The 57,144-nt window shown below is 56.1% G+C and carries 51 protein-coding genes and 4 tRNA genes; 38 read left to right on the forward strand and 17 right to left on the reverse strand.

The window, feature by feature from the left end:
• The 4 genes from AC2CGP_RS17045 to AC2CGP_RS17060 all read right to left on the reverse strand — a co-directional run bounded on the left by AC2CGP_RS17045 (position 1) and on the right by AC2CGP_RS17060 (position 440).
• A tRNA-Met gene (locus tag AC2CGP_RS17045) sits at positions 1 to 74 on the reverse strand.
• 45 nt (positions 75 to 119) lie between these two features.
• Positions 120 to 196 (reverse strand) — tRNA-Met (locus AC2CGP_RS17050).
• Between the two features lie 45 nt (positions 197 to 241).
• Positions 242 to 318: transfer RNA gene (locus AC2CGP_RS17055), tRNA-Met, on the reverse strand.
• A gap of 45 nt (positions 319 to 363) precedes the next feature.
• Positions 364 to 440, reverse strand: a tRNA-Met gene (locus AC2CGP_RS17060).
• Between the two features lie 212 nt (positions 441 to 652).
• On the opposite strand from AC2CGP_RS17060, the gene mltA reads away from it, so the two are divergent.
• Both mltA and tcdA read left to right on the forward strand, forming a co-directional pair.
• Positions 653 to 1,750 (forward strand): murein transglycosylase A, encoded by a 1,098-nt coding sequence (gene mltA / locus AC2CGP_RS17065; protein WP_484502402.1) that lies wholly within the window; start codon positions 653 to 655, stop codon positions 1,748 to 1,750.
• Between the two features lie 79 nt (positions 1,751 to 1,829).
• On the forward strand, positions 1,830 to 2,639 hold the full coding sequence (gene tcdA, locus AC2CGP_RS17070; protein ID WP_047058909.1) for a tRNA cyclic N6-threonylcarbamoyladenosine(37) synthase TcdA: 810 nt from the start codon (positions 1,830 to 1,832) through the stop codon (positions 2,637 to 2,639).
• Between the two features lie 444 nt (positions 2,640 to 3,083).
• Here tcdA and csdE read toward each other — a convergent pair whose 3' ends face one another.
• Together csdE and csdA are read right to left on the reverse strand one after the other, a co-directional pair.
• Complete coding sequence (gene csdE / locus AC2CGP_RS17075) at positions 3,084 to 3,515, reverse strand: cysteine desulfurase sulfur acceptor subunit CsdE (RefSeq protein WP_020078046.1); 432 nt, start codon at positions 3,513 to 3,515, stop codon at positions 3,084 to 3,086.
• Positions 3,515 to 4,720 carry a cysteine desulfurase CsdA gene (gene csdA / locus AC2CGP_RS17080; RefSeq protein ID WP_015369944.1) on the reverse strand — a complete coding sequence of 402 codons (1,206 nt, stop codon included), beginning with the start codon at positions 4,718 to 4,720 and terminating at the stop codon, positions 3,515 to 3,517. The genes csdE and csdA overlap by 1 nt, the downstream gene beginning before the upstream one ends.
• 432 nt (positions 4,721 to 5,152) lie before the next feature.
• Here csdA and gcvA point away from each other — a divergent pair, with 432 nt between their 5' ends.
• The 3 genes from gcvA to rlmM are packed head-to-tail and all read left to right on the forward strand — an operon-like array spanning position 5,153 to position 7,602.
• On the forward strand, positions 5,153 to 6,070 hold the full coding sequence (gene gcvA / locus AC2CGP_RS17085; RefSeq protein ID WP_015369945.1) for a glycine cleavage system transcriptional regulator GcvA: 918 nt from the start codon (positions 5,153 to 5,155) through the stop codon (positions 6,068 to 6,070).
• A 43-nt stretch (positions 6,071 to 6,113) separates the two neighbouring features.
• Positions 6,114 to 6,509 (forward strand): DUF423 domain-containing protein, encoded by a 396-nt coding sequence (locus AC2CGP_RS17090; protein WP_015369946.1) that lies wholly within the window; start codon positions 6,114 to 6,116, stop codon positions 6,507 to 6,509.
• Positions 6,502 to 7,602 carry a 23S rRNA (cytidine(2498)-2'-O)-methyltransferase RlmM gene (rlmM, locus tag AC2CGP_RS17095; protein ID WP_015369947.1) on the forward strand — a complete coding sequence of 367 codons (1,101 nt, stop codon included), beginning with the start codon at positions 6,502 to 6,504 and terminating at the stop codon, positions 7,600 to 7,602. The genes AC2CGP_RS17090 and rlmM overlap by 8 nt, the downstream gene beginning before the upstream one ends.
• 43 nt (positions 7,603 to 7,645) lie before the next feature.
• Here the strand turns inward: rlmM and xni are convergent, their stop codons facing one another.
• The 5 genes from xni to queF form a co-directional block, all read right to left on the reverse strand.
• Positions 7,646 to 8,404, reverse strand: a complete 759-nt coding sequence (gene xni, locus AC2CGP_RS17100; protein WP_032715725.1) for a flap endonuclease Xni — start codon at positions 8,402 to 8,404, stop codon at positions 7,646 to 7,648.
• 152 nt (positions 8,405 to 8,556) lie between these two features.
• Positions 8,557 to 9,924, reverse strand: a complete 1,368-nt coding sequence (locus tag AC2CGP_RS17105) for an L-serine ammonia-lyase (protein ID WP_015369949.1) — start codon at positions 9,922 to 9,924, stop codon at positions 8,557 to 8,559.
• 66 nt (positions 9,925 to 9,990) lie between these two features.
• Positions 9,991 to 11,280 (reverse strand): HAAAP family serine/threonine permease, encoded by a 1,290-nt coding sequence (locus AC2CGP_RS17110; RefSeq protein WP_015369950.1) that lies wholly within the window; start codon positions 11,278 to 11,280, stop codon positions 9,991 to 9,993.
• Positions 11,281 to 11,773: 493 nt separating this feature from the next.
• Positions 11,774 to 13,141, reverse strand: coding sequence for a nucleotide 5'-monophosphate nucleosidase PpnN (gene ppnN / locus AC2CGP_RS17115; protein WP_015369952.1), 1,368 nt, complete (start codon positions 13,139 to 13,141; stop codon positions 11,774 to 11,776).
• 112 nt (positions 13,142 to 13,253) lie between these two features.
• A complete protein-coding gene (queF, locus tag AC2CGP_RS17120; protein WP_015369953.1) occupies positions 13,254 to 14,099 on the reverse strand; it encodes an NADPH-dependent 7-cyano-7-deazaguanine reductase QueF in 846 nt (281 codons plus the stop codon).
• A gap of 68 nt (positions 14,100 to 14,167) precedes the next feature.
• Here queF and syd point away from each other — a divergent pair, with 68 nt between their 5' ends.
• The 8 genes from syd to AC2CGP_RS17160 all read left to right on the forward strand — a co-directional run bounded on the left by syd (position 14,168) and on the right by AC2CGP_RS17160 (position 22,648).
• On the forward strand, positions 14,168 to 14,713 hold the full coding sequence (syd, locus tag AC2CGP_RS17125; protein ID WP_015369954.1) for a SecY-interacting protein: 546 nt from the start codon (positions 14,168 to 14,170) through the stop codon (positions 14,711 to 14,713).
• 630 nt (positions 14,714 to 15,343) lie between these two features.
• Entirely contained in the window at positions 15,344 to 15,673 is a 330-nt protein-coding gene (locus AC2CGP_RS17130) for a YqcC family protein (protein WP_110916217.1), read from the forward strand.
• Positions 15,673 to 16,467, forward strand: coding sequence for a tRNA pseudouridine(65) synthase TruC (truC, locus tag AC2CGP_RS17135; protein ID WP_048231311.1), 795 nt, complete (start codon positions 15,673 to 15,675; stop codon positions 16,465 to 16,467). Before AC2CGP_RS17130 ends, truC begins: the two co-directional genes overlap by 1 nt.
• Positions 16,468 to 16,472: 5 nt before the next feature.
• Positions 16,473 to 16,916, forward strand: a complete 444-nt coding sequence (locus AC2CGP_RS17140; RefSeq protein WP_015369957.1) for a flavodoxin — start codon at positions 16,473 to 16,475, stop codon at positions 16,914 to 16,916.
• Positions 16,917 to 17,388: 472 nt separating this feature from the next.
• Complete coding sequence (locus AC2CGP_RS17145) at positions 17,389 to 18,741, forward strand: MFS transporter (protein WP_015369959.1); 1,353 nt, start codon at positions 17,389 to 17,391, stop codon at positions 18,739 to 18,741.
• 2 nt (positions 18,742 to 18,743) lie between these two features.
• A complete protein-coding gene (locus tag AC2CGP_RS17150; RefSeq protein ID WP_063444790.1) occupies positions 18,744 to 20,084 on the forward strand; it encodes an enolase C-terminal domain-like protein in 1,341 nt (446 codons plus the stop codon).
• A gap of 17 nt (positions 20,085 to 20,101) precedes the next feature.
• The gene (gudD, locus tag AC2CGP_RS17155) at positions 20,102 to 21,442 is read left to right on the forward strand and encodes a glucarate dehydratase (protein WP_020078056.1); all 1,341 of its coding nucleotides are present in this window, start codon (positions 20,102 to 20,104) and stop codon (positions 21,440 to 21,442) included.
• A gap of 66 nt (positions 21,443 to 21,508) precedes the next feature.
• Positions 21,509 to 22,648, forward strand: coding sequence for a glycerate kinase (locus tag AC2CGP_RS17160; protein WP_015703309.1), 1,140 nt, complete (start codon positions 21,509 to 21,511; stop codon positions 22,646 to 22,648).
• Between the two features lie 149 nt (positions 22,649 to 22,797).
• On the opposite strand, the gene barA is transcribed toward AC2CGP_RS17160, so the two are convergent.
• Complete coding sequence (barA, locus tag AC2CGP_RS17165) at positions 22,798 to 25,548, reverse strand: two-component sensor histidine kinase BarA (RefSeq protein WP_032715723.1); 2,751 nt, start codon at positions 25,546 to 25,548, stop codon at positions 22,798 to 22,800.
• A gap of 110 nt (positions 25,549 to 25,658) precedes the next feature.
• On the opposite strand from barA, the gene rlmD reads away from it, so the two are divergent.
• The 5 genes from rlmD (at position 25,659) to eno (ending at position 33,489) form a co-directional block, all read left to right on the forward strand.
• The gene (gene rlmD, locus AC2CGP_RS17170) at positions 25,659 to 26,963 is read left to right on the forward strand and encodes a 23S rRNA (uracil(1939)-C(5))-methyltransferase RlmD (RefSeq protein WP_020078058.1); all 1,305 of its coding nucleotides are present in this window, start codon (positions 25,659 to 25,661) and stop codon (positions 26,961 to 26,963) included.
• A gap of 128 nt (positions 26,964 to 27,091) precedes the next feature.
• A complete protein-coding gene (gene relA, locus AC2CGP_RS17175) occupies positions 27,092 to 29,329 on the forward strand; it encodes a GTP diphosphokinase (protein WP_015369965.1) in 2,238 nt (745 codons plus the stop codon).
• A 71-nt stretch (positions 29,330 to 29,400) separates the two neighbouring features.
• Positions 29,401 to 30,192, forward strand: a complete 792-nt coding sequence (mazG, locus tag AC2CGP_RS17180; protein WP_015703306.1) for a nucleoside triphosphate pyrophosphohydrolase — start codon at positions 29,401 to 29,403, stop codon at positions 30,190 to 30,192.
• 279 nt (positions 30,193 to 30,471) lie between these two features.
• Positions 30,472 to 32,109, forward strand: coding sequence for a glutamine hydrolyzing CTP synthase (pyrG, locus tag AC2CGP_RS17185; RefSeq protein WP_015703305.1), 1,638 nt, complete (start codon positions 30,472 to 30,474; stop codon positions 32,107 to 32,109).
• An 81-nt stretch (positions 32,110 to 32,190) separates the two neighbouring features.
• Positions 32,191 to 33,489, forward strand: a complete 1,299-nt coding sequence (eno, locus tag AC2CGP_RS17190; RefSeq protein ID WP_015369968.1) for a phosphopyruvate hydratase — start codon at positions 32,191 to 32,193, stop codon at positions 33,487 to 33,489.
• Positions 33,490 to 33,556: 67 nt separating this feature from the next.
• Here eno and AC2CGP_RS17195 read toward each other — a convergent pair whose 3' ends face one another.
• Positions 33,557 to 34,666: an SDR family oxidoreductase gene (locus AC2CGP_RS17195; protein WP_015369969.1), complete on the reverse strand. Its 1,110-nt coding sequence runs from the start codon at positions 34,664 to 34,666 to the stop codon at positions 33,557 to 33,559.
• Between the two features lie 514 nt (positions 34,667 to 35,180).
• On the opposite strand from AC2CGP_RS17195, the gene queE reads away from it, so the two are divergent.
• A complete protein-coding gene (gene queE, locus AC2CGP_RS17200) occupies positions 35,181 to 35,852 on the forward strand; it encodes a 7-carboxy-7-deazaguanine synthase QueE (protein WP_015369971.1) in 672 nt (223 codons plus the stop codon).
• A gap of 191 nt (positions 35,853 to 36,043) precedes the next feature.
• On the forward strand, positions 36,044 to 36,832 hold the full coding sequence (locus tag AC2CGP_RS17205; RefSeq protein ID WP_015703303.1) for an SDR family oxidoreductase: 789 nt from the start codon (positions 36,044 to 36,046) through the stop codon (positions 36,830 to 36,832).
• 66 nt (positions 36,833 to 36,898) lie between these two features.
• Here AC2CGP_RS17205 and queD read toward each other — a convergent pair whose 3' ends face one another.
• On the reverse strand, positions 36,899 to 37,264 hold the full coding sequence (gene queD / locus AC2CGP_RS17210) for a 6-carboxytetrahydropterin synthase QueD (protein WP_015369973.1): 366 nt from the start codon (positions 37,262 to 37,264) through the stop codon (positions 36,899 to 36,901).
• 317 nt (positions 37,265 to 37,581) lie between these two features.
• On the opposite strand from queD, the gene cysJ reads away from it, so the two are divergent.
• From cysJ to cysH, 3 genes are all read left to right on the forward strand, one after another.
• Entirely contained in the window at positions 37,582 to 39,381 is a 1,800-nt protein-coding gene (gene cysJ / locus AC2CGP_RS17215; protein ID WP_475702457.1) for an NADPH-dependent assimilatory sulfite reductase flavoprotein subunit, read from the forward strand.
• Positions 39,381 to 41,093: an assimilatory sulfite reductase (NADPH) hemoprotein subunit gene (gene cysI / locus AC2CGP_RS17220; RefSeq protein WP_015369975.1), complete on the forward strand. Its 1,713-nt coding sequence runs from the start codon at positions 39,381 to 39,383 to the stop codon at positions 41,091 to 41,093. The genes cysJ and cysI overlap by 1 nt, the downstream gene beginning before the upstream one ends.
• Before the next feature lie 101 nt (positions 41,094 to 41,194).
• The gene (cysH, locus tag AC2CGP_RS17225) at positions 41,195 to 41,929 is read left to right on the forward strand and encodes a phosphoadenosine phosphosulfate reductase (protein ID WP_015369976.1); all 735 of its coding nucleotides are present in this window, start codon (positions 41,195 to 41,197) and stop codon (positions 41,927 to 41,929) included.
• Between the two features lie 73 nt (positions 41,930 to 42,002).
• Here cysH and AC2CGP_RS17230 read toward each other — a convergent pair whose 3' ends face one another.
• Positions 42,003 to 43,049 (reverse strand): aminopeptidase, encoded by a 1,047-nt coding sequence (locus AC2CGP_RS17230; RefSeq protein WP_015369977.1) that lies wholly within the window; start codon positions 43,047 to 43,049, stop codon positions 42,003 to 42,005.
• A gap of 246 nt (positions 43,050 to 43,295) precedes the next feature.
• Here AC2CGP_RS17230 and cysG point away from each other — a divergent pair, with 246 nt between their 5' ends.
• From cysG to rpoS, 13 genes are all read left to right on the forward strand, one after another.
• Positions 43,296 to 44,702 carry a siroheme synthase CysG gene (gene cysG / locus AC2CGP_RS17235; RefSeq protein WP_161798793.1) on the forward strand — a complete coding sequence of 469 codons (1,407 nt, stop codon included), beginning with the start codon at positions 43,296 to 43,298 and terminating at the stop codon, positions 44,700 to 44,702.
• A gap of 9 nt (positions 44,703 to 44,711) precedes the next feature.
• Positions 44,712 to 45,620, forward strand: coding sequence for a sulfate adenylyltransferase subunit CysD (gene cysD / locus AC2CGP_RS17240; RefSeq protein ID WP_015369979.1), 909 nt, complete (start codon positions 44,712 to 44,714; stop codon positions 45,618 to 45,620).
• A 9-nt stretch (positions 45,621 to 45,629) separates the two neighbouring features.
• Positions 45,630 to 47,057, forward strand: coding sequence for a sulfate adenylyltransferase subunit CysN (cysN, locus tag AC2CGP_RS17245; protein ID WP_015369980.1), 1,428 nt, complete (start codon positions 45,630 to 45,632; stop codon positions 47,055 to 47,057).
• The gene (gene cysC / locus AC2CGP_RS17250) at positions 47,057 to 47,662 is read left to right on the forward strand and encodes an adenylyl-sulfate kinase (protein ID WP_015369981.1); all 606 of its coding nucleotides are present in this window, start codon (positions 47,057 to 47,059) and stop codon (positions 47,660 to 47,662) included. Before cysN ends, cysC begins: the two co-directional genes overlap by 1 nt.
• A 50-nt stretch (positions 47,663 to 47,712) precedes the next feature.
• Entirely contained in the window at positions 47,713 to 48,039 is a 327-nt protein-coding gene (locus AC2CGP_RS17255) for a DUF3561 family protein (RefSeq protein ID WP_015369982.1), read from the forward strand.
• Between the two features lie 138 nt (positions 48,040 to 48,177).
• Entirely contained in the window at positions 48,178 to 48,489 is a 312-nt protein-coding gene (gene ftsB, locus AC2CGP_RS17260; RefSeq protein WP_015369983.1) for a cell division protein FtsB, read from the forward strand.
• Positions 48,490 to 48,508: 19 nt separating this feature from the next.
• Positions 48,509 to 49,219, forward strand: coding sequence for a 2-C-methyl-D-erythritol 4-phosphate cytidylyltransferase (gene ispD, locus AC2CGP_RS17265; protein ID WP_020078075.1), 711 nt, complete (start codon positions 48,509 to 48,511; stop codon positions 49,217 to 49,219).
• On the forward strand, positions 49,219 to 49,698 hold the full coding sequence (ispF, locus tag AC2CGP_RS17270; protein WP_015369985.1) for a 2-C-methyl-D-erythritol 2,4-cyclodiphosphate synthase: 480 nt from the start codon (positions 49,219 to 49,221) through the stop codon (positions 49,696 to 49,698). The genes ispD and ispF overlap by 1 nt, the downstream gene beginning before the upstream one ends.
• Positions 49,695 to 50,744 (forward strand): tRNA pseudouridine(13) synthase TruD, encoded by a 1,050-nt coding sequence (gene truD / locus AC2CGP_RS17275; RefSeq protein WP_015369986.1) that lies wholly within the window; start codon positions 49,695 to 49,697, stop codon positions 50,742 to 50,744. Before ispF ends, truD begins: the two co-directional genes overlap by 4 nt.
• A complete protein-coding gene (gene surE, locus AC2CGP_RS17280; protein ID WP_015369987.1) occupies positions 50,725 to 51,486 on the forward strand; it encodes a 5'/3'-nucleotidase SurE in 762 nt (253 codons plus the stop codon). The genes truD and surE overlap by 20 nt, the downstream gene beginning before the upstream one ends.
• Positions 51,480 to 52,106, forward strand: a complete 627-nt coding sequence (locus AC2CGP_RS17285; RefSeq protein ID WP_015369988.1) for a protein-L-isoaspartate(D-aspartate) O-methyltransferase — start codon at positions 51,480 to 51,482, stop codon at positions 52,104 to 52,106. The genes surE and AC2CGP_RS17285 overlap by 7 nt, the downstream gene beginning before the upstream one ends.
• A gap of 124 nt (positions 52,107 to 52,230) precedes the next feature.
• The gene (nlpD, locus tag AC2CGP_RS17290) at positions 52,231 to 53,373 is read left to right on the forward strand and encodes a murein hydrolase activator NlpD (RefSeq protein ID WP_015703293.1); all 1,143 of its coding nucleotides are present in this window, start codon (positions 52,231 to 52,233) and stop codon (positions 53,371 to 53,373) included.
• A 157-nt stretch (positions 53,374 to 53,530) separates the two neighbouring features.
• Positions 53,531 to 54,523, forward strand: a complete 993-nt coding sequence (gene rpoS / locus AC2CGP_RS17295) for an RNA polymerase sigma factor RpoS (RefSeq protein ID WP_015703292.1) — start codon at positions 53,531 to 53,533, stop codon at positions 54,521 to 54,523.
• 52 nt (positions 54,524 to 54,575) lie between these two features.
• Here rpoS and AC2CGP_RS17300 read toward each other — a convergent pair whose 3' ends face one another.
• Entirely contained in the window at positions 54,576 to 54,953 is a 378-nt protein-coding gene (locus AC2CGP_RS17300; protein WP_015703291.1) for a DUF4440 domain-containing protein, read from the reverse strand.
• A gap of 122 nt (positions 54,954 to 55,075) precedes the next feature.
• Between AC2CGP_RS17300 and AC2CGP_RS17305 the strand changes: the two genes are divergently transcribed.
• Positions 55,076 to 55,963 carry a LysR family transcriptional regulator gene (locus tag AC2CGP_RS17305; RefSeq protein WP_163312537.1) on the forward strand — a complete coding sequence of 296 codons (888 nt, stop codon included), beginning with the start codon at positions 55,076 to 55,078 and terminating at the stop codon, positions 55,961 to 55,963.
• Here the strand turns inward: AC2CGP_RS17305 and AC2CGP_RS17310 are convergent.
• The gene (locus tag AC2CGP_RS17310; RefSeq protein ID WP_484502403.1) at positions 55,960 to 56,379 is read right to left on the reverse strand and encodes a MarR family winged helix-turn-helix transcriptional regulator; all 420 of its coding nucleotides are present in this window, start codon (positions 56,377 to 56,379) and stop codon (positions 55,960 to 55,962) included. The two genes, AC2CGP_RS17305 and AC2CGP_RS17310, sit on opposite strands and share 4 nt — an antisense overlap.
• 172 nt (positions 56,380 to 56,551) lie before the next feature.
• On the opposite strand from AC2CGP_RS17310, the gene AC2CGP_RS17315 reads away from it, so the two are divergent.
• Complete coding sequence (locus tag AC2CGP_RS17315; protein WP_015369994.1) at positions 56,552 to 57,142, forward strand: non-oxidative hydroxyarylic acid decarboxylases subunit B; 591 nt, start codon at positions 56,552 to 56,554, stop codon at positions 57,140 to 57,142.
• The last annotated feature ends 2 nt before the right edge of the window (positions 57,143 to 57,144 follow it).

Below are 57,144 nucleotides of genomic sequence, written 5' to 3' on the forward strand. Positions count from 1 at the left end.
TTGCGGGGGCCGGATTTGAACCGACGACCTTCGGGTTATGAGCCCGACGAGCTACCAGGCTGCTCCACCCCGCGTCCGTCTTTACTCTTCCATCGAGTAAATTTGCTTCTGATTGTAATTGGTTGCGGGGGCCGGATTTGAACCGACGACCTTCGGGTTATGAGCCCGACGAGCTACCAGGCTGCTCCACCCCGCGTCCACGTCTACTCTTCCATCGAGTAGATTTACTTCAGATTTTAATTGGTTGCGGGGGCCGGATTTGAACCGACGACCTTCGGGTTATGAGCCCGACGAGCTACCAGGCTGCTCCACCCCGCGTCCACGTCTACTCTTCCATCGAGTAGATTTACTTCAGATTTTAATTGGTTGCGGGGGCCGGATTTGAACCGACGACCTTCGGGTTATGAGCCCGACGAGCTACCAGGCTGCTCCACCCCGCGTCCGTGGAAGCGCACTATACTCCGCTAGCGTTCTGATGCAACCTTTTTTCGTAGAAATCGTCAATTTTGTAAAAAACGGCGGCTAAAAATACAGTAATGGGCGAATTTTTACACAATTTGGGCTGCGGGGCGCTTTCGTGCATTTCATTAGCCGCATGGGTTTGTTATCTTCATCACGCACTAAGGCTTAGCAGCAATAAAGAAGAGATACCATGAAAGGATGTTGGGCAAAATATGTAGCGACGGGGGCAATGCTGGCGATGCTCGCCGCCTGTACCTCGAAACCGACCGATCGCGGTCAGCAATATAGTGATGGCAAGTTTACCCAGCCGTTTTCATTGGTAAACCAACCTGATGCGGTAGGCGCGCCGATTAACGCCGGCGACTTCTCCCAGCAGGTTGGTCAGATTCGTAGCGCCTCTCCGCGTCTCTATAATAGCCAGAGCAGCGTCTATAACGCGATTCAGGAGTGGCTGCGTTCCGGCGGCGATACCCGCACGTTACGCCAGTTTGGTATTGATGCCTGGCAGATGCAGGGGGCTGATAACTACGGCAACGTGCAGTTTACCGGCTACTACACCCCGGTCGTACAGGCCCGCCACACTCGCCAGGGCGAGTTCCAGTATCCTATTTACCGTATGCCGCCGAAAAACGGCAAGCTCCCTTCCCGCGCCAGCATCTATGCCGGAGCGCTCAGCGATAACTACGTGCTGGCCTACAGCAACTCGCTGATGGATAACTTCATCATGGACGTGCAGGGCAGCGGCTATATCGATTTCGGCGACGGTTCGCCGCTTAACTTCTTCAGCTACGCCGGGAAAAACGGCTGGCCTTACCGTAGTATCGGTAAAGTGCTTATCGACCGCGGTGAAGTGAAGCGGGAAGATATGTCGATGCAGGCGATCCGTGAATGGGGCGAAAAACATAGCGAAGCGGAAGTCCGCGAGCTGCTGGAACAGAACCCATCTTTTGTCTTCTTTAAACCGCAGTCCTACGCGCCGGTGAAAGGGGCGAGCGCGGTACCGTTGATTGGCCGCGCGTCGGTCGCCTCTGACCGTTCGATTATTCCGCCGGGAACCACCTTGCTGGCCGAGGTGCCTCTGCTGGATAATAACGGTAAGTTTAATGGTCAATACGAGCTACGCCTGATGGTGGCGCTGGATGTCGGCGGGGCGATTAAAGGCCAGCATTTCGATATCTACCAGGGCATCGGCCCGGATGCCGGTCATCGCGCCGGTTGGTATAACCACTATGGCCGCGTGTGGGTACTGAAAAACGCGCCAGGCGCCGGTAGCGTCTTTAGCGGTTAACGTTCAAACGTCCGTACGTTTCTAACCCGGATCCGCGCAACGCGCCGAATCCGGGGTCTCTACTTTATTCCGAGGTTTTATGTCTGTAGTAATCAGCGATGCCTGGCGCCAGCGGTTTGGCGGCACGGCGCGTTTATATGGCGAAAAGGCGCTGCAGTGTTTTGCCGAGGCGCATGTTTGCGTGGTCGGGATCGGCGGCGTCGGCTCATGGGCGGCGGAAGCGCTGGCGCGTACCGGGATTGGCGCGATTACGCTGATTGATATGGATGATGTTTGCGTCACCAATACCAATCGCCAAATCCACGCCCTTGGCGGCAACGTTGGGCTGGCGAAAGCGGAAGTGATGGCCGAGCGTATACGTCTGATTAACCCGGAGTGTCGGGTCACGGTTATCGATGATTTCATCACGCCCGAGAACGTAGCGGAATACCTGGGAGCGGGCTTTAGCTATGTTATCGACGCGATCGATAGCGTCAGGCCAAAAGCGGCGCTGATCGCCTGGTGCCGCCGTTATAAAGTACCGTTGGTGACGACCGGCGGAGCCGGCGGGCAAATCGATCCGACGCAGATCCAGGTGGCCGATTTGGCGAAAACTATTCAGGATCCGCTGGCGGCGAAACTGCGCGAACGGCTGAAAAGCCAGTTTGGCGTAGTGAAGAATAGTAAAGGAAAGCTGGGCATCGATTGCGTCTTCTCGACCGAAGCGTTGGTCTACCCGCAGGCTGACGGCAGCGTATGTGCAATGAAAAGCACGGCGGAAGGGCCGAAGCGGATGGATTGCTCCTCCGGTTTTGGTGCGGCGACCATGGTGACGGCGACTTTTGGTTTTGTCGCCGTATCCCATGCGTTGAAGAAGATGTTGGCGAAAGCGCAGCGTCAGGGGGAATAGTCCGGCAGGCGTTTCCTTTATTGGCCAGGAACCGTAGATACTGTTATTGGTTTGCAACGGTTTTGGTTGGGGATAAACATGTGCTTTGTGTTAATTCAAAGCACATTGCGCTCCCGATATTTCTTCTGCGTTATGGCACTCATGGCGCAGGGAGCGCACAGAGGGCGGCCAGTCGCCGCCGCCCTCTGTACTCCCGGGCTCTGGCCGCCAAAATCGCCACTTCGTGGTTCCTTCGACTTATCCCGGAAGGCTTCGGGTCGGGCCGAGGCAGCGTCCGTGCAAAACACGGCCCTCAGCCCGCATCCATGCGGGCTGCCCCGGCCTGCCGGGAACGTCTCAGCGATTTTGAGGCCCCCAACACCGGCAGTTTCAGTCAGCATTGATGCGGTTGTAGTGGGAGTAGCCCGGCTCAGCGTAGCGCAAGCCGGGGAGAGGGCGTTTGAATTAGTTCTCGCGGGCGGCGGCGAGCACCGCGTCGCTTAGCGCCTGCAGCCCCTGGCTGCGCGAAGCGCTAAGCTGCCCGCGCAAACCCAGCTCATCGAATAACGCCAACGGATCATTCGCTAAAATCTCAGCGGCGCTTTTTCCTTCGCAGGCGGCTAACAGCACCGCCAGCAGGCCGCGCACGATACGCCCTTCGCTATCGCCAAAGAAGTGCATCTTGCCCTCAGCATCAACCTGATACCCCAGCCAGACACGGTTTTCGCAGCCGGCGATCTCTTTCGCCTGCGCCCGCTGGTCATCCGTTAATGGCGGCAGTTTCTTACCTACTAAAATCAACTGGCGGTACTTATCTTCCCACTGAGTTAGCGGGGCGAAGATCTGGCGCAGCGTCGCTTCGCTGAGCGCGGCGCTTAAAGGTTGGGAGGTCATCATTAATCCACCAGTATTTCCAGCGCGCGGTCGATAGCGTGCACCAGCGCATAAACATCATCTTGCGTATTGTACGGCGCGAATGAGGCGCGCAGCGTACCGCTGACGCCTAATACCGCCAGCAGCGGTTGCGCGCAATGCTGCCCGGCGCGTAGCGCAATGCCGGACTCCGCCAGCAACGTAACCATATCGCTATGGTGTACGCCCTCGAAATCAAAGGCTAGCAGGCTCGAATCCTGACAGCGGAACGAACGAAAACCGGGCCGCTTTGCCAGCTCATCTTCCGCAAGCGTCGCCAGGCTACGGCTCCAGCTTTCCGCCTGTGTAAGATCGATTTCCTGCAGCCATTCCAGCGCGGCGCTGAGGCCGATAACGCCGGCGACGTTGGGCGTCCCGGCTTCAAGCCGCCAGGGGGCGGGCTGGGTTTTAAAGCCATCGAATGAGACTTCAGTAATCATTTTGCCGCCGCCGAGCCATGGCGACATCTCCGCCAGCAACTCGCTTTTGCCATACAGCGCGCCAATACCCGTTGGGCCATACAGCTTGTGGGCGGAGAAGGCATAAAAATCGATATCCAGCGCCTGCACGTCGGCCGGAAAGTGCACCGCGCCCTGCGCGCCATCAACTATCACTATCATTCCCGCCTGATGGGCGAAATCAATAGCAAGTCGCAGATCGGGGCAGCCGCCGGTGACGTTAGACATCTGGCCAATCGCCAGCACCCGGCTGCGCGGAGAGATAAGCGAAGGCAGTTGCGCGACATCCGGCAGACGATCGGCGCCCAGCGGAAGCTTGACCACCCGCGCGCCGGTTTGTTCGGCAACCATCAGCCACGGCACCAGGTTGGCGTGGTGTTCGGCTTCGCTGACGATTATTTCATCGCCAGGATGCAGGCGCGGGCGCACGTAACTCTGCGCGACCATATTGATGGCTTCGGTGGTGCCGCGGGTCCAGACGATATCTTTGCCGGAAGAGGCGTTAAGCCAACTGGCGACGCGTTCGCGCGCCGCCTCGTAGCGCTCGGTAAGACGCTGGGCGGCGGCAAACTGGCTGCGGTGGACGTTGCCGGCGCTCAGACGATAAAACTGGTCGCTGGCATCGATCACGGCCAGCGGTTTTAGCGCCGTCGCCGCGCTATCCAGGTAGACGCCGGCATCCGCCAGGGCTGGAAACTGGGCGCGGAAGTGGGCGGGATTGAATGCGTTCATGGAATTCCTCATATCGATATCACGATCGTCGCGCAAATTCCCCATTAGGGCAAGGCTGGTGATAGCGAGGAGGCGGGGAGAACGGTGATTTTTCGGCAAAAAAAAGCACCGCGCATTGCGGTGCTACATTAAATCACTATGGACAGACAGGGTAAATGTACAGGAAGTGAAAAGGTAGCCTTGCTACCATGGTCTGCAAACCCAGACCAATTGCAAACACAACAACACAACATCACAACCGTAAGCCAAAAGCTTGTTGGAACACGCATTCCAAAAAAAGCTTTTCGTTCCGGCTCAGGAAGTGCCGCCACTATAGGTATTTGCTGGTAGAACCTCAACGGACAATTTATAATGGCTCAGATAAAAAAAACTAATAGGTTAACTGTTGTTTCCTATTTGTTAAAACTCGTTAACATCTCAGTCAGAATAACCATGTCGAAGCGATTACCACCTCTGAATGCATTACGTGTTTTTGATGCAGCCGCACGTCATCTGAGCTTCACTCGCGCAGCCGATGAGCTTTTTGTGACGCAGGCCGCAGTAAGTCACCAAATCAAGTCACTAGAGGACTTTCTGGGCCTGAAGCTGTTTCGTCGACGCAATCGCTCGCTGCTGTTAACGGAAGAGGGGCAAAGCTATTTTCAGGATATTAAAGAGATTTTTTCGCAGCTCACCGAAGCGACGCGTAAACTGCAGGCGCGCAGCGCGAAAGGGGCGCTAACTGTTAGTTTATTGCCCAGTTTCGCCATTCAGTGGCTGGTGCCGCGACTCTCAAGCTTTAACTCAGCTTATCCGGGGATCGACGTGCGGATCCAGGCGGTGGACCGTCAGGAAGATAAACTGGCCGACGACGTCGACGTAGCGATTTTCTATGGCCGCGGCAACTGGCCGGGGCTGCGTGTTGAAAAACTGTACGCCGAATATTTACTACCGGTTTGTTCGCCGTTGTTGTTAACCGGTGACAAAGCGTTGAAAACGCCTGCCGATCTGGCGCAACATACGCTGTTACATGATGCCTCTCGCCGAGACTGGCAAACTTATACCCGGCAACTGGGTCTAAATCATATCAATGTGCAACAGGGACCGATATTCAGCCACAGCGCGATGGTGCTGCAGGCGGCAATCCATGGACAAGGCGTCGCACTGGCCAATAACGTCATGGCCCAGTCCGAAATTGAAGCAGGCCGTTTGGTCTGCCCGTTTAATGATGTTCTGGTCAGTAAGAACGCGTTTTACCTTGTTTGTCATGACAGTCAGGCTGAACTGGGTAAAATAGCCGCTTTCCGCCAGTGGATTTTAGCGAAGGCGGCGAGCGAACAAGAAAAATTCCGCTTTCGTTACGAACAATAACGGCCTGATGACCAGGCGTTAACTGACTTTGTAGGGTATCAACATGACCAGCCGTTTTATGCTGATTTTTGCCGCCATCAGCGGCTTTATCTTTGTGGCTCTGGGCGCCTTTGGCGCACACGTATTAAGTAAATCGCTGGGTGCGGCCGAAATGGCCTGGATCCACACCGGCCTTGAGTATCAGGCGTTTCATACGCTGGCGATTTTAGGCCTGTCTGTCGCCATGCAGCGGCGGATAAGCATCTGGTTTTACTGGAGCAGCGTGTTTTTGGCGCTGGGAACCGTGTTGTTCAGCGGCAGCTTATATTGCCTGGCGCTGTCGCATTTACGCCTGTGGGCGTTCGTTACCCCGGTAGGCGGCGTCTGCTTCCTTGCCGGTTGGGTATTAATGTTAATTGGTGCAATTCGTCTGAAACGTAAGGGCGTTGTTCATGAATAAGGTTGTCCTCTATTGTCGCCCCGGGTTTGAGAAAGAGTGCGCAGCAGAAATTACCGATAAGGCAGCCCGCCTTGAGGTATTTGGTTTTGCCCGGGTCAAAGACGACTCCGGATATGTGATTTTTGAGTGCTATCAGCAGGGCGATGGCGAGAAGCTGGTGCGCGATCTACCGTTTAGCTCGCTGATTTTCGCGCGTCAGATGTTCGTTGTTGGCGAACTGCTGCGCGACCTGCCGCCGGAAGACCGAATCACGCCAATCGTCGGCATGCTGCAGGGCGTGGTGGAAAAGGGCGGCGATCTGCGCGTTGAGGTCGCGGATACCAACGAAAGCAAAGAGCTGATGAAGTTCTGCCGCAAGTTCACGGTGCCGCTGCGCGCGGCGCTGCGTGAAGCCGGCGTGCTGACCAACTATGAAACGCCGAAGCGTCCGGTGGTGCACGTGTTCTTTATCGCCCCCGGCTGCTGTTACACCGGCTACTCCTTTAGCAATAACAACTCGCCGTTTTATATGGGGATCCCGCGCCTGAAGTTCCCTTCCGATGCGCCGAGCCGTTCGACGCTGAAGCTGGAAGAGGCATTTCACGTCTTCATTCCGGCGGATGAGTGGGACGAGCGTCTGGCGAATGGCATGTACGCGGTGGATCTCGGCGCCTGCCCGGGCGGCTGGACCTATCAACTGGTGAAGCGCAACATGTGGGTCTCTTCGGTCGATAACGGCCCGATGGCGCAGAGCCTGATGGATACCGGACAGGTGACCTGGCTGCGTGAAGATGGCTTCCGCTATCGTCCGAACCGCAACAACATCTCGTGGATGGTGTGCGACATGGTTGAGAAACCGGCGAAGGTGGCGGCGTTAATGGCGCAGTGGCTGGTGAACGGCTGGTGCCGCGAGACCATTTTTAACCTTAAGCTGCCGATGAAAAAGCGCTATGAAGAGGTGTCGCAAAACCTGGCCTATATTCAGGCGCAGCTTGATGAGCACGGTATTAACGCGCAGATTCAGGCCCGTCAGCTGTATCACGACCGTGAAGAAGTGACCGTACACGTGCGTCGCCTGTGGGCGGCGGTCGGCGGCCGCCGCGACGAGCGCTAATCAGCGCTCAGCAGCCCCGGCCACGCATCAGCGCGGCCGGGGATCACGCGGATGGCAAACGCAGCTGCTGCAGGTTGCCATCGAGCTGTAAATCCGTTTGCAGGCGGGCGATTTCCCGGCAGGTAAATGCCATCTCTTTATGCTCTTCAAGCTTCTTACGCCACTTCTCCGGCACTTCGGCAAGCCGCGCGTAGATGCCTTCTAAATCCTGATAATCCGTTAACAGCTGCGCCGCGCTTTTCGGCCCAATCCCGGCAACGCCCGGTACTTTCGAGCTGCTAATTCCCGCCAGGCCCCAGTAGTCCGGCAGTTGCTCCGGCATCACGCCGAATTCATTGGCGATAAACGGCGCATCCAGCCAGCGTTTCTGGAAATAGTCGCGGATGCGAATGGTCGGCGACAGCAGCTGACAGTAGCCTTTATCGGTCGAGACAATAGTCGCCTGATGCCCGGCCTGGGCAACTTTAACGGCGAGCGTGGCCGCCAGGTCGTCCGCTTCGCTGCCGGGCAGCGCCCAGCAGCGGATACCACGCTGTTCGAAAGCCGCCCGCAGCGCCGGCATTTCCGTTTCCAGCGTTTCCGGCATCGGCGCGCGCCCGGCTTTATAGTCCGGCAGCCGCTGGTGGCGCCAGCCGTGGGCGCGGTCTTCATCGTCGAACACCGCCACGGCGTGCGTCGGCTGGCTGTGGACGATAAGCTGTTCCAGGGCGTGCAGGCAGGTATCCGCGCAGGGTGAACCCTGTACCGCATGAATACGGCGGATCAGGTTGAGCGCGTCGACAATTAACAGATGAACAGCCACAAGATACCTCCCTTTGTTCTCAGGCTGTAAGGGTAACATCGGTGGCAAGATGAGGCTATTGGTAGCGCGAAGTTCGGGAAGCAGGCTCGCAGAATGAGCCAGGGCTGGAGGAGAGTTGGCCCGACATGCCGAAGCGTGCCGGGCCAGAGGCGTTAATCGCAGGCGACGATTTTCATCGCCAGGCCGCCGCGAGAGGTTTCGCGGTACTTAGCATTCATATCTTTGCCCGTTTCATACATGGTCTCGATAACCTTATCGAGGCACACGCGCGGTTCGCTGGTACGGCGCAGGGCCATGCGCGCGGCGTTAACCGCTTTGACCGCCGCGATGGCGTTACGCTCGATGCACGGTACCTGCACCTGGCCGGCAACCGGGTCACAGGTCAGGCCGAGGTTATGTTCCATACCGATTTCCGCGGCGATGCACACCTGAGCCGGGCTAGCGCCCAGCAGCTCCGCCAGACCGGCCGCGGCCATCGAGCAGGCCACGCCGACTTCGCCCTGGCAACCGACTTCGGCGCCGGAGATAGAGGCGTTCATCTTATACAGCGAACCAATGGCGCTGGCGACCAGCATATAGCGGGCCAGAGAGTTAGCGTTCACCTTGCGGATAAACTTGTCGTAGTAGGCCAGTACCGCCGGAACGATACCGCACGCGCCGTTAGTTGGCGCGGTCACCACGCGGCCACCGGCGGCGTTCTCTTCGTTCACCGCCAGCGCGAACATGTTGATCCAGTCCACTACCGCCATCGGGTCGCTGTTGGTATTGTCCTGGCTTACCAGCATGCGGCGCAGCGCGGCGGCGCGGCGCGGAACGCGGAGTTTGCCCGGCAGCACGCCTTCAGTGGTAATACCGCGCTCGATACCGGCGCTCATCACTTCCCACACCGCGGCGAAGTGCTGTTCCAGCTCTTCTTTGCTGTGCAGCGCCAGCTCGTTCTGCATCATCAGACCGGAGAGCGACAGGCCGGTTTCATTGCAGTGTTTCTGCAGGTCGGCGGCGTTTTTGTACGGATAAGGCACGGCAACCGGCGCCTCGGTGGTCAGGCCGAAGTGCTCTTCATCGACGATAAAGCCGCCGCCGATGGAGTAGTAGGTCTGGCTGTAGAGCACCTTGTCGCCGCCCAGCGCGGTAATGCGCATGCCGTTCTCATGCAGAGACAGGTTGTCGGCATGGAAATTCATGCACTGGTCGACAGGGAACTCGACTTCGTGCTGACCGTTCGCCAGCAGCAGGCGGCCGTGGGTGTTAACGTCCTGAATAAAGCCCGGGATCGCGTCGATGTCGACGGTATCCGGCAGATTGCCGGCCAGTCCCATGATAATGGCGATATCGGTATGGTGGCCTTTACCGGTCAGAGACAGGGAGCCGTAAACGTCGACGACGACTTTGCTGACGTCGGCCAGCAGGCCGCGCGCAATCAGGTCGTCAGTAAATTGTTTGCCCGCTTTCATCGGTCCAACGGTATGGGAGCTGGATGGGCCAATGCCGATTTTGAAAATATCGAATACGCTGATCATGATGTATTCCAGTACTGTCGGAAAGCGCGCCGCCGTTAAGCGGCGCGAGGGGAGGTCTTAAGAGAATTAGCTGAACAGAGAGTAGAAAATCGCGGAGATGGCAATCAGGCCCATAATCACAACGAAGACGTTGCTGATGTGGCCGCTGTATTTGCGCATGGCCGGAACTTTCTGGATAGCGTACATCGGCATCAGGAACAGAATCATCGCGATAATCGGACCGCCCAGGGTCTCAATCATGCCGAGGATGCTCGGGTTCAGCGTGGCCACAATCCAGGTGGTGACCAGCATAAACAGCGCGGTCAGCTTGTTCAGTTTGTTGATTTCGATGGTTTTGCCTTTGCCGCGCAGAGACTTAATCACCATGCCGTTGAAACCTTCACGAGCGCCCAGATAGTGGCCGAGGAAGGATTTGGTGATAGCGATCATCGCGATGATCGGCGCCATCCAGGCGATAACCGGTGCGTTAAAGTGGTTCGCCAGGTAAGACAGAATCGAGATGTTCTGCTCTTTCGCTGCCGCCAGGTCCGCCGGAGACAGGCTCAGTACGCAGCTGAAGACGAAGAACATAACGGTCAGCACCATCATGATGTGAGCACGCGCCAGGATGCTGGAGCATTTCTTCTCTGCGCCTTCGCCGTACTCTTCACGCTTCGCTACCGCGAAGGAGGAGATGATCGGCGAGTGGTTAAAGGAGAAGACCATTACCGGGATCGCCAGCCACAGGGTCATCAGCAGACCGTTACCGGTTGTTGACGCGCTGCTCAGCGACAGGGTTTCCAGCGCCGCGCCGTTCCATTGCGGGATCAGGTACAGCGCCAGAACCATCAGCGCGATAACGAACGGGAATACCAGGACACTCATTGCCTTAACGATCATCTGCTCGCCGAAACGCACGATGGTCATCATGCCGACAATCAGAATCAGGGACAGAATGGCGCGCGGCGGCGGCGTCATGTGCAGCTGGTGCGCCATGAAGCTTTCGACGGTGTTGGTGATCGCCACGCTATAAACCAGCAGGATCGGGTAGATTGCGAAGAAGTAGAGCAGCGTAATCAGTTTACCTGCGCCTACGCCAAAGTGTTCTTCAACGACTTCGGTGATGTCTTCGCCCGGATTTTTACCGGACAGCACGAAGCGGGTCATACCGCGGTGTGCGAAGAAGGTCATCGGGAAGGCCAGAATCGCCATGATAATTAGTGGGATCATACCGCCGACGCCGGCGTTGATTGGCAGGAACAAAACGCCCGCGCCGATCGCCGTGCCGTACAGGCCCAGCATCCACATGGTATCCGTTTTGCGCCATCCGCTGCGGGATTCACCCGAAACGATAGTGCTGGTTTGTGTGGTTTCCATCTGTATCTCCTGGAGGAATCAACAAAATCTAGTAAATAAAAACGATTAAATAATATGAAATTCGTTGCTTTACGGTTTTTTAGAAATTTTCTCCGTAACAATTGGGCGGCAAGATACATTTATATGGAAAATACATCAGTGATCGGGATCCCAAATGCAATAATCCACTTTAAATATGAACGTTTTTAGCCCAACAGTCTGTTTATGGTGATCAGCCAGATAAATGTGGCGCGAAGGCTATCATTTGCAGCACATGAGATAAAAGCTCTGTTACCAAATAACGAGGTTTTTGCTGCAAAAAAGTGATGTAAACGACGTTTTTTCGCCAGAATGTTATTTTTATGGTGAATTTTATTGCTCTTTTTGGAAACGCAAACGTTTGGCTATGTGGAAACTCTACGAATCATTAATTAGAAAAATTAATTAACTGGAAATTGAGGACGGGGGTGTCCGGGCAGGGTATCGACCGCCGCCCGGGAGAGGTATCACGTTATCAGGAGCAGATTTCGTAGCACGGAATGTAGGCGCTGCCGCCCGGAAGCTTCATGCGGTGCTGGGCAACGAAGCCCTGCAGCAGATCGTCCATGCGGCGCATCATTTCCGGATCGCCATGCAGCTTGTAAGGGCCATATTTCTCGATGGCCTGAATACCGACTTCTTTCACGTTGCCGGCGACAATCCCGGAGAAGGCGCGACGCAGGTCGGCGGCCAGCACTTCCACCGGTTGGTCAGGATAAAGTTTGAGATTGGCCATATTGTCGTGCGTCGGATCGAACGGCATCTGCAGGTCCGGCGAAATACGAATCGACCAGTTGAAGCTGTAGGCGTCGTCGGTTTCGCGGCGGCTCTCTTTGACCAATGGCATCGCTTTTTTCATCTGGCGCGCCACTTCCGCGGCATCGTCAATAATAATGCGATAGTGGCGGCGAGCCGATTCGCCGAGGGTATGAACGATGAACTCGTCCAGCACGCGGAAGTAGTCGGCGCTCTCTTTCGGCCCGGTGAGGATAAGCGGCAGCACCTGCGCCTTGTTATCCGGATGCATCAGGATGCCCAGCAGATAAAGCAGCTCTTCCGCAGTACCCACGCCGCCCGGGAAGATGATAATACCGTGGGCGATGCGCACGAACGCTTCGAGACGCTTTTCGATGTCCGGCATGATGATCAGTTCGTTGACCAGCGGGTTTGGCGGCTCAGCGGCGATAATGGAGGGTTCGGTCATGCCGATAAAGCGGCTGTCTTTATAGCGCTGCTGGGCGTGGCCGACGGCGGCGCCTTTCATTGGCGCTTCCATGGCGCCTGGCCCGCAGCCGGTGCAGATGTTCAGTTCGCGCAGGCCAAGCTGGGTACCGACGCGGCGCGCGTACAGGTATTCATTTTCATTAATAGAGTGGCCGCCCCAGCAGACAATCATATTCGGCGCTTCGCCGACGTGCAGCGCGCGGGCGTTGCGCAGAATCGAGAACACCAGGTTGGTGATATGAATTGAGCTTTCGAGATCGAGATTCGGGAAGCGGACGGTGTTGTGGATCTGCCCGTAGACGAACAGGATATCGCGCAGCACGGCAAACAGGTTGGCCTGCAGGGAACGGATAATACGGCCATCGACGAAAGCGTCTTCCGGCGGGTTGATAAGTTCCAGCTTCACGCCGCGTTCGCGGCGCAGCACGTTAATATCGAAGTTTTCAAAACGAGACAGTAGCTCCTTGCTGTTATCGGTCAGGCTCCCCGAGTTGAGCACAGCAAGCGAGCAGTTGCGAAAGAGTTGATACAGGTCACTACTGGCGGTACGTTTAAGCATATCCACTTCCAGCTGTGACAGCATATCCATTGAACCAAGCGGGCTAACGTGTGTAATCAAGTGAACTCCTTACAGGACGATTATCGTCTTCCTGTGATTACAATAGCCCTGGCCGTAGTCTTTCCACAACCTTGCGTACGCGTTAACGCACGCAAAGTGTGAAAAATTTCGCTTATTGCCGCGCCAGACGGCCGGTTGCCGGCACGAATTCACCGTTGCTGCGCCACGGATTGATATCCAGGCCGCCGCGGCGGGTGTAGCGAGCGTACACGGAAAGCGATTCCGGGCGGCAGAAACGCAGCACATCATTAAAGATGCGTTCGACGCACTGTTCGTGGAATTCATTGTGGTGGCGGAACGACACCAGATAGCGCAGCAGTTTTTCGCGATCGATTTTCGGCCCGCGATACTGAATCTGTACCGAGCCCCAGTCCGGCTGGTGGGTGATCAGACAATTCGATTTCAACAGATGGCTGACCAGCGTCTCTTCGACGACTTTGCCGCTGGCCGCGTCCTGCAGGTAGTCGGCGCTGAACTGATAGTTATCAATCTCGATATCCTGATCGTCGATGCAGGTGCCATGCAGATGAGCGACCGGTTGCCCTTCAAGCTCATCGAGTCGGTACAGCGAAACCTTGACCTCGCCCTGGGCGCAGGCGCTGAGATCGCGGGTCAGCGTGGCCTGAACTTCCTGCCAGTCGGCGAAGCGGGTCTGGTTGAAGCTGTTCAGGTACAGTTTGAAGCTTTTCGATTCCACCAGATTGATGGTGGTATCGCTCAGTTCCACGTAGCCGACGGCGACCTGCGGCAGGCCTTTGGCGTTCAGCCACGACAGTTCGTACAGCGTCCAGATATCGGCGCCGTGGAACGGCAGATTATCGGCATGCAGGCCGAGCGGATCGCGGTTCAGGCTGCGGGGCACGCCCTGCAGCAACGAAGCGTCATAGGTATCGCGGTAATCCGTTGATTTACCGAGCGTCAGGCCGGCCAGCGCCTGATGATTATCGTAAGAAGACATGTTTCACCATAGTAAAGCGGGTACACTATATGCCAAGTGTATCCTGTCTAACGTGAAGAGAGAAACCGGTGGATCATCAGACCATAGAAGCGCTGCAATCATTTACCCAACGTTACTGCGATGCGTGGCAGCAGCGTTATGCCAGCCTGCCGCGTAGCGAAGACCTTTATGGCATCCCATCTCCCTGTATTAGCGCTAGCGAAGACGATGCCGTTTTCTGGCAGCCGCAGCCGTTTACGTTAGAACACCATCTCGATGGGGTTGAACGGGCGCTGGAGATTGTGGTACAACAGCCGATTCATAGTTATTATACCACTCAGTTCGCTGGCGATATGCACGCCCGCTTCGCGGAACAGAACCTCACTCTGCTGCAGGCATGGAGCCCGGATGATTTCCAGCGAGTACAGGAAAACCTCATTGGTCACCTGGTGGTACAAAAACGTCTGAAGCTATCGCCGACGCTGTTTATCGCCACGCTGGATAGCGAACTGGAGGTTATTTCGGTCTGTAACCTGAGCGGCGAAGTGATTAAAGAGACGCTCGGTACTCGAAAAAGAGAGACCCTTTCCCACTCGCTTGCGAGTTTCCTGAATCAGCTTGAGCCCCTTCTGTAATCCATTTCCCCAAGTTGTTTGTGAGAGATCTCTTACAAGACCTGTAAGAGATCGTCATCATTTTCAGCAATTTTTTACGTAGTGATTACATGTAACTTATTGTTATTAAATGATTTGATGATTATGCGCGCTTTTAGTTTGGCCACTAATCTTAAGAGATTGTCGTAGTAAGTCTTGTAAGAAGAGGCGGAATCAGTGATCCTATGTACGTCGACAGGAAGTCGCGGATGAAGAGAACATCAGGATGATGGCTCTTCTACAGGACCCGCCAGGATGGCGTTGCAAGGACAGGCTTCAGGATGAAGCAAGGATAACGCAGGAAAGCGTAAAGGACACCTCCAGGATGGAGAACGAGAGCCGCTCAGGATGAACGGTGGATCAGGAAGATCTGGACACACTTAGGGATAAGTTATTTCACATCGGGGTGGTGTGAAAGCAGGATGCGCTAGTTTATGGATGAACTTGGTCAGGAGACCTCAGGAAAAGTTTTCAAGGACGAGCAGGGAGCACCAATGTAGCTGGAATGCTGCAAAACGAACCGGGAGCACTGTTTATACAGTGCTCCCTTTTTTTATTTCTCTCGCGGATTTGCTATCCTGCGCCCGGTTTACAATTCATCGAGGTTTCCCCATGACCCTTCACGCTAGCGTGTGCGATCGCCTGCACGCCATTGAAGCGCTGCTGCGCGAAACAAACCACTGGCAGGAACAGGCCCCGGATAGCCGCGCTTTCGCCAGCGAGCAGCCGTTTTGCCTGGACACGCTCGAGCCGCTGGAATGGCTACAGTGGGTGCTGATCCCACGTATGCATCAACTGATTGCCAGCGGTATGCCGCTGCCGCAGAACTTTGCCGTCGCGCCTTATTACGAGATGGCGCTGGATAAAGCCCATCCGGCGCGCGAAGCTATCGTGGCCGAGTTGCTGCTGCTGGATGCATTATTCGCGGATGAAGACGCCTGATGCTGGAGATCATTTACCAGGATAAGTGGCTGGTGGCGGTGAACAAACCATCCGGTTGGCTGGTGCACCGTAGCTGGCTGGATCGCGATGAGAAAGTGGTGGTGATGCAGACCGTGCGCGATCAAATTGGCCAGCACGTCTTCACCGCCCATCGTCTGGACCGGCCGACTTCCGGCGTGCTGCTGATGGGGTTATCGAGCGAGGCGGGCAGGCTGCTGGCGCAGCAGTTTGAACAACACCAGATGCAAAAACGCTATCACGCCATCGTTCGCGGCTGGTTGACTGAAGAGGCGGTACTGGATTATCCGCTTGTAGAAGAGCTGGATAAAATCGCCGATAAATTCGCTCGTGAAGATAAAGGCCCGCAGCCGGCGGTGACCCACTATCGCGGGCTGGCGACGGTAGAAATGCCGGTCGCCACCGGCCGTTACCCGACCACCCGCTACGGGCTGGTGGAGCTGGAGCCGAAAACCGGGCGTAAGCATCAGCTGCGTCGCCATTTGGCCCATCTGCGCCATCCGATCCTCGGCGACAGCAAACATGGCGATCTACGGCAAAACCGCAGCGCCGCTGAACATTTCGGCTGTAATCGCCTGATGCTGCATGCCAGTCAGCTGTCATTAACGCATCCGTTTACCGGCGAGCCGCTGACGATTCGCGCGGGTCTGGATGATGTCTGGATGCGCGCGCTGTCGCAGTTTGGCTGGCGCGGGCTTCTCCCGCTAAATGAAAGGGTTGAGTTTGCCGACGACAGCGGTCAGGATGAGAGTATCGCGGATAATCCAGGGAGATAATCACTATGGCAGAAGTCGGAATTTTTGTCGGCACGATGTACGGAAACTCGCTGTTGGTCGCCGAAGAGGCGGAAGCCATTCTGAGCGGGCTGGGGCATAAAGCGACGGTCTTTGAGGATCCGGAGGTAAAAGACTGGGAATCCTATACCGGCAAATACGTGCTGGTCGTGACCTCGACCACCGGGCAGGGCGATCTGCCGGACAGCATCGTTCCGCTGTATGAAGGCATTAAAGATATGTATCAACCGCATCTGCGCTACGGCATTATCGCGCTTGGCGATAGTACCTACGCCAACTTCTGCGGCGGCGGTAAAACCTTTGATGCATTGCTGCAGGAGCAGGGCGCGCGTCGTATTGGCGAGATGCTCACCATTGACGCCAGCGAAGACCCGGAACCGGAAAGCGTTTCCAACCCTTGGGTAGAAGCGTGGGCTAAACTGCTCGACTAATCCTATTAAGAACGCCCTCTCCCTACGTAGAGGGCGCGCTTAAGCTGCCAGTGGCCGGATAAACGGTCAGGGTTATCTTAACGTTATCCATCGCGCCCGGCTTCGGGCATCTGCCTGATAACCACTTTATCGATATGGCTTTTTTCTTTGCGTTTCCCCGGCGTCAAGAGAGCCGATTCACACTCTGAAGGTAATGTCGTCCATCGACCCATCAGCGGGCGGCGGTTTTCCATTTCCGTGAACTACTCCCCACAACCTTAGGCATACGCCATAAACTAACGCAGTATCACCCGCTAAAGCTGTGTATATGCACGGTGAGCCCGCCGACGCCTCTTTTTATACTTTTCCTGCCAGTGACAAAAGCAGTACGCCAGATATAACGAAAAAAACACTAACACGTCATTCTGATTACCCTACAGGTTGTGCTGTTCAGAATGAACGTAGCTAAACGCTATGATTCAGGAGTACAACGATGAGTTCATTAAGTCAGGCTGCGAGCGCCGCTGAAAAGCGCACCAATGCTCGCTATTGGATAGTGGTGATGCTGTTTATCGTCACATCCTTTAACTATGGCGACCGCGCGACGCTGTCGATCGCCGGTTCTGAAATGGCCAAGGATATCGGCCTCGATCCTGTTGGCATGGGTTACGTTTTCTCCGCGTTTTCATGGGCCTATGTGATCGGACAGATCCCAGGCGGCTGGCTGCTTGACCGCTTTGGTTCTAAACGCGTCTATTTCTGGTCCATCTTTATCTGGTCCGTGTTTACCCTGCTGCAGGGCTTCGTGGATATCTTTAGCGGCTTTGGCATTATCATCGCGCTGTTTACCCTGCGCTTCCTCGTCGGCCTTGCCGAATCGCCCTCGTTCCCGGGTAATAGCCGCATTGTGGCCGCCTGGTTCCCGGCGCAGGAGAGAGGGACGGCGGTATCGATTTTTAACTCCGCGCAGTATTTTGCCACCGTTATTTTCGCGCCGATTATGGGTTGGTTGACCCATGAAGTGGGTTGGTCGCACGTATTCTTCTTTATGGGCGGATTGGGTATTGTCATCAGCTTCGTGTGGCTGAAAGTGATCCACGATCCCAATAACCACCCAGGCGTTAACCAGAAAGAGCTGGACTACATCGCCGAAGGCGGCGCGTTGATCAACATGGATCAGAAGAGCAGTGCGCAGAAGGTGCCCTTTAGCGTAAAAATGGGCCAAATCAAGCAGTTGATCGGCTCGCGAATGATGGTCGGGATCTATATCGGCCAGTACTGCATCAACGCGTTAACCTACTTCTTTATCACCTGGTTCCCGGTTTATCTGGTGCAGGCGCGCGGCATGTCGATCCTCAAAGCGGGCTTTGTCGCCTCGATTCCGGCGGTGTGTGGCTTTGTCGGCGGCGTGTTGGGCGGGATTATTTCCGACTGGTTGATGCGCCGTACCGGCTCGCTGAATATCGCGCGTAAAACGCCGATCGTACTCGGCATGCTGTTGTCCATGACCATGCTGATGTGTAACTACGTCAACGCGGAATGGATGATCATCGGCTTTATGGCGATGGCCTTCTTCGGCAAAGGCATTGGCGCGCTGGGCTGGGCGGTAATGGCTGACACCGCGCCGAAAGAGATCAGCGGCCTGTCCGGCGGTCTGTTCAACATGTTCGGTAATATTTCCGGCATCGTCACCCCTATCGCTATCGGCTATATCGTCGGCACCACCGGCTCTTTCAACGGCGCGCTGATTTACGTCGGTATCCACGCTCTGGTGGCGGTATTCAGCTACCTGGTGCTGGTTGGCGATATCAAACGTATCGAACTTAAACCGATTGCGGGGCGTTAATCATGAATACCCAATCCAGCCCAATCGTTACCGAAATGAAGGTGATTCCGGTCGCCGGGCACGACAGCATGCTGATGAACATCGGCGGCGCGCATAATGCCTGGTTTACCCGCAATATTGTGGTGTTAACCGACAACGCCGGCCATACCGGCGTCGGCGAAGCGCCCGGCGGCGAAGTCATCTACCAGACGTTGGTCGATGCCATACCCCAGGTGGTTGGGCAGGAAGTCGCTCGCCTCAACCGCGTGGTGCAGCAGGTACATAAAGGCAATCAGGCGGCGGATTTCGACACCTTCGGCAAAGGGGCATGGACCTTCGAATTGAAAGTCAATGCGGTAGCGGCGCTGGAAGCCGCGCTGCTCGACCTGCTTGGCAAGGTGTTGAATGTCCCGGTGTGCGAACTATTGGGGCCGGGCAAACAGCGTGATGCGGTGACCGTGCTGGGCTACCTGTTCTATATCGGCGACCGCGAAAAAACCGATTTGGACTATCTTGCGCGGACGCCGGGCGACCACGAATGGTACCGTCTTCGTCACCAGCAGGCGCTGAATAGCGACGCGGTAGTGCGACTGGCGGAGGCGGCGCAGGATCGCTACGGTTTTAAAGACTTTAAGCTAAAAGGCGGCGTATTACCTGGCGAGCAGGAAATCGACACCGCCCGCGCGCTGAAAAAACGCTTCTCTGACGCGCGCATTACCGTTGACCCGAACGGCGCCTGGCTGCTGGATGAAGCGATTACGCTGTGCAAAGGGCTGCAGGATGTCCTGACCTATGCCGAAGATCCGTGCGGCGCTGAACAGGGCTTTTCCGGTCGGGAAGTGATGGCTGAGTTCCGCCGCGCCACCGGGTTGCCGGTGGCGACTAACATGATAGCCACCAACTGGCGCGAAATGGGGCATGCGGTCATGCTCAACGCCGTCGATATTCCGCTGGCGGACCCGCACTTCTGGACGCTCTCCGGCGCGGTTCGGGTGGCGCAGTTGTGCGATGACTGGGGGCTGACCTGGGGCTGTCATTCGAACAACCACTTTGATATTTCGCTGGCGATGTTTACCCACGTCGGCGCCGCGGCGCCGGGCAATCCGACTGCTATCGATACCCATTGGATTTGGCAGGAGGGCGATGCGCGCCTGACGCAAAATCCGCTGCAGATTATCAACGGCAAAATCGCCGTGCCAGACGCGCCGGGACTCGGCGTGGAGCTGGACTGGGAACAGGTGCATAAAGCTCATGAGGCCTATAAGGCGCTGCCAGGCGGCGCGCGTAACGATGCGGGCCCGATGCAGTATCTGATTCCCGGTTGGACATTCGACCGTAAACGCCCCGTTTTCGGCCGTCATTAATTAAAAAGGATTACGCTATGACTACATCATCTTCAACGCCAATTGTGACCGCTATGCAGGTTATCCCGGTCGCCGGGCATGACAGCATGCTGATGAACCTGAGCGGCGCGCACGCGCCGTACTTCACCCGTAATATCGTTATCATCAAAGATAACTCCGGGCACACGGGCGTTGGCGAAATCCCCGGCGGCGAAAAGATCCGCCAGACCCTGGAAGACGCCGCGCCGTTGGTGGTGGGTAAAACGCTGGGCGAGTACAAAAATGTGCTGAGCGCCGTGCGTAACCAGTTTGCCGACCGCGATGCCGGCGGCCGCGGCCTGCAAACCTTCGATCTGCGCACTACCATTCACGTGGTGACCGGGATTGAAGCGGCGCTGCTGGATCTGCTGGGCCAGCATCTGGGCGTGAACGTTGCTTCTCTGCTTGGCGACGGCCAGCAGCGGAGCGAAGTCGAAATGCTGGGCTACCTGTTCTTTGTCGGTAACCGCCACGCGACGCCGCTGGCTTATCAAAGCCAGCCGGATGAACAGTGCGACTGGTATCGTATTCGTCATGAAGAGGCGATGACGCCGGAGGCGGTGGTTCGCCTGGCGGAGGCCGCTTACGAAAAATATGGCTTCAATGACTTTAAACTGAAGGGCGGGGTGTTGGCCGGTTTTGAAGAAGCCGAAGCGATTAGCGCGCTGGCGAAGCGTTTCCCTGATGCGCGCGTGACCCTCGACCCGAACGGCGCCTGGCTGCTGGATGAAGCCATCCAGATAGGTAAACAGCTGAAAGGCGTGCTGGCCTATGCGGAAGATCCTTGCGGCGCTGAACAAGGTTTCTCCGGCCGCGAAGTGATGGCCGAATTCCGTCGGGCGACCGGGCTGCCGACCGCGACCAACATGATCGCCACCGACTGGCGGCAGATGGGCCATACGCTGTCGCTACAATCGGTGGATATTCCGCTGGCGGACCCGCACTTCTGGACCATGCAAGGGTCGGTACGCGTGGCGCAGATGTGTCATGAATTCGGCCTGACCTGGGGTTCGCACTCCAATAATCACTTCGACGTGTCGCTGGCGATGTTTACCCATGTTGCCGCGGCGGCGCCGGGTAAAATTACCGCTATCGATACCCACTGGATCTGGCAGGAGGGCAACCAGCGTCTGACCAAACAGCCGTTTGAAATCAAAGGCGGTATGGTGCAGGTGCCGGCGACGCCGGGTCTGGGCGTTGAGCTGGATATGGACCGCGTGATGCAGGCTAATGAGCTATATAAGAAACATGGCCTGGGCGCGCGTGATGATGCCATGGCGATGCAATATTTAATCCCGAACTGGACCTTTGATAACAAACGTCCTTGCATGGTTCGCTAAGATAACGCCGACCCTGTAAGGGTCGGCAACTGCCGGTCGCCGGGGTTATTCATATTAAGGACACTTATGAAGATAGTGATCGCGCCGGATTCTTACAAAGAGAGCCTGAGTGCGCTGGACGTCGCCACCGCGATAGAAACGGGGTTCCGCGAAATTTATCCCCATGCGGAGTACGTTAAAGTCCCGGTTGCCGACGGCGGCGAGGGTACCGTTGAGGCGATGGTGGCCGCGACCCAAGGGCATATCGTACAGGTCAGCGTTACCGGGCCGCTTGGCGAGCCGGTCAACGCCTTTTACGGCCTCTCCGGCGATATGCGCTGCGCCTATATCGAAATGGCGGCAGCCAGCGGACTGGAAAGCGTGCCGCCCACGCGACGTAATCCGCTACTGACTACCTCCTGGGGAACCGGCGAGCTGATTCGTCACGCGTTGGATGCAGGGGTTTCGCAGATTATTATTGGCATCGGCGGCAGCGCGACCAATGACGGCGGCGCCGGTATGGCACAGGCGTTGGGAGCGAAACTGCTGAGCGCCGGCCAACAGCAAATTGCGCCGGGCGGCGGCGCGCTGGAGACGCTGGCGCGGATCGATCTTAGCGAACTGGATCCAAGATTGGCGGATTGCCGGATTGATGTCGCCTGCGACGTTACCAATCCGTTAACCGGCCCGCAGGGCGCAAGCGCGGTGTTTGGCCCGCAAAAAGGGGCGACGGCGGCGATGATTGAGCGTCTTGACCGCGGCCTGCAACACTTTGCGCAGATTATCGACCGCGATTTGGATATTGACGTGCTGAGCCTGGAAGGGGGAGGGGCGGCGGGTGGTATGGGGGCGGCGTTGTATGCGTTTTGCGGCGCCAACCTACGTCCGGGAATTGAGATTGTGACCGATGCGCTGGGGTTGGCGGATTTAGTGGCTGATGCCGATTTAGTAATTACCGGCGAAGGTCGCATCGACAGCCAGACCATTCACGGCAAGGTACCGGTGGGGGTGGCGAAGGTTGCGAAACGCTTCAACGTGCCGGTGATTGGGATTGCCGGCAGCCTGACCGCCGATGTTGGCGTCGTGCATCAGCATGGCCTCGATGCCGTCTTTAGCGTGCTCTATTCCGTCTGTACCCTGGACGAGGCGCTGGCTAACGCCGCCGCCAACGTGCGGATGACGGCACGTAACGTGGCGGCGGTATTAGAGATGGGCGGTAAGCGGTAACCTGCCCGGGGCAGTGGTATTGGTAGCCCGGATAAGGTGCGTAGCGCCTTATCCGGGAACCCTCCCCGGTGGCGCTTACGCTTACCGGGGCTACCAACCGAGTACCGGATCGTAGCCCGGATAAGACGCGCAGCGCCGCTATCCGGGGTTTACACTCCCATCTTGCACGCTTCGCGGGCGACGTTATCCATCTCGTCTAACAGTTCCAGCAGTTCCGGCTCCAGCTCTTCCGGCGCGGTACCTGCGCGCAACTGGCTTTCAAGGGTATGGCACAGTTTTTTCAGCCGCGGTACGCCGCTATAGCTGCAGCTGCCGTGCAATTTATGAATTAAATCCAGCAACCCTTCCGGCGTTTCGCCAACCAGCTGTTCTTCAACTTTATTGCGCACCTCCGGCATAAAGGCGAGGAGCATTTGCAGCATCTCCCGCGCGAGGTCTGGTTTCATGGCAGCCTGACGCAGCGCCAGCTGCCAGTTGAGAGTGACGTTATGATCGATAACCGGCTCCACCGGTTCGGCGATTTGCGGCGCGGCGACGTGCATGCCGGGCTGATAGCGCAACAGCAGGGTGCTAAGCTTATCTTCTTCAATCGGCTTCGCCAGATAATCGTTCATCCCGGCGGCCAGCAGTTTCTCGCGCTGCCCCTCAAGGGCGTGAGCGGTTACCGCGATCACCGGGGTCTGCTGCTGATGCGGGAGATGGCGGATCAATTCACAGGCGCGAATGCCGTCCATATCCGGCATTTGAATATCCATCAGAATGAGATCCAACTGCGACTGTTTGGCCTGCTCTACGGCATCCTGGCCGCTATCGCACAGAATGACATGCTGCACCAGATCGTCCAGCAGCGCGCCAATAAGCTTGAGGTTGGCCGGGTTATCATCTACCGCCATTACCGTCATCGCCAGTTTATCACTATCGATATAGGGCTGTGGCACCGGCGGCTGCGCGCGGCAAGAGGCCATCAGCACCGGGAAAAGCCGCGTGGAGGTCAATGGTTTAAGCAGGCAGGCGGTAACACCGTTTCTTTTCAGCTCTTCGGCGCTAACCTGCGCGTGGCAAGGCAGCCCCAGCACCAGGGTATCGGAAAGTGAGCAAGCGCGGACCAGTTTTTCCCGCTGGTTGCTGAGATCGCGCATCGACACCGGAATACCGGCCAGTAAAATATCGTAGTGCGCATCCGGCAGCGCTGACAGCGTCGGGCTGTAGACCACTTCCAGCGGTGTGGTTGCCAGCAGTTCCATCGTGCTTTGCGCAGCGGTGGTATTGGCTTCAATGTAGGCCAGCTTCTTGCCCGCCAGGCAATGGGTATCGAAACCGTCGGTAATAGCGTTCGGATTCAGGTCAAGGCTGATATGGAACCAGAAGGTGGAACCGCGGTTCGGCTGACTATGGAATGAGATATCGCCGCCCATCTCTTTGACCAGCCGCTGGGTGATAACCAGCCCCAGGCCGGTGCCGCCGTGGCGGCGTGAGATACTGGCATCGGCCTGACGGAAGGCCTGGAACAACCGCGACTGATCGCGCTCCGGAATGCCGATGCCGGTATCATGAATCTGTACTTCGATTTGTACTCGCGAATTGCTCATCGCCCGCTGTTCAACCAGCACATCAATGTTGCCGTGCTCGGTGAATTTAATCGCGTTACCCACCAGATTGGTGATCACCTGCTGCAGGCGCAGCGGATCGCCAATCACATTATCCGGGACATCGTTTTTAATGTTGAGGGTGAGCTCAAGGCCTTTATCGTGCGCCGAATGTGCCAGCAAGGTCACCACTTCATCCAGGGTATTACGCAGCAGGAAAGGAATGCTTTCCAGAATCAGCTTGCCCGCTTCGAGCTTGGAGAAATCCAGCACGTCATTGATGATGGCCAGCAGATTATTCGCCGAACGTTCGATGGTGGTCAGGTGGTCGCGCTGGGTAGCGTTGAGATCGGTTTTCAAGGTCAGGCGGGTAAAGCCAATCACGCCGTTAAGCGGAGTTCGTAGCTCGTGCGACATATTGGCAAGGAACTCGGACTTGATGCGCGCGGCCTCCTGGGCGCGCTTTTTCGCCAGATCCAGCTCGACGTTCTGAATCTCCATCTGCTCCAGCGTTTCGCGCAGATCCGAGGTCGCCTGATCGACATTGTGCTGCATCTCCTCGTGGTAGGCCGCCAGCGACATCGCCATCGAGTTAATGCCGTTTTTCAGCATATCCAACTCGCCGAGCATAAAACCTTCAACGCGGCTATCCAACTGGCCGCGGCGGATGCGGTCAACGGTGTTGACCATATTACGAATCGGTCCGGTCACGTCGCGCATCAGGCGCCAGCCGAAAATCAGCGCAATGCCGATACAAAACAGCATCATGACGCTTGAGATAAATATCTCTTTGTACTGCTGCAGGCGCACAGATTTAAGGTCGAGCTCCAGCGCCACATAGCCGAGCATATTGTCCGGCATTTTAGCATCGCTTTCCGGCGACTCATCGGGCAGATAGCTTTCTGACACAATAGGCGTGCGCAGCACCATGATGTCGCCGTGGCGGGTGACGCTCAGTCGGCGAGGGAAGGGCGCGCCGCGCGGGAGCTGTATTTCCCGCGGATCGAGCTGGAAGTTAGAGGTAACGAACAGCCGGTTTTTAGCATCATAAATAGAAATAGCCCGCACGATATCGGAATGGCGGCGGTGAAGTACGCTGATAAGTTGGCCGATCGCCTCGCGATTTTGCAAATTCATGCCGTACTCACTGGATACCGCCAGCGGTTCGATAATACTGGCGCCGGCATCTTCCAACTGCCGCTGCAGGTCGTTATAGCGGTGGGCAACGAAGAAAATACTGAGCAGCAAACCAATCAAAACGGTCGGCGCCAGAATAAGAATCATCATGCGAGCACGTAGGCTGTAGTTGGTCATGCGGTTCCATTATGGGAGAATATACATATCAACCTTCAGACGGCTTCTGCATTGGTAGCCCGAATGATTTCATGTATAGAGTCAGTATATTTTTGAGATAATCCTCTACGATGGCGCAATTCTACTCTGCAAAACGGCGTGTGACGACGCGCCAGATCATAACCGTGACGGTAAATGACCTTGATCCCTTTGGCCAGGGCGTAGCCCGTCATCAGGGTAAGGCGCTGTTTGTCCCCGGCCTGTTGCCGCAAGAGCAGGCGGAAGTCGTGCTGGTAGAGGATAAAAAACAGTATGCCCGCGCTCAGGTTAAACGCCGCCTCAACGACAGTCCACAGCGCGTTGCGCCGCGCTGCCCGCATTTCGGCGTCTGCGGCGGATGTCAGCAGCAACATGCGAGCATTGAACTACAGCAGCAAAGCAAGCGCGCCGCGCTCTCCCGCCTGATGAAACGTGACGTTGACGACATTATAGCCGCTGAACCCTGGGGCTACCGGCGTCGGGCGCGTTTGAGCTTGAATTATCAGCCAAAGACCCAACAACTGCAGATGGGTTTTCGCAAGGCCAACTCCAGCGAAATCATCGATGTGGTGCAGTGCCCCGTTTTGGTGCCCCAACTTGAGGCGTTGTTACCCGCGGTGCGCGAGTGTTTAACCAGCCTACAATCACAACGTCAACTTGGCCACGTTGAACTGGTGCAGGCGGACAATGGCCCGTTGATGGTTTTACGCCATACCGCCGCGCTGACGGCGGCGGATAAAGAAAAACTGGAACGTTTTTCGCAAACTCACGGTCTATCCCTGTACCTCGCGCCGCAAAGCGAGATACTTGAACATATTCGCGGCGATGAACCATGGTACACGTCAGACGGACTACGCTTAGTGTTCAGTCCGCGCGATTTTATCCAGGTCAACGATGGCGTAAACCAGAAAATGGTGCGTACGGCGCTGGCCTGGTTAGATATTCAGCCGCAGGACCGCGTTCTGGATCTGTTTTGCGGTATGGGCAATTTCACCCTGCCGCTGGCCAAAGTGGCGGCGAGCGTGGTGGGCGTCGAAGGCGTACCCGCGCTGGTGGCAAAGGGGCGGGAAAATGCCGCCCTCAATGAATTGCAGAACGTGACTTTCTTTCATGAAAACCTGGAAGAAGATGTTACCCGGCAGGCCTGGGCGAAGCATGGCTTTGATAAAATTCTACTCGACCCGGCAAGAGCCGGGGCGCCGGGCGTGATGGCGCATATTATCAAGCTGGCACCGCGGCGGATGGTCTATGTTTCATGTAACCCGGCGACGCTGGCGCGCGATAGCGAAGCGTTGCTTCAGGCGGGATATCGCATTCAACGTCTGGCGATGCTGGACATGTTCCCGCACACCGGGCACCTGGAATCGATAGTATTGTTTGAGCGCGAGCTTACATAAAATTGTTCAGCCCGCATCGAGGCGACAGTGAAGATGCCTGATGGCGGTGTGGACTGAAGGATGAAGTATGACGGGTATAAAATACGGCTTGCTGACTTCGGTAGGCTGAGTCCCTTAAGGAGAGGACAATGGTTGCGGTAAGAAGTGCACATCTTAATAAAGCTGGTGAGTTTGACCCGAAGAAATGGATCGCGAGTCTGGGGATTTCCAGCCAGCAGTCGTGTGAGCGCTTAGCCGAGACCTGGGATTATTGTCGCGTAACAACGCAGGGACACCCGCAGGCGGATCTCCTGCTTTGGCGCGGCGTGGAGATGGTAGAAATTCTCTCCATGCTCAATATGGATATCGATACCTTGCGGGCCGCTTTACTGTTTCCGCTGGCGGACGGCAACGTCGTCAGCGAAGAGGTCCTGCAAGAGAGCGTCGGCAAATCCGTCGTTACCCTGATTCACGGCGTGCGTGATATGGCGGCGATTCGCCAGCTTAAAGCCACGCACACCGACACCGTCTCCTCAGAACAGGTCGACAATATTCGCCGCATGCTGCTGGCGATGGTCGATGATTTCCGCTGCGTGGTTATCAAGCTTGCGGAACGTATCGCTCACCTGCGCGAGGTAAAAGATGAACCCGAAGATGAGCGCGTACTGGCAGCAAAAGAGTGTACCAACATCTATGCGCCGCTGGCGAACCGCTTAGGCATCGGTCAACTGAAGTGGGAACTGGAAGACTACTGCTTCCGTTACCTGCATCCAGCCGAATATAAGCGTATTGCTAAGTTGCTGCACGAACGCCGTATCGACCGCGAACATTACATCGATGAGTTCGTCGGCCACCTGCGTTCAGAAATGAAAAATGAAGGCGTGAAGGCTGAGGTATACGGGCGTCCGAAGCATATCTATAGCATCTGGCGCAAAATGCAGAAGAAGCATCTCGCTTTTGATGAGCTGTTTGATGTGCGCGCGGTACGTATCGTCGCTGAACGTTTGCAGGATTGCTACGCGGCGCTGGGGATCGTGCATACCCACTATCGTCATCTGCCTGACGAATTTGATGATTACGTCGCCAACCCGAAACCGAACGGCTACCAGTCTATTCACACCGTGGTGCTTGGGCCGGGCGGGAAAACGGTTGAGATCCAAATTCGCACCAAACAGATGCATGAAGACGCCGAGCTCGGCGTGGCGGCGCACTGGAAGTATAAAGAGGGTGCCAGCGCCGGGGCGAGCGGCGGTCGCGGCCATGAAGACCGTATCGCCTGGCTGCGTAAGCTGATCGCCTGGCAGGAAGAGATGGCCGATTCCGGCGAAATGCTCGACGAAGTGCGCAGCCAGGTCTTCGATGACCGGGTCTACGTGTTTACGCCGAAGGGCGACGTGGTTGATCTGCCGGCGGGCTCAACTCCGCTCGACTTTGCCTACCATATCCATAGCGATGTCGGGCACCGCTGCATCGGCGCCAAAATTGGCGGGCGCATTGTGCCGTTCACCTATCAGCTGCAGATGGGCGATCAGATTGAGATAATCACCCAGAAGCAGCCGAACCCAAGCCGCGACTGGCTGAACCCGAACCTTGGCTACGTGACTACCAGCCGTGGACGCTCCAAAATTCACGCCTGGTTCCGTAAACAGGATCGCGATAAAAACATTCTCGCCGGGCGGCAGATCCTTGACGATGAGCTCGAGCATCTGGGCATCAGCCTGAAGGATGCCGAGAAACATCTGCTGCCGCGCTACAACTTTAATGAACTGGATGAACTGCTGGCGGCTATCGGCGGCGGCGATATTCGCCTTAACCAGATGGTCAACTTCCTGCAGGCGCAGTTCAACAAACCGAGCGCCGCCGAGCAGGATGCCGCCGCGCTGAAGCAACTGCAGCAAAAAACCTACACCCCGCAGAACCGGAGCAAAGATAATGGCCGGGTGGTGGTTGAGGGCGTCGGCAATCTGATGCATCACATTGCCCGCTGCTGCCAGCCGATCCCCGGCGACGAAATCGTCGGCTTTATCACCCAGGGGCGCGGGATTTCAGTACACCGCGCCGACTGCGATCAGCTGGCTGAGCTGCAGTCTCACGCGCCGGAACGCATCGTTGATGCGGTATGGGGCGAGAGCTATTCGGCGGGATATTCGCTGGTGGTGCGCGTGGTCGCCAACGACCGCAGCGGCCTGCTGCGCGACATTACCACTATTCTTGCCAACGAGAAGGTGAACGTGCTGGGGGTGGCCAGCCGCAGCGATACGAAACAGCAGCTGGCGACCATCGATATGACCATTGAAATCTACAACCTGCAGGTGTTGGGTCGGGTGCTCGGCAAGCTGAACCAGGTGCCGGATGTGATCGACGCGCGTCGTCTGCACGGCGGTTAATTCGTCTGTAGGCCGGATAAGGCATAAATGCCTTATCCGGCCTACTATTTTTAAATTTCCAGGATTGTTACATGACTCAAATTGACCGCCTGCTCGGCATCATGCGCCGCCTGCGCGACCCGGAAAACGGCTGCCCGTGGGATAAAGAACAGACCTTTGCCACTATCGCCCCTTACACCCTTGAAGAGACCTATGAAGTGCTGGACGCCATTGCGCGCGAAGATTTTGACGATCTGCGCGGCGAGCTTGGCGATCTGCTGTTCCAGGTGGTGTTCTATGCGCAGATGGCGCAGGAAGAAGGGCGTTTTGATTTCAACGATATCTGCGCCGCCATCAGCGACAAACTGGAACGTCGTCATCCGCATATCTTTGGCGATGCTTCGGCCGGGAACAGTGCGGAAGTGCTGGCGCGCTGGGAGCAGATTAAGAGCGCGGAACGAGCGGAAAAGGCGCAACACTCGGCGCTGGATGATATTCCGCATAGCCTGCCGGCGCTGATGCGCGCGCATAAAATTCAGCGTCGCTGCTCGGCGGTGGGCTTTGACTGGACCTCGCTTGGCCCGGTGCTCGATAAAGTGCATGAAGAGATAGATGAAGTCATGCATGAAGCGCAGCAGGCGGTGGTTGATGAAGCTAAACTTGAGGAAGAAGTGGGCGATTTGCTGTTCGCCACGGTGAATTTGTCCCGTCATTTAGGGGTTAAAGCCGAGGTCGCATTGCAGAAAGCGAACCTTAAATTTGAGCGCCGCTTCCGCGAAGTTGAGAGGATTGTCGCCGCCAGAGGTCTGGAAATGACCGGCGTTGACCTCGAAACCATGGAAGAAGTGTGGCAGGAAGTAAAACGCCAGGAAACTGATCTCTAACGAGTTTTCGTGATCAAGCGCTATTTGTGTGATTTTATAAATAACAAGCGCTTGATTTACGTCAAAAACATTTCGCCAAAAGCGGCTATTTTCTCATTCCGTTATGTTGTTGAAACACCATGTAGCCTGCCTCTTCGAGTTGTTCGAGTCGCAACGCAGGTGCGGCTGGTAGAAAGAAGAGGAGGGGAGAATGAAAGTTTGTGGCGTCACGCATGTTCGGGTATACTACTTTCCCGTCCTGGTTATTCCATCGTTTTACCCTAACTTCTCAGGTTCAGCATGACAACGAACTATATTTTTGTGACCGGCGGGGTCGTATCCTCTCTGGGTAAAGGCATTGCCGCAGCTTCCCTGGCAGCCATTCTTGAAGCCCGTGGGCTCAATGTAACTATCATGAAACTGGATCCGTACATCAACGTCGATCCGGGCACCATGAGCCCAATCCAGCACGGGGAAGTGTTCGTTACTGAAGACGGCGCTGAAACCGATCTGGACCTGGGCCACTACGAGCGTTTCATCCGCACCAAGATGACTCGCCGCAACAACTTCACCACCGGTCGAATCTACTCCGACGTTCTGCGTAAAGAGCGCCGTGGCGACTACCTGGGCGCAACCGTACAGGTTATCCCGCACATCACCAACGCCATCAAAGAGCGCGTACTGGCTGGCGGCGAAGGCCATGACGTGGTGCTGGTTGAAATCGGCGGTACCGTAGGCGATATCGAATCCCTGCCGTTCCTCGAAGCTATTCGCCAGATGGCGGTAGAAATCGGCCGTGAGCATACTCTGTTCATGCACTTGACCCTGGTGCCATACATGGCGGCGGCGGGTGAAGTCAAAACTAAACCGACTCAGCACTCTGTTAAAGAGCTGCTCTCCATCGGTATCCAGCCAGATATCCTGATTTGCCGCTCCGATCGCGCGGTTCCGGCCAACGAACGTGCAAAAATTGCATTGTTCTGTAACGTCCCGGAAAAGGCTGTGATTTCTCTGAAAGACGTCGATTCCATTTATAAAATTCCAGGCCTGTTGAAATCTCAGGGGCTGGACGATTATATTTGTAAACGATTCAGCTTAACTTGTCCGGAAGCAAACCTGGCCGAATGGGAACAGGTAATCTATGAAGAAGCTAACCCGGCAGGCGAAGTCACCATTGGTATGGTTGGTAAGTACATTGAACTGCCGGATGCCTACAAATCGGTGATTGAAGCGCTGAAACACGGTGGTCTGAAAAACCGCGTGACCGTCAACATCAAGCTTATCGATTCGCAGGATGTTGAAACGCGCGGCGTCGAAATCCTCAAAGATTTGGACGCGATCCTCATCCCGGGCGGCTTCGGCTACCGCGGCGTTGAAGGTAAGATCGCCACCGCGCGCTATGCGCGTGAGAACAATATTCCATATCTGGGCATCTGCCTGGGTATGCAGGTTGCGCTGATTGAGTTCGCGCGCAACGTAGCGGGCATGGAAAACGCCAACTCTACGGAATTTGTGCCAGACTGTAAGTACCCGGTGGTGGCGCTGATTACCGAATGGCGTGACGAAGAAGGCAACGTTGAAGTTCGTTCCGAGAAGAGCGACCTCGGCGGCACCATGCGCCTTGGCGCGCAGCAGTGCCAGCTGGGTGATGATTCTCTGGTCCGTCAGCTGTACGGCGAGCCGACTATCACCGAGCGCCATCGTCACCGCTACGAAGTCAACAACATGTTGTTGAAACCGATTGAAGCTGCCGGCCTGCGCGTTGCGGGCCGTTCCGGGGATGATCAGTTGGTCGAGATCATCGAAGTGCCGAACCATCCGTGGTTTGTGGCCTGCCAGTTCCACCCGGAATTTACTTCGACGCCGCGTGACGGCCACCCGCTGTTTGCAGGCTTTGTGAAAGCCGCGAGCGAGTACCAGAAGCGTCAGGCGAAGTAAAAAGAGTTAGAACGGCAATGCACCCAATTGGGTGCATTGTTTGTCTGGAGTTTTAGTTTAACTTGTACTGAGGAAAACCTAATGTCCAAAATCGTTAAAGTCATCGGTCGTGAAATCATCGACTCCCGTGGTAACCCGACTGTTGAAGCCGAAGTACACCTGGAAGGTGGTTTCGTCGGTATGGCAGCTGCTCCGTCAGGTGCTTCTACTGGTTCCCGCGAAGCGCTGGAACTGCGCGATGGCGACAAATCCCGTTTCCTGGGTAAAGGCGTAACCAAAGCTGTTGCTGCGGTAAACGGCCCGATCGCTCAGGCAGTCCTGGGTAAAGATGCTAAAGATCAAGCTGGCATCGATAAGATCATGATCGACCTGGACGGTACTGAAAACAAATCCAACTTCGGTGCGAACGCAATCCTGGCGGTATCCCTGGCGAACGCCAAAGCAGCTGCTGCTTCTAAAGGCCAGCCGCTGTTCGAACACATTGCTGAACTGAACGGCACTCCGGGCAAATACTCTATGCCGGTTCCGATGATGAACATCATCAACGGTGGTGAGCACGCTGACAACAATGTCGACATCCAGGAATTCATGATTCAGCCGGTTGGCGCGCCGACTCTGAAAGAAGCCGTACGCATGGGTTCTGAAGTGTTCCATCACCTGGCGAAAGTTCTGAAATCCAAAGGTATGAACACTGCAGTTGGTGACGAAGGCGGCTACGCGCCGAACCTGGGTTCCAACGCCGAAGCGCTGGCTGTTATCGCTGAAGCGGTTAAAGCAGCAGGCTACGAACTGGGCAAAGACATCACTCTGGCGATGGACTGCGCAGCTTCTGAATTCTACAAAGACGGTAAATACGTTCTGGCTGGCGAAGGCAACAAAGCATTCACCTCTGAAGAGTTCACCCACTTCCTGGAAGAGCTGACCAAACAGTACCCGATCGTCTCCATCGAAGATGGTCTGGACGAGTCTGACTGGGACGGTTTCGCATACCAGACCAAAGTACTGGGCGACAAAATCCAGCTGGTTGGTGACGATCTGTTCGTAACCAACACCAAGATCCTGAAAGAAGGCATCGAAAAAGGCATCGCTAACTCCATCCTGATCAAATTCAACCAGATCGGTTCTCTGACCGAAACTCTGGCTGCAATCAAGATGGCGAAAGACGCTGGCTACACCGCTGTCATCTCTCACCGTTCTGGCGAAACTGAAGACGCTACCATCGCTGACCTGGCTGTTGGTACCGCTGCAGGCCAGATCAAAACTGGTTCTATGAGCCGTTCTGACCGCGTTGCTAAATACAACCAGCTGATTCGCATCGAAGAAGCGCTGGGTGAAAAAGCGCCGTACAACGGTCGTAAAGAGATCAAAGGCCAGGCTTAATCCTGACTTTTTGTGAAATAAAAATGCCAGTCTGCGGACTGGCATTTTTTTTACCTGCGCATTGTGTTTACTTAAAATCGACGGCCATCTGCTGCGGGATAGAGAGCCCGCGGGTGGTTTGTACGCAGCGGTCGATATAATCGGTGAAACGCGGCGGTTTAGGCATGCCCATGCTCAGCAGCTTATCATTGCTGAAGCGGACGTTCAGCGTCGCGAAGGCGCCATACAGGCGCATCGCTTTGAGCATCAGGCGCTCGTTGCACGGGCCAAAAATATCTTTCAACTCACGGCGCATTTTAACCAGCGTCTCGTAGCTGACCTGCGCGTATCGGTCGCCTACCGGAGCCTGCTCCAGCGCTGAGGCCATTGCGCGATCGATTTCCGCAAATTTCACGCTGTTTTCTTCTCCGGCGGAGATATGCACGACTTCACCACGCGCCAACGGACGTTGTAATAACATCAACAGCGCGTCGGCGCAGTAGTCGACCGGGATCACGTCAACACGGTCTTCCAGGGAGCAGAGGAATTTTTGCAGCATCAGCCCCATGCTGAACACCCAAAAAATGCTGCTTGAGGGCTGGCAACCGTGATGAGTATGGCCAACGACGATAGAAGGGCGGGCGATGGCTAAAGGTAACGTCGGACATTGCTCCTGCATCAGACGCTCAATCGTCGATTTGGAATGGGTATACTCCACCAAATGCTCGGCGTGTTCGCGGAATTCAGCGCTTTCAGCGACCAGTGAATCTGGCTCCGGGGTACAGGACATCGCGGTCCCGACGTGCAGAAAACGTTGTAGTCCAGCTACGCGGGACATCCGTTGGGCAAATTTGAACGTTCCTTCGACATTCACCTTCCAGATGAGTGGGTTATTACCAAATGAGGCGACGGCGGCGCTGTTGATCACGTGAGTGACCTGCTCCAGGCGCGGGTCGCTCAGGAACGTCTCCGGTGATGACAAATCGCCGAGCAGGATCTGCCGGGGGGTTAATGCGGCCAGCTTCTCCTCTGCAATATTGAATTTACGCAGGTTTTCCTTCACCCGGGCCAGAGCCGCTTCATCGTTATTGGCTCGCACCAGGAGCAGTAGATTAATCCCGTTTTCATTATTGAGGATATTCTCTAATACCGCGCCGCCCAGAAATCCGGTAACGCCTGTAATTAATAATGTATTCATGAATGCAGTCTCTCATGGTTGGTCGACTGGATTCTAGGCGCGGAAAATTAAACGGAGATTAAATAAAAACAGGCGGCAACAAGCGCTTTCTTAAGCTTATTTTAAGCTATGGAAATCAAGTGAATTGAATTTGACCCTGAGCGAAGTTAAAAGATTCATTGTTTCATGTATCGGTTTGTACATCATTGATTAATAATTTCTTTTTTTTGCTTTGGACAGCGATGAATAATGTCATTACGATCATCAAAGACATTCTTTGTTACATCTTTACCCGCGCGCAGATACATCTGAAGAAAGTAATAAATAATCCAATTCAATGACCAAGTGCGGCGCATGCTAAAATAATACTCAAAATATCGTAAATACATTTTGTGCTTATTTTATAGTTTGCTAGCTAATATAAAAAGATGGCTTACGAAAAGCTGACGATGGGGTCTGGTAATCGCAGCTGAGGACAAGACCTGAGCGCCTGAATCTGCGATAATACCTTTTTACCACCTGAACAGAGATGACTATGCAGTACCCGATTAACGAGATGTTCCAGACCTTGCAAGGCGAGGGTTACTTTACCGGCGTGCCTGCCATTTTTATTCGTTTGCAGGGATGCCCGGTTGGTTGCGCCTGGTGCGATACCAAACATACCTGGGATAAGCTGGCCGATCGGGAAGTGTCTCTATTTAGTATCCTCGCTAAAACCAAAGAGAGCGATAAGTGGGGCCCGGCGACCAGCGACGATCTGCTGGCGATCATTGGCCGTCAGGGATGGACCGCCCGTCACGTCGTGATTACCGGCGGCGAGCCCTGTATTCACGATCTCACGCCGTTGACCGATCTGCTTGAGCAACATGGTTTCAGCTGCCAGATTGAAACCAGCGGTACCCATGAAGTGCGCTGCAGCCACAACACCTGGGTCACGGTCTCGCCGAAAGTGAACATGCGCGGCGGCTATGATGTGCTTTCGCAGGCGCTGCAGCGCGCCGATGAAATCAAGCATCCGGTTGGCCGCGTGCGCGATATCGAAGCGCTGGATGAACTGCTGGAAACGCTGGCCGATGAAAAGCCGCGTATTATTGCCTTGCAGCCGATTAGCCAAAAAGAAGATGCCACGCGGCTGTGCATTGAGACCTGTATCGCCCGAAACTGGCGCTTATCCATGCAGACGCATAAATACCTGAACATCGCCTGATACCCGCTTTCATTGCCGGGTTGGTTGCTAACCGCCCGGCAGCTCTCTTCTTCATATATGAATTCATCTTTGCACTCGATTTCAGCGCCGGGGTTGAGATACGCCTTCATGACAGCAGTGCTATCATTGGCGCATTAATTCAGCCGCCTGAAGCGGGCGGCTGATACGTTGACTTAAGGAACGAGTTAACCATGCAGCCAATTGATCCATCCACTGCCTTCTCTATGGACTTCTTCTCGCTCAAGGGGAAAACCGCTATCGTTACCGGTGGTAATAGCGGCCTGGGGCAGGCCTTTGCCGTTGCTTTGGCGACCGCCGGCGCGAATCTGTTTGTTCCCGCTCTGCGCGAAGAACACACGCAAACCCGCAAACTTATCGAACAGCAGGGCGTTGAGCTGGAATTCATGCTGGCGGATATCACCGATGGCGGTATGCCGCAGCGGATTATCGCCGCCTGCTGCGAACGTTTCGGTACCGTTGATATTCTGGTGAACAATGCCGGTATTTGTCAGTTGAATAAGGTGCTGCGCTTTGGGCGAACAGACTGGGATCCGATGATCGAGACTAACCTGACCGCAGCGTTCGAGCTCAGCCACGAAGCCGCGAAAATTATGGTTCCGCGGCGAAGCGGTAAGATTATTAATATCTGTTCGGTGTTTTCTTATCTCGGCGGCAGCTGGTCGCCGGCCTATGCCGCCACCAAGCATGCGCTGGCTGGCTTAACCAAAGCCTACTGCGATGAGCTGGGCCCGCATAATATTCAGGTTAACGGCATCGCGCCTGGCTATTACGAAACCGCCATGACCGCTATCACCCGTAGTATCCCAAAAGAGAACCGACGCGTGCTGGCGCATATACCCGCAGGCCGTTGGGGAGAAGCGCAGGATTTAATGGGCGCCGTTGTGTTCCTCGCCAGCCGGGCCTCGGATTACGTTAACGGTCATATTCTGGCAGTGGATGGCGGCTATCTGGTGCGTTGATTCCAACGGCGTGGGATGAAACAGAAAACCGCCATGGCAGCAGCCCGATGGCGGATAGACAGGGCATTACTCGCCGCGATAGACGCAGCCTGCGGTGCAGGTCTCTTTTACCATTACCGCGCTCAGCAGAGGAACCAGCGGTTTCATTTGATCCCAAATCCACTTGGCCAGCACTTCGCTGGTTGGGTTCTCCAGTCCTGGGATATCGTTCAGGTAATAGTGGTCTAAACGATCGTAGGTCGGTTTAAACGCGGCTTTCAGCTCGGCGAAATCCATGATCCACCCGGTATGGGGATCGACTTCACCGGTAATCTCCAGACGCACCATAAAAGAGTGACCATGCAGGCGACCGCATTTGTGGCCTTTCGGTACGTGCGGCAGGTGGTGGGCGGCTTCGAAGGTGAAATCTTTAAACAGCGTGGTGGACATCATTAACTCTCAACAGGACGAAAAAAACCGCCGTAGGGTACCGGAAAGTACATTTTTTAGCATTAACTAAAACGGCCCTGAACGCAAAATCGCCATTTTTGTGGTGTCTTGATGATTTAATTTATTATTTTTCAACAGGTTAATTAATCGTTTTTGTTGTTAATAACTATAACTAAAACAGGTTAGTCCATTTGGTTATTTGTTATTTCCATCCCTTCTTTAATTGTTAGTATGCCCGCCGTTAACCTTACAATCTCTTCTGTTTTTGTCGCGCTGACAGGGCGTGAATAACAGCTTTGCTTACTGGAACATAACGACGCATGACGACACAGGCCCCACCTTCCAATCTGCTGCCGCTAAACCCGGAGCAACTGGCGCGCCTACAGGCGGCCACGACTGACTTTACGCCAACCCAACTGGCTTGGGTGTCCGGCTACTTCTGGGGCATGCTGAATCAGCAGCCCGGCGCCGTGGTAAGCGCGCCCGCTCAGGCGGTAGAAGCGCCGGCCATCACCCTGATTTCCGCTTCGCAGACCGGCAACGCGCGTCGGGTTGCCGAAGCGCTGCGCGACGATTTGCAGGCCGCGCAGCTGAACGTGAAACTGGTGAACGCTGGCGACTATAAATTCAAACAAATCGCCGGTGAAAAACTGCTGGTCGTGGTGACGTCGACCCAGGGTGAAGGTGAACCGCCGGAAGAAGCCGTCGCATTGCATAAATTCCTGTTTTCAAAGAAAGCGCCGAAGCTCGATGGCACCGCCTTCGCGGTGTTTGGCCTCGGCGATACCTCCTATGAGTTTTTCTGCCAGTCCGGCAAAGATTTCGATAGCAAACTGGCCGAACTGGGCGGCGAACGCCTGCTAGACCGCGTTGATGCCGACGTTGAATATCAAGCCGCGGCGGCGGAATGGCGCGCTCGCGTAGTGGATGTGCTGAAGGCGCGCGCGCCGACGGCTGCGCCTGCCCAGCTTGCGACCAGCGGCGCCGTGAATGAAATTCATACCAGTCCATATACTAAAGAAGCGCCGCTGACGGCGACGCTTGCTGTGAATCAAAAAATAACCGGTCGCGACTCGAAAAAAGATGTCCGTCATATTGAGATCGATCTGGGTGATTCCGGCCTGCGTTATCAGCCGGGAGATGCGCTAGGCGTGTGGTATCAGAACGATCCTGCGCTGGTCAAAGAGCTGGTAGAGCTGCTGTGGCTTAAGGGTGATGAACCGGTCACGATCGAAGGCAAAACGCTGCCGCTGGCGCAAGCGCTGGAGTGGCATTTCGAGCTGACGGTCAATACCGCCAATATTGTTGAGAATTATGCCACCCTGACCCGCAGTGAAACGCTGCTGCCGCTGGTTGGCGATAAAGCGCAGTTGCAGCACTACGCTGCGACGACGCCTATCGTCGATATGGTGCGCTTCTCGCCGGCACAGCTGGATGCCGAAGCCTTAATCGGTCTGCTGCGCCCGCTAACGCCGCGCCTCTACTCTATTGCGTCCTCACAGGCGGAAGCGGAAAACGAAGTCCACGTTACCGTTGGCGTCGTGCGTTATGACATCGAAGGCCGCGCTCGCGCCGGCGGTGCGTCCAGCTTCCTCGCCGACCGCGTGGAAGAAGATGGCGAAGTGCGCATCTTTATCGAACACAATGACAATTTCCGTCTGCCTGCTAACCCGCAAACCCCGGTTATCATGATTGGCCCAGGAACCGGGATTGCGCCGTTCCGCGCCTTTATGCAGCAGCGCGCGGCGGAAGGGGCGGAAGGGAAGAACTGGTTGTTCTTCGGCAATCCGCATTTCACGGAAGATTTCCTCTATCAGGTGGAATGGCAGAGCTACGTCAAAGAGGGCGTGCTGAGCCGAATCGACCTGGCCTGGTCCCGCGATCAACAACAAAAAATCTATGTACAGGACAAACTGCGCGAGCAGGGGGCTGAAGTGTGGCGTTGGATTAACGACGGCGCCCATATTTATGTCTGCGGCGATGCCAATCGTATGGCGAAAGACGTCGAGCAGGCGTTACTGGAAGTGATTGCCGAATACGGCGCGATGGACGCCGAAGCGGCGGACGAATTTTTAAGTGAGCTGCGCGTTGAGCGCCGTTATCAGCGAGATGTCTACTAATGAGCGAAAAACATCCTGGCCCGCTGGTGGTCGAAGGTAAACTCTCCGACGCCGAGCGTATGAAGATCGAGAGCAACTACCTGCGCGGCACCATCGCGGAAGATTTAAATGACGGCCTGACCGGCGGTTTTAAAGGCGACAACTTCCTGCTCATCCGCTTCCACGGTATGTACCAGCAGGACGACCGCGATATTCGCGCGGAACGCGCGGCGCAGAAACTGGAGCCGCGCCACGCGATGCTGCTGCGCTGCCGTCTGCCGGGCGGCGTTATCACCACCAAACAGTGGCAGGCGATCGATAAATTCGCCGCGGATAACACCATCTACGGTAGTATTCGTCTGACCAACCGTCAGACTTTCCAGTTCCACGGTATTCTGAAGAAGAACGTGAAGCCGGTGCATCAGATGCTGCACTCCGTTGGCCTGGACGCGCTGGCGACCGCCAACGATATGAACCGCAATGTGCTGTGCACCTCGAACCCGTTTGAGTCGCAGCTGCACGCCGAAGCCTACGAGTGGGCGAAGAAGATCTCTGAACATCTGCTGCCGCGTACCCGCGCCTATGCTGAGATCTGGTTGGATCAGGAAAAGGTCGCCACCACCGACGAGGAACCGATCCTCGGCCAGACCTATCTGCCGCGTAAATTCAAAACGACGGTGGTGATCCCGCCGCAGAACGATATCGATCTGCACGCCAATGATATGAACTTCGTGGCGATTGCGGAAAACGGCAAGCTGGTCGGCTTTAACCTGCTGGTGGGCGGCGGGTTGTCTATCGAGCACGGTAATAAGAAAACCTATGCGCGTACCGCCAGCGAGTTTGGCTATCTGCCGCTGGAGCATACCCTGGCAGTGGCGGAAGCGGTCGTGACCACCCAGCGCGACTGGGGTAATCGTACCGATCGTAAAAACGCGAAAACCAAATATACCCTTGAGCGCGTCGGCGTGGAGACCTTCAAGGCGGAAGTTGAGCGTCGTGCCGGGATCAAATTCGAACCGATTCGTCCGTACGAGTTTACTGGCCGCGGCGACCGCATCGGCTGGGTTAAGGGTATCGATAATAACTGGCACCTGACGCTGTTTATTGAGAACGGCCGTATTCTGGATTATCCGGGCCGCCCGCTAAAAACTGGCCTGCTGGAGATCGCGAAGATTCACAAAGGTGAATTCCGTATCACCGCCAACCAGAACCTGATCATCGCCAGCGTACCGGAAGATCAGAAAGCGCGGATCGAGAAACTGGCCCGCGATCATGGCCTGATGAATGCCGTCACGGCGCAGCGTGAGAACTCAATGGCCTGCGTGTCGTTCCCGACCTGTCCGTTAGCGATGGCCGAAGCCGAGCGTTTCCTGCCGTCGTTTATCGACAAGGTCGAAGAGGTGATGAGCAAGCACGGCGTTGGCGATGAGCATATCGTAACCCGCGTCACGGGTTGCCCGAACGGCTGCGGCCGCGCGATGCTGGCGGAAGTTGGCCTGGTGGGTAAAGCCCCTGGCCGCTATAACCTGCATATCGGCGGCAACCGCAGCGGGACGCGCATTCCACGAATGTATCGTGAAAATATCACCGAGCCGGAGATCCTGGCCTCGCTCGACGAGCTGGTAGGGCGTTGGGCGAAAGAGCGCGAAGCAGGTGAAGGCTTCGGCGACTTTACGGTGCGTGCGGGCATCATTCGCCCGGTGCTCGACCCGGCGCGAGATTTCTGGGAATAACCTGAATTGCCGGATAGCGGCATGAATGCTTTATCAGGCCTACCATTCGCGTAGGCCTGATAAGCGAAGCGCCATCAGGCAAGGCACACAGTGAGGAATCTATGTCCAAACTCGATCTAAACGCGCTGAACGATCTGCCTAAAGTAGAACGCGTCATGGCGCTGGCGGAAGTTAACACTCAGCTGGAAAAACTCAGCGCCGAAGAACGCGTGGCGTGGGCGCTGGAAAACCTGCCCGGCGACTATGCGCTCTCTTCAAGCTTTGGTATTCAGGCGGCGGTCAGCCTGCATCTGGTGAACCAGCTGCGCCCGGACATTCCGGTGATCCTGACCGATACCGGCTATCTGTTCCCGGAAACCTATCAGTTTATTGATGAATTGACCGAGAAGCTCAACCTGAACCTTAAAGTCTACCGGGCGACGGAAAGCGCCGCCTGGCAGGAAGCGCGTTACGGCAAACTGTGGGAGCAGGGTGTTGAAGGCATTGAGAAATACAATGAAATCAACAAAGTCGAGCCGATGAACCGGGCGCTGAAGGAGCTCAACACCCGCACCTGGTTTGCTGGCCTGCGCCGCGAGCAGTCCGGCAGCCGGGCGCATTTACCGGTGCTTGCTATCCAGCGCGGCGTCTTTAAGCTGCTGCCGATTATCGACTGGGATAACCGGACGGTTTATCAGTATCTGCAAAAGCACGGCCTGAAATACCACCCGCTTTGGGAGCAGGGGTATTTGTCCGTTGGTGACACTCACACTACCCGTAAATGGGAACCCGGTATGGCGGAAGAAGAAACCCGATTCTTTGGTCTGAAAAGAGAGTGCGGATTGCACGAAGGCTAAGCGATGCGCTATGCCGGAGAGTGTTATTCCAAAGCGGACACGCGGGCTATACCGCGGGTTCGCTTTGCGCAAATCACTTTTTCTTCTCAACTTTCGCCAGCTCTTTCACCAGCGGCAGCATCACTTTGACTACATCGCGCCCGCGGTGCTCGATCCTTCCCGGCAGCGCTTTGTCGATATACTGTTGGTTATCCAGTTGTACATCATGCCAGCTGGTACCCTGCGGGAAGCTACGGGTTTTACTGCGCTGCTGATAGCCATCCTTTTTACCCAATGACCAGTTAGTTGCTTCCACGGAGAGTACCGGGATCCCGGCGCTATCAAAAACGCTGGCATCGTTACAGCAGCCAGTACCTTTCGGGAACTCCGGATTCAGCCCTGGATTGGTGAACGCGGCGATACCGTGACTACGGGCGATAGCCAGCGCGCGATCGCGGGTCAGCTTGCGTACCGATGCCGGCGTGCTGCGCCCGCTATTGAAATAGAGCTTATCGCCGACCACCAGGTTATCGAGATTAATCACCAGCAGCGTATTTTTCTTTTCCGCCTCGCTCATGCGCTTAAGTATATTTTGCGCGCCCAGGCGGCCTTCTTCCTCGCCGCTGGTGGCGATAAAGCGAATGCCGTAACGGGTGGGGACGTTCTTTAAATGTTCCGCCAGCTCCAGCAGCACGCCGAGCCCCATTGCGTTATCGTCAATACCCTGCAGCGTCAGGCCGCCAAGGTTGTTCTCAACGTCTTTATCGCTCTGCGGCGCGTAGGTATCGAGGTGCGCCATAATAATGATTTGCTGGCGAGACTGGCCTTCATGCGCGGCGATAACCGTGCTGCCGGTGGCGTTGTGCCAGTTCTTACGTTGATTGCTGTCGGTATAGATGTAGCGGGTATTAAAGCTACGTACGTCGCTCTGATAACCCATCTGGGCAAACTGTTGACGAAGATAATCGGCTGATAGCATCTCGGCCGGCGTACCGGTCATTCTTCCGGGGAAGACGGTAGCAATATGGCGGGCCTGGGTATTGGCGGTGTCGCCCAGGGCGCTGAATGCCGGAGCGGCGGAGAAGACAAAACCTGTGCCAAGCGCCAGCGGCAGCAGACGGCGGCACATCGCGGAAAACATAATGGGTCCTTACACAAGCGAAACATTTCGACCGCGTTAGTATGAAACTGTGACGGCGCTTAAACAATTTCATTTGCTCTTAAATAGCGGAAAATGAGCGTGTTAAGCACTTTTTGATATTTAGATTTCCAGCTCGTTATTCTTTTGCGTCACAACTCATTCCATTTCGTAATTTCATTTGCTCAAGGCCGCCCCCTATAGTCCCTCTATTGCTGAATGTAAGAGAGTTGTTGCGCCGTGGATTACTTGCCCCTGTTTGCCGAGTTGAAAGAGAGACCTGTGCTGGTTATCGGCGGCGGTGAAATTGCCGTCCGTAAGATTAAATTCTTGCTGCGGGCGCAGGCGAAGGTACAGGTGGTCGCCGCCGTCCTGTCGCCGGAGCTCGCTGAACAGGTTGAACGTCAGCAAATCAGCTGGCGGGCAACCGCCTTTGATGAGCAGCAGGTGGACGATGTATTTCTGGTGATTGCCGCCACCGACGATCGTGAACTTAACCAGCGGGTGTTTGCCGCGGCTAACGCGCGTTACCGCCTGGTAAACGTGGTGGATGACCAGCAACTGTGCTCATTCGTCTTTCCTTCTATTGTCGACAGGTCGCCGCTGCTGGTGGCGATCTCCTCCAGCGGCAAGGCGCCGGTGCTGTCGCGCATTCTGCGTGAAAAAATCGAAGCACTACTGCCCACAAATTTGGGGCGACTGGCCGAAACGGCGAGCTACTGGCGCCATCATCTGAAAACCCGGCTGACCACCACCGAAGCGCGTCGTCGCTTCTGGGAGCGCGTTTTCACCGGGCGTTTTGCCAGCCTGATGGTGGCCGGTAACCACGCGGCGGCGGAACGGGCGCTGCAGGATGAACTCGACAAGCCGGAACGCAGCGTGGGCGAAATTATTCTGGTAGGCGCCGGGCCGGGGGATGCCGGCTTGCTGACGCTACGCGGCCTGCAGGCGATTCAACAGGCGGACGTGGTGTTTTATGACCATCTGGTGACCGAGAGCGTGCGGGAACTGGTGCGCCGCGATGCCGAAATGATCTGCGTTGGCAAGCGCGCGGGCGAGCACTCCGTACCGCAGCACGAAACGAATCAAATGCTGGTGGAGGCTGCCAAAGCGGGGAAAACGGTGGTGCGCCTGAAGGGCGGCGATCCGTTTATTTTCGGACGCGGCGGGGAAGAACTGCAGGCGGCCGCCGCCGCCGGGATCCCGTTCCAGGTGGTGCCAGGCGTTACCGCCGCGGCGGGCGCGACGGCCTATGCCGGCATTCCGCTGACCCATCGCGATTATGCGCAAAGCGCAGTTTTCGTCACCGGTCACTATAAATCTGACAGCGCGCCGTTTGATTGGGCGCTGCTGGCGAAGAGCCAACAAACGCTGGCGATTTACATGGGCACCATGAAAGCGGCGGACATCAGCGCTCAGCTGATCGCCCATGGCCGCGACGCGAATACTCCGGTGGCGGTGATTTCCCGCGGCACTCGCGAGGATCAGCAGACGCTGACAGGCACGTTACAACAGCTCGAACATCTGGCGAAAGATGCCCCAATGCCCGCGCTACTGGTGGTGGGCGAAGTGGTACAGCTGCATCAGCAGCTCGCCTGGTTTCAACACACAACGACAGCGGAAGGGTTTAACTCTTCTGTGGTAAATCTGGCTTAAGGAACGGTTATGGACCAAAAACGACTCACTCACCTGCGGCAACTGGAGGCGGAAAGCATCCATATCATTCGTGAGGTGGCCGCCGAATTCTCTAACCCGGTGATGATGTACTCCATCGGTAAAGATTCCAGCGTAATGCTGCATCTGGCGCGCAAAGCGTTTTATCCGGGGACCCTGCCGTTCCCGCTGCTGCACGTCGATACCGGCTGGAAATTCCGTGAGATGTATGAATTCCGTGACCGTACCGCCAAAGCCTATGGCTGCGAACTGCTGGTGCATAAAAACCCGGAAGGGGTGGCGATGGGCATCAACCCGTTCGTTCACGGCAGCGCCAAGCACACCGATATCATGAAAACCGAAGGCCTGAAGCAGGCGCTGAACAAATACGGCTTTGATGCCGCATTCGGCGGCGCGCGTCGTGATGAAGAAAAATCCCGCGCTAAAGAGCGCATTTACTCCTTCCGCGATCGTTTCCACCGCTGGGACCCGAAAAATCAGCGTCCGGAGCTGTGGCATAACTACAACGGCCAGATTAACAAAGGCGAAAGCATTCGCGTCTTCCCGCTCTCTAACTGGACCGAGCTGGATATCTGGCAGTACATCTATCTGGAAAATATTGAAATCGTTCCGCTGTACCTGGCGGCAGAGCGCCCGGTACTGGAGCGTGACGGCATGCTGATGATGATTGATGACGACCGTATCGATCTGCAGCCGGGCGAGATGATCAAAAAGCAGATGGTGCGCTTCCGTACCCTCGGCTGCTGGCCGCTGACCGGCGCGGTAGAGTCCAACGCGCAAACGCTGCCGGAAATTATTGAAGAGATGCTGGTATCCACCACCAGCGAACGTCAGGGGCGCGTCATTGACCGCGACCAGGCAGGCTCCATGGAGCTGAAAAAACGTCAGGGGTATTTCTAAGGAGCCGCCATGAACACTACGATTGCACAACAAATTGCTAAAGAAGGTGGCGTAGAAGCTTATCTGCACGCGCAACAGCACAAAAGCCTGCTGCGTTTTCTGACCTGCGGCAGCGTCGATGACGGCAAAAGTACCTTGATTGGCCGCCTGCTGCACGATACGCGCCAGATTTATGAAGATCAGCTCTCTTCCCTGCACAATGACAGCAAGCGTCACGGCACTCAGGGCGAGAAACTGGATCTGGCGCTGCTGGTGGATGGCCTGCAGGCCGAGCGCGAGCAGGGCATCACCATTGATGTCGCCTATCGCTACTTCTCGACTGAGAAACGCAAATTTATCATTGCCGACACGCCGGGCCATGAGCAGTACACCCGTAATATGGCGACCGGCGCGTCCACCTGCGATCTGGCGATCCTGCTGATTGACGCCCGCAAAGGCGTGCTCGACCAGACTCGCCGCCACAGCTTTATCTCTACGCTATTAGGGATTAAGCACCTGGTGGTCGCGGTGAACAAAATGGATCTCGTCGAGTTCAGCGAAGCGCGCTTCAATGAAATTCGTGAAGATTATCTGACCTTCGCCGAACAGCTGCCGGGCAAGCTTGATATCCGTTTCGTGCCGCTCTCGGCGCTGGAAGGGGATAACGTCGCCACCCAGAGCGATAAAATGCCGTGGTACAGCGGCCCGACGCTGCTGGAAGTGCTGGAAACCGTTGACATCCAGCGCGAGGTTGAAAGCCAGCCGCTGCGCTTCCCGGTGCAGTACGTGAACCGTCCGAACCTGGATTTCCGCGGTTTCTCCGGCACCGTCGCTTCCGGTACGGTCACCGTTGGCCAGCGCCTGAAGGTATTGCCGTCGGGCGTCGAGTCGAACGTGGCGCGTATTGTCACCTTTGACGGCGACCTGCCGCAGGCCGGGGCGGGGGAAGCGATCACTATCGTTCTGAAAGATGAAATCGACATCAGCCGCGGCGATTTGCTGGTTGACGCTGAAGCCTCGCTGCCTGCGGTACAAAGCGCCAGCATCGACGTCGTGTGGATGGCGGAACAGGCGCTGTCGCCGGGCCAGAGCTATGACATTAAAGTGGCTGGCAAGAAAACCCGCGCCCGCGTTGACGCTATCCGCTATCAGGTGGACATCAACAATCTGACCCAGCGTGAAGTCGAAACCCTGCCGCTGAACGGCATTGGGCTGGTGGAGCTGACCTTTGACGAGCCGCTGGTGCTTGATCCATATCAGAACAACCCGGTGACCGGCGGGCTTATCTTTATCGATCGCCTGAGCAACGTGACGGTTGGCGCGGGAATGGTCAACGAACCGCACCTGCAGGTGCAGGCCCCGACGTCGCAGTACAGCGCGTTTGAACTGGAACTGAATCAGCTGATTCGGAAACACTTCCCGCACTGGGACGCGCGCGATCTGCTGGGAGGCAAGTAATGGCCCGGCATGACGAAAACGTCGTCTGGCATGCGCATCCGGTGACCCGAGAGCAGCGCGAGCAGCACCATGGCCATCGCGGCGTGGTGCTGTGGTTTACCGGCCTCTCGGGGTCGGGTAAATCCACCGTCGCCGGGGCGCTGGAAGAGGCGCTGCACGAGCTTGGCGTAAGCACCTATTTGCTTGACGGCGATAATGTGCGTCACGGGCTGTGCAGCGATCTGGGATTCAGTGACGACGATCGCAAAGAGAACATTCGCCGCGTCGGTGAAGTGGCTAAGCTGATGGTCGATGCCGGGCTGGTTGTATTGACGGCGTTTATATCTCCGCATCGAGCGGAACGGCAGATGGTACGTGAGCGTTTGGGGGAAGGACGCTTTATCGAGGTCTTTGTCGATACCCCGTTAGCCATCTGTGAGACGCGGGATCCAAAAGGATTGTACAAGAAGGCGCGGGCAGGGGAGTTGCGCAATTTTACCGGTATTGATTCGGTCTATGAATCCCCGGAGAATGCTGAAATTCATCTGGATGGTGAACAATTGGTAACAAATTTGGTGCACCAACTATTAGACCTGCTTCGACAGAGCGATATTATCAGATCCTGAAAAGGCAACGGCATCGAGGGGTGCCGGTCGGCCGGTCAACAGGATTCGATATGCGCAATACCCAGAACCTCAGTATTATTCGTTCAGAACCGCCTCCGGCGGCCAGCGACGAGACCACCTGGTCTTTGTCGGGCGCCGCCGTGGGCTTTATTTCGTGGCTGCTGGCGCTGGGTATTCCCTTCCTCTTGTATGGCGGTAATACGCTCTTTTTCTTCCTCTACACCTGGCCTTTCTTCCTTGCCATTATGCCGGTCGCCGTGGTGGTCGGTATTGCGCTACATTCATTACTGGACGGCAAGCTGATTTACAGCGTTTGCGCGACGATTTTAACCGTCGGGCTGATGTTTGGTCTGCTGTTCCTCTGGCTGTTGGGATAGCCTTTTTGGGATGAATCAAGCCTGGGTATCCATCGCAAAAATGTGGTACAGTCCCCGCGTTACGCGGCATCGTCCGCGCGCCAGGGTAGAGTACTCCGGCGAGTTATGGGATGATGATGCCGTTTTTCAGGGGGCAGGATGGGTAAATTAACGCTGCTATTATTAGCTTTGCTGGTCTGGCTACAGTACTCGCTGTGGTTTGGCAAAAATGGTTTGCACGACTATAGCCGGGTTAATGACGATGTCTCCGCTCAGCAGGCCACTAACGCCAAATTAAAAGCGCGCAACGATCAGCTTTTCGCCGAAATTGACGATCTCAACGGCGGTCAGGAAGCGATCGAAGAACGCGCACGCAATGAACTCAGCATGACCCGCCCGGGCGAAACATTCTATCGTCTGGTGCCGGATGCCTCAAAACGCAATCAGGGTTCTGCGCAGAATAATCGATAAACAAGCCCAGGATGACAATATGGCAGCCACTTTTCCGGGCGTTTGCGCCGTGGTGCCGGCAGCCGGTTTTGGCCGCCGTATGCAAACGGAGTGCCCGAAACAATATCTCTCAATCGGTAACAAAACGATTCTCGAACATTCGGTCGCCGCGCTGCTGGCGAACGAACGCGTTCAGCGGGTGGTGATCGCCGTCAGCCCCGGCGACCTCCGCTTTAGTCAACTTCCCTTAGCCCATCATCCGCAGGTCACCGTCGTTGACGGCGGCGCCGAGCGCGCCGATTCGGTACTCGCGGGGCTAAAAGCGTTAGCGGATGCGCAATGGGTGCTGGTTCATGATGCCGCGCGACCGTGCCTGCATCAGGACGATCTCTCGCGGCTGCTGGCGCTGAGCGCAACCAGCCGCGTCGGCGGCATACTGGCGGCGCCGGTGCGCGATACCATGAAGCGTGCCGAACCGGGCAAAACCGCGATCGCCCATACCGTTGAACGCAATGATTTATGGCATGCGCTGACGCCGCAATTTTTCCCGCGTGAACTGCTATTTGACTGCCTGACGCGCGCGCTGGATGAAGGCGCGACCATCACCGATGAAGCGTCGGCGCTGGAGTACTGCGGCTTCCATCCCGAATTGGTCGCCGGACGAGCTGATAATATTAAAGTAACGCGCCCGGAAGATCTGGCGCTGGCCGAATTTTACCTTACCCGTTCCCGACACCAGGAGAAGGCTTAATGCGAATTGGACACGGTTTTGACGTACACGCTTTTGGCGGTGAAGGGCCAATTATTATTGGCGGGGTACGTATTCCTTATGAGAAAGGGCTGCTCGCCCATTCCGATGGCGACGTCGCGCTACACGCGTTGACCGACGCGCTATTGGGCGCTGCGGCGCTCGGCGACATCGGTAAACTGTTCCCGGATACCGATCCGGCCTTTAAAGGCGCGGATAGCCGCGAGCTGCTGCGTGAAGCGTGGCGGCGGATTCAGGCTAAGGGATATATCCTTGGCAACGTTGACGTCACCATCATCGCCCAGGCGCCAAAAATGCTGCCGCATATCCCGCAGATGCGCGTGTTTATCGCCGAAGATCTCGGCTGCCATATGGACGACGTCAATGTGAAAGCGACCACCACCGAGAAGCTTGGCTTCACCGGCCGTGGCGAAGGCATCGCCTGTGAAGCGGTGGCGCTGCTGCGTAAGGCTGCGCAATGATCGCCTTTGATGACTTAACATACCTGCACGGCAAGCCGCTGGGCCAGGGGCGGCTGAAGGCCAATCCGGAAGACTTTCTGGTGGTCGAAGACCTCGGTTTCGCCCCTGATGGCGAAGGCGAACATGTGCTGGTGCGGATTCTGAAAAATGGCTGCAACACCCGTTTTGTTGCCGATGCGCTGGCGAAATTCCTTAAAATCCATGCGCGCGAAGTGAGCTTTGCCGGGCAAAAGGATAAGCACGCGGTCACCGAACAGTGGCTGTGCGCCCGCGTGCCGGGCAAAGAGATGCCGGATCTGAGCAAGTTTCAGCTCGAAGGCTGCCAGGTGCTGGAGTATGCCCGCCATAAGCGTAAGCTGCGTTTAGGCGCGCTGAAGGGCAACCAGTTCACGCTGATCCTGCGGGAAATCAGCGAACGCGACGATGTCGAAAAGCGCTTGCAGGCGATTGCCGACTGCGGCGTGCCGAACTATTTCGGCTCGCAACGCTTTGGTATCGGCGGCAGTAACCTGCAGGGCGCTTTGCGCTGGGCCGAGAGCGGCGAACCGGTGCGCGATCGCAATAAACGCAGTTTTTGGTTGTCGGCGGCTCGCAGCGCGTTGTTTAATCAGCAAGTTGCAATTAGATTAAAAAAAACGGAATTTAATCAGGTTGTTGATGGCGATGCGCTACAATTAGCGGGGCGCGGAAGCTGGTTTGTGGCAACCACCGAAGAGTTGGCGGAATTGCAGACGCGGGTCGATAACCGCGAACTGATGATTACCGCTGCGCTGCCGGGCAGCGGCGACTGGGGCAGCCAACGCGACGCGCTGGCCGCCGAGCAAGCCGCGATAGCCGAAGAAACGTCGCTACAGGCGCTGCTGGCGCGCGAGAAAGTTGAAGCCGCGCGCCGGGCGATGCTGCTGTATCCGCAGCAATTGTGCTGGAACTGGTGGGATGATGTCACTGTTGAACTGCGCTTCTGGCTGCCAGCGGGAAGTTTTGCCACCAGCGTGGTAAGGGAACTTATCAATACAACGGGTGACTATGCGAATATTGCTGAGTAACGATGACGGTATCCACGCGCCGGGGATCCAAACCCTGGCGAAGGCCTTACGCGAATTTGCTGAGGTCCAGGTCGTTGCACCCGATCGTAATCGCAGCGGCGCCTCAAATTCGCTCACGCTGGAATCTTCTCTGCGCACGTTCACCTTTGAAAATGGCGATATCGCCGTCCAGATGGGCACGCCGACCGACTGCGTCTATCTCGGCGTTAACGCGCTGATGCGCCCGCGCCCGGATATTGTGGTCTCTGGAATCAACGCGGGCCCCAATCTTGGCGATGATGTTATCTATTCCGGTACCGTCGCGGCCGCGATGGAAGGCCGCCATCTTGGTTTTCCCGCCCTTGCCGTTTCGCTGAACGGCTATCAACATTACGATACCGCGGCGGCAGTGACGTGCACCATTCTGCGCGCGTTAAGCCGCGAGCCGCTGCGTACCGGGCGGATCCTCAACATCAACGTGCCGGATCTTCCCCTCGAGCAAATCAAAGGCATTCGCGTCACCCGCTGCGGTAACCGGCATCCGGCCGACCAGGTCATCCCGCAAAAAGATCCGCGCGGCAATACGCTGTACTGGATCGGCCCGCCGGGAGATAAGCGCGATGCCGGGCCGGGGACCGATTTTGCGGCGGTGGATGAAGGCTATGTTTCCGTAACGCCATTGCATGTCGATTTAACCGCTCATCAGGCACATGAGGTGGTAACCGATTGGTTAGAACGCGTCGGGGTTGATACGCAATGGTAAGTAAACGTGTTGAAAGTTTGTTGAATCAGCTACGCACTCAGGGCATCGTCGATGAGCGGGTCCTCGAGGCAATCGCGCAGGTTCCGCGCGAAAAATTCGTTGATGAAGCCTTTGAACATAAGGCGTGGGAAAACACCGCGCTGCCGATTGGCCAGGGGCAAACCATCTCGCAGCCTTATATGGTGGCGCGGATGACGGAGCTTCTGGAACTGACGCCGGACTCAAGGGTGCTGGAAATCGGCACCGGCTCCGGCTATCAGACGGCGATCCTGGCGCACCTTGTGCACCACGTCTGCTCGGTTGAGCGGATTAAGAGCCTGCAGTGGCAGGCGCGTCGGCGTCTTAAACAACTTGATTTACATAATGTTTCAACCCGTCATGGCGATGGATGGCAGGGTTGGCAGGCTCGCGCGCCTTTTGACGCGATTATCGTCACCGCCGCGCCGCCGGAAATTCCGGCCGCGCTGATGGCGCAGCTTGATGAAGGCGGCGTGCTGGTTTTGCCTGTCGGTGAAGAACATCAGTACCTGAAGCGGATCCGTCGCCGCGGCGGCGAATTTTTCATCGATACCGTCGAAGCCGTTCGCTTTGTTCCGCTCGTCAGAGGGGAACTGGCCTGAACCCGGATTATTCCAGGTTTTTTTTGCCTAAGTTTAGGCGTAGGGTGGACACATTTTTCAGTGTCCTGGCCGGGCGCTGCCCGGTAAGCAAGATATTGGCAGTTAACATATTCCTGGGGGATAAATGAGCGCGGGAAGCCCAAAATTTACCGTAAGCCGTATTGCGGCGTTGTCACTGGTTTCACTCTGGCTGGCCGGGTGTACAAATACCAATAATCCGCCTGCGCCGGTGAATTCGGCAAGCGGCGCTGCGTCCTCCAGCACCAATTCCGGGATGCTGATTACACCGCCATCCTCCGGCGCGCAGCAAGTTCCGCCGGCTCAGCCGATTCAGCCGATGCAGACCCAGCCAATTCAGACTCAGCCGACCCAGGTTCAGCCGATGGCTCAGCAACCGGTGCAGACGGTGAACGGTAAGATCGTTTACAACCGTAAATATGGCGATATTCCGAAAGGCAGCTACACCGGCGGCAGCACCTATACCGTTAAGCGCGGCGATACCCTGTTCTATATCGCATGGGTCACCGGCAACGATTTCCGCGACCTTGCGGAACGCAACAACGTCCCGGCGCCGTACGCGCTGAACGTGGGCCAGGTGCTGCAGGTCGGCAACTCCGCAGGCCAGCCGATCACCGGCGAAAACCCGGTATCTCAGGCTAGCGCGCAAGCAAGCGGCGGTGCGACGGCCACCACAACTTCTGCACAAAAATCCACCGCAGTGGTTGCGTCACAACCGACTATTACGTATTCTGAATCTTCAGGTGAACAGAGTGCTACTAAGATGTTGCCGAATAATAAACCAGCAACGACCACGACAGCGGTCGCTCCGGTTACGGCGCCATCAACCGTTAGCACAACCCAACCGACTGCAAGCAGTACGTCTACCAGTTCGCCGATCTCATCATGGCGCTGGCCGACTGATGGCAAGGTTATCGAGAACTTTAGCGGCGCGGAAGGCGGCAATAAAGGTATCGACATTGCAGGCAGTAAAGGACAGGCTATTGTCGCGACCGCCGATGGGCGCGTCGTCTATGCCGGTAACGCACTGCGCGGTTACGGTAATCTTATTATCATCAAACACAACGATGATTACCTGAGTGCCTACGCTCATAACGATACCATGCTGGTTCGGGAGCAACAGGAAGTCAAAGCGGGGCAGAAAATCGCTACCATGGGTAGCACCGGAACCAGCTCAACAAGATTACATTTTGAAATTCGTTACAAGGGGAAATCCGTCAACCCGCTGCAGTACTTACCGCAGCGATAATTTGGCAAAGTACGGATAAGCGTAACACCATGAAAGGCGCCAGGGCGGTCGCGATATGCCTCCTTCAGTGGAGGCATAAAGAGGATAACTCCGGCGTCGTTTAGTGATGGGTCGCGGAAGGTGCTTTGCTCAGGGATCACGGGTAGGAGCCACCTTTATGAGTCAGAATACGCTGAAAGTTCATGATTTAAATGAAGACGCGGAATTTGATGAGAACGGAATGGAGGTTTTCGACGAGAAAGCCTTAGTAGAAGAGGAACCCAGTGATAGCGATCTGGCTGAGGAAGAGCTGCTGTCGCAAGGCGCCACCCAGCGCGTTCTCGATGCGACACAGCTGTATCTTGGTGAGATTGGTTATTCCCCGCTGCTGACGGCCGAAGAAGAAGTCTATTTCGCCCGTCGCGCACTACGTGGAGATGTTGCTTCACGCCGTCGCATGATTGAAAGTAACCTGCGTCTGGTGGTGAAGATTGCTCGTCGTTACAGCAATCGTGGTCTGGCGCTGCTGGATCTGATTGAAGAAGGTAACCTCGGCCTGATCCGCGCAGTTGAGAAGTTTGACCCGGAGCGTGGGTTCCGTTTTTCAACCTACGCCACCTGGTGGATCCGTCAAACGATTGAACGGGCGATTATGAACCAAACCCGTACCATTCGTTTACCCATCCATATTGTGAAAGAGCTGAACGTTTATCTGCGTACCGCGCGCGAGTTGTCGCATAAGCTGGACCACGAGCCAAGCGCCGAAGAGATAGCCGAACAGCTGGATAAACCGGTTGATGACGTTAGCCGTATGCTGCGTCTGAACGAGCGCATTACCTCAGTGGATACCCCGCTGGGCGGTGACTCAGAAAAAGCGCTGCTGGATATTCTGGCCGATGAAAAAGACAACGGCCCGGAAGACACCACGCAGGACGATGATATGAAACAAAGCATCGTCAAATGGCTGTTCGAACTGAACGCCAAACAGCGCGAAGTACTGGCTCGTCGTTTCGGGCTGCTGGGATATGAAGCCGCAACGCTTGAAGATGTGGGTCGTGAAATCGGCCTGACCCGCGAACGCGTGCGTCAGATTCAGGTGGAAGGCCTGCGCCGCCTGCGGGAGATCCTGCAGGGACAGGGGCTAAACATCGAAGCGCTATTCCGCGAATAAATCTTTTTCTCTCAAAAAGGCCCAATCCAGCGATTGGGCCTTTTCCTTTGCATTAACCGATACGGGTTTCCTGCAGGTGACGCCAGAGGATTTTTCCCTCAATGCGTTGAAATATCGCCGTGGACCAGCGCACGACTTCGCCTTGTTCCGGCAGGGTCTGGCTTTCGCGGTAGAGCACCGCGCCGCCGTCATGCCATTCGCTCAACACCTGCGCATTATCAACCACGATACTTAATCCCGGGCGGCTGCCGCCAGCGCTATGGAAAAAGCCGCTTACCGTCGGGTAATCCATCTTAGCGCCGCTGATAGGAACCATTGTAAATTCTTGCGCAAAACGGCTCATCAGCGCTTGTGCGCTACCTTCTTTCCGGCCCAGCCATTGTTCAATGATCACGTGGGCGTCGATAACTTCTTGGATCCATGGGTTCATGTTTTCTCCGGATTAAGCTGCAGGCAATGCAGGGGATTACTGTAAACCGCGTCTCAGGGGCGGATAAATGCGCTTTTCAGGGATATACTGTCTAAAAATTTTTGACAATAAGCCCTATTCAAATGCTAAACCTGCAGCGCGTTACCATGTTTGTCGCCGTTGTTGATGCCGGAAGCTTTACTGCCGCGGCGGCGGCGCTTGGGCAGACCAAAGCGGTGGTCAGTTTTAACGTTCGCCAGCTAGAGAGTGAACTGGGGGTGACGTTGCTGCTGCGTTCGACGCGTCGGTTAACGCTCACCGAAGCCGGGGCGGTGTTTTACCAGCGCGGCGTCGGGTTGTTGAAAGCCGCGGAGAATTTACAGGATGAGGTGCGCGCCAGCCACGCCGGGTTAAGCGGTGAACTGCGGATCACCACCACCCCGGAATATGGCGCCCAGGTGATTATCCCGGCACTGGCGGAATTTGCTCGTCGACATCCGGCGTTGCGGGTGCGTCACGTCTCATCGTCTTATCACGCGGATTTGATCTCTGAACGTTTTGATGTCGCGATACGCCTCGGGACCCTGGCCGATTCGCGCTATCACGCGGCCCGGATTTCGCGTTTTGCCATCGTGCCCGTGGCCTCGCCGATTTGGCTGGATAAACATCCGCTACGCACGCTTGCCGACCTTGCGCAGGCGGAGTGGATAGTTAACGAGCGCTTAGCGACGCCGCTGCGCTGGCAGCTCCTGACCGCCGAAGGGCAATCGTTCGCTTTTGAAATTACGCAACCACCGCAGATCTCAGCCGATAGCGCACAAGCGTTAATGGGCTTCGCGCTGGCGGGAAGCGGAGTGGCGCTACTCCCGGAGTGGCTGGTGGCCGACGCTATCGCGCGGCAGGAGCTGGTGCGGGTAGTGCCAGAGTATATTTTTCCATCGCAGGGGGTATACGCCGTCTACCCGGACGCGCAGCATGTGCCAACCAAGGTCCGGGCATTTATCGATTTTCTGCGCGAACGAACCGCTTAATCCGCGTTTTTATTTTCCATCATTTTCAGCACCAGCCGGGAAAACTGCGCGCGCTCCTCTTCGTTAAGGCGGCTCAAAAACTCTTCATCGACCCGATTGCCTTGCGGCACGGAATTTGCCAGCAGCGCCTGCCCTTCATTCGTCAGATAGACAAAGCGGCGACGTTTATCGCTCGGATCGTGTTCGCGGCGTACCAGCCCGCGTTTCTCCATCCGGCTAAGCATCTCCGCCAGCGTCGCTTTTGTGCTGACGGCCGCTTCGATAAGCGTCACCTGCTCGATACCAGGATGTTCGGCGACCGAGCGCATCACCGCGTATTGCGGCTTGGTCAGTTCCGGTAATTCATGCTGCCAGCGCGCGGTATGCTGTTGAAAAAGCTGGCGTAGAAGGTGGAACGCCTCGTTACGTAACTCCATGGACACTCCGTCACAAAAATATCACCTTTATGATAGCCGTATTTTCGGCTTCTTTTCACATCTCATTTTTTTGATTATTGATGCGATCGTGTACGAACGATATTGAGATCTCGCAAGAATGAGCGTAGTTTTAATACAAATGTTCGTATGCGAACAATGTATGAGGTAGCGAATGAAACTGATTATTGGGATGACCGGGGCGACCGGCGCGCCGTTAGGCGTCGCGCTGTTGCAAGCGCTGAACGAAATGCCGGATGTGGAAACGCACCTGGTGATGTCGAAATGGGCAAAAACCACCATTGAGCTGGAAACGCCCTATAGCGCTCGTGAAGTCGCCGCGCTGGCGGACTTCTGCCATAGCCCTGCGGATCAGGCCGCGACCATCTCATCAGGATCGTTTCGTACCGACGGCATGATTGTTATCCCCTGCAGCATGAAAACGCTGGCAGGTATCCGCGCTGGCTATGCGGAAGGGTTAGTCGGCCGCGCGGCGGACGTGGTGCTGAAAGAGGGGCGCAAGCTGGTTCTGGTGCCGCGTGAAATGCCGCTGAGCACCATTCATCTGGAGAACATGCTGGCGCTGTCGCGCATGGGCGTGGCGATGGTGCCGCCCATGCCTGCCTATTACAACCACCCGGAAACGGTAGAGGATATCACCAACCATATCGTGACCCGGGTGCTGGATCAGTTTGGTCTCGAATACCACAAAGCGCGTCGCTGGAACGGCTTACGCGCGGTCGGGAATTTATCACAGGAGAATTAGTC

It is taken from the genome of Klebsiella sp. SYXHC3 (assembly GCF_057196925.1).

What these genes read in the sequence shown, in the direction of transcription:
- ispF (WP_015369985.1), top strand. Translation starts at nt 49,219, where the DNA reads ATGCGAATTGGACACGGTTTTGACGTACACGCTTTTGGCGGTGAAGGG.
- relA (WP_015369965.1), top strand. Translation starts at nt 27,092, where the DNA reads ATGGTTGCGGTAAGAAGTGCACATCTTAATAAAGCTGGTGAGTTTGAC.
- rlmD (WP_020078058.1), top strand. Translation starts at nt 25,659, where the DNA reads ATGGCGCAATTCTACTCTGCAAAACGGCGTGTGACGACGCGCCAGATC.
- ispD (WP_020078075.1), top strand. Translation starts at nt 48,509, where the DNA reads ATGGCAGCCACTTTTCCGGGCGTTTGCGCCGTGGTGCCGGCAGCCGGT.
- AC2CGP_RS17255 (WP_015369982.1), top strand. Translation starts at nt 47,713, where the DNA reads ATGCGCAATACCCAGAACCTCAGTATTATTCGTTCAGAACCGCCTCCG.
- rlmM (WP_015369947.1), top strand. Translation starts at nt 6,502, where the DNA reads ATGAATAAGGTTGTCCTCTATTGTCGCCCCGGGTTTGAGAAAGAGTGC.
- mazG (WP_015703306.1), top strand. Translation starts at nt 29,401, where the DNA reads ATGACTCAAATTGACCGCCTGCTCGGCATCATGCGCCGCCTGCGCGAC.
- cysD (WP_015369979.1), top strand. Translation starts at nt 44,712, where the DNA reads ATGGACCAAAAACGACTCACTCACCTGCGGCAACTGGAGGCGGAAAGC.
- nlpD (WP_015703293.1), top strand. Translation starts at nt 52,231, where the DNA reads ATGAGCGCGGGAAGCCCAAAATTTACCGTAAGCCGTATTGCGGCGTTG.
- barA (WP_032715723.1), bottom strand. Translation starts at nt 25,548, where the DNA reads ATGACCAACTACAGCCTACGTGCTCGCATGATGATTCTTATTCTGGCG.
- ftsB (WP_015369983.1), top strand. Translation starts at nt 48,178, where the DNA reads ATGGGTAAATTAACGCTGCTATTATTAGCTTTGCTGGTCTGGCTACAG.
- AC2CGP_RS17230 (WP_015369977.1), bottom strand. Translation starts at nt 43,049, where the DNA reads ATGTTTTCCGCGATGTGCCGCCGTCTGCTGCCGCTGGCGCTTGGCACA.
- AC2CGP_RS17110 (WP_015369950.1), bottom strand. Translation starts at nt 11,280, where the DNA reads ATGGAAACCACACAAACCAGCACTATCGTTTCGGGTGAATCCCGCAGC.
- AC2CGP_RS17150 (WP_063444790.1), top strand. Translation starts at nt 18,744, where the DNA reads ATGAATACCCAATCCAGCCCAATCGTTACCGAAATGAAGGTGATTCCG.
- surE (WP_015369987.1), top strand. Translation starts at nt 50,725, where the DNA reads ATGCGAATATTGCTGAGTAACGATGACGGTATCCACGCGCCGGGGATC.
- tcdA (WP_047058909.1), top strand. Translation starts at nt 1,830, where the DNA reads ATGTCTGTAGTAATCAGCGATGCCTGGCGCCAGCGGTTTGGCGGCACG.
- gcvA (WP_015369945.1), top strand. Translation starts at nt 5,153, where the DNA reads ATGTCGAAGCGATTACCACCTCTGAATGCATTACGTGTTTTTGATGCA.
- AC2CGP_RS17140 (WP_015369957.1), top strand. Translation starts at nt 16,473, where the DNA reads ATGGCAGAAGTCGGAATTTTTGTCGGCACGATGTACGGAAACTCGCTG.
- queE (WP_015369971.1), top strand. Translation starts at nt 35,181, where the DNA reads ATGCAGTACCCGATTAACGAGATGTTCCAGACCTTGCAAGGCGAGGGT.
- cysJ (WP_475702457.1), top strand. Translation starts at nt 37,582, where the DNA reads ATGACGACACAGGCCCCACCTTCCAATCTGCTGCCGCTAAACCCGGAG.
- rpoS (WP_015703292.1), top strand. Translation starts at nt 53,531, where the DNA reads ATGAGTCAGAATACGCTGAAAGTTCATGATTTAAATGAAGACGCGGAA.
- csdE (WP_020078046.1), bottom strand. Translation starts at nt 3,515, where the DNA reads ATGATGACCTCCCAACCTTTAAGCGCCGCGCTCAGCGAAGCGACGCTG.
- cysI (WP_015369975.1), top strand. Translation starts at nt 39,381, where the DNA reads ATGAGCGAAAAACATCCTGGCCCGCTGGTGGTCGAAGGTAAACTCTCC.
- queF (WP_015369953.1), bottom strand. Translation starts at nt 14,099, where the DNA reads ATGTCTTCTTACGATAATCATCAGGCGCTGGCCGGCCTGACGCTCGGT.
- AC2CGP_RS17285 (WP_015369988.1), top strand. Translation starts at nt 51,480, where the DNA reads ATGGTAAGTAAACGTGTTGAAAGTTTGTTGAATCAGCTACGCACTCAG.
- gudD (WP_020078056.1), top strand. Translation starts at nt 20,102, where the DNA reads ATGACTACATCATCTTCAACGCCAATTGTGACCGCTATGCAGGTTATC.
- AC2CGP_RS17205 (WP_015703303.1), top strand. Translation starts at nt 36,044, where the DNA reads ATGCAGCCAATTGATCCATCCACTGCCTTCTCTATGGACTTCTTCTCG.
- AC2CGP_RS17160 (WP_015703309.1), top strand. Translation starts at nt 21,509, where the DNA reads ATGAAGATAGTGATCGCGCCGGATTCTTACAAAGAGAGCCTGAGTGCG.
- AC2CGP_RS17145 (WP_015369959.1), top strand. Translation starts at nt 17,389, where the DNA reads ATGAGTTCATTAAGTCAGGCTGCGAGCGCCGCTGAAAAGCGCACCAAT.
- AC2CGP_RS17195 (WP_015369969.1), bottom strand. Translation starts at nt 34,666, where the DNA reads ATGAATACATTATTAATTACAGGCGTTACCGGATTTCTGGGCGGCGCG.
- pyrG (WP_015703305.1), top strand. Translation starts at nt 30,472, where the DNA reads ATGACAACGAACTATATTTTTGTGACCGGCGGGGTCGTATCCTCTCTG.
- AC2CGP_RS17310 (WP_484502403.1), bottom strand. Translation starts at nt 56,379, where the DNA reads ATGGAGTTACGTAACGAGGCGTTCCACCTTCTACGCCAGCTTTTTCAA.
- AC2CGP_RS17130 (WP_110916217.1), top strand. Translation starts at nt 15,344, where the DNA reads ATGACCCTTCACGCTAGCGTGTGCGATCGCCTGCACGCCATTGAAGCG.
- truD (WP_015369986.1), top strand. Translation starts at nt 49,695, where the DNA reads ATGATCGCCTTTGATGACTTAACATACCTGCACGGCAAGCCGCTGGGC.
- AC2CGP_RS17090 (WP_015369946.1), top strand. Translation starts at nt 6,114, where the DNA reads ATGACCAGCCGTTTTATGCTGATTTTTGCCGCCATCAGCGGCTTTATC.
- cysC (WP_015369981.1), top strand. Translation starts at nt 47,057, where the DNA reads ATGGCCCGGCATGACGAAAACGTCGTCTGGCATGCGCATCCGGTGACC.
- AC2CGP_RS17305 (WP_163312537.1), top strand. Translation starts at nt 55,076, where the DNA reads ATGCTAAACCTGCAGCGCGTTACCATGTTTGTCGCCGTTGTTGATGCC.
- cysN (WP_015369980.1), top strand. Translation starts at nt 45,630, where the DNA reads ATGAACACTACGATTGCACAACAAATTGCTAAAGAAGGTGGCGTAGAA.
- AC2CGP_RS17315 (WP_015369994.1), top strand. Translation starts at nt 56,552, where the DNA reads ATGAAACTGATTATTGGGATGACCGGGGCGACCGGCGCGCCGTTAGGC.
- eno (WP_015369968.1), top strand. Translation starts at nt 32,191, where the DNA reads ATGTCCAAAATCGTTAAAGTCATCGGTCGTGAAATCATCGACTCCCGT.
- AC2CGP_RS17300 (WP_015703291.1), bottom strand. Translation starts at nt 54,953, where the DNA reads ATGAACCCATGGATCCAAGAAGTTATCGACGCCCACGTGATCATTGAA.
- queD (WP_015369973.1), bottom strand. Translation starts at nt 37,264, where the DNA reads ATGATGTCCACCACGCTGTTTAAAGATTTCACCTTCGAAGCCGCCCAC.
- AC2CGP_RS17105 (WP_015369949.1), bottom strand. Translation starts at nt 9,924, where the DNA reads ATGATCAGCGTATTCGATATTTTCAAAATCGGCATTGGCCCATCCAGC.
- csdA (WP_015369944.1), bottom strand. Translation starts at nt 4,720, where the DNA reads ATGAACGCATTCAATCCCGCCCACTTCCGCGCCCAGTTTCCAGCCCTG.
- mltA (WP_484502402.1), top strand. Translation starts at nt 653, where the DNA reads ATGAAAGGATGTTGGGCAAAATATGTAGCGACGGGGGCAATGCTGGCG.
- cysH (WP_015369976.1), top strand. Translation starts at nt 41,195, where the DNA reads ATGTCCAAACTCGATCTAAACGCGCTGAACGATCTGCCTAAAGTAGAA.
- truC (WP_048231311.1), top strand. Translation starts at nt 15,673, where the DNA reads ATGCTGGAGATCATTTACCAGGATAAGTGGCTGGTGGCGGTGAACAAA.